Genomic DNA, 57671 nt, shown 5'->3' with positions numbered 1-57671 from the left:
CAAGAAAATATAAATCGATTCTAGCAGAAGAACTTGGACATCATTTTACAACTACAGGAGATTTAACAATTAAATCAAAAAATTATCGAGAAAATTTATATAAAAATAAAAAAGAAGAAATAGCTAAAAAATGGGCTGCTAATTTCTTAATAAGCGATGAAGAATTCGTGCAAGCATTATGCAATTGCATATCGACACCCTATGATATATGTAATTACTTTAATATAACTAATGAAATGCTTCAATATAAAATTTATTCTATAGTTCTTGATGATAATAGATATAGTAAAATAAAAGATATATTAATACAGAAAGAAGTGCCTTATGAGTCTTGTGCAATTTAGTTATAATAAATATTTTGTGTTAATATTATTATTCCCCAACAATTCACTTTCGTATTTATATATATGATTATTGAGAAAGAAAGGACTGATTTTATGCCAACATATAAAGATGAAAAAAGAGGTACCTGGTATTGTTCATTTTATTATACAGATTGGACAGGATTAAGAAAAAAGAAAAAGAAGGAGGGCTTCAAAAAGCAAAGTGATGCTAAGGCTTTTGAACGAGATTTTCTATCTAAACAAAAAAATAACTGTGATATGACTTTTAAAAACTTAGTAGAGCTATACATGGAAGACTCAAAGACTAGAGTTAGGACAACTACTCTTTCTACTAAAAAGTATTTGATTGATTTAAAAATATTGCCTTATTTTGAAAATATTAATGTAAGTAGTATAACCTCCAATCATATAAGGAAATGGCAAAATGAATTGAAGGAAAAAGGATATTCGCAAACATATTTAAGAACAATCAATAACCAACTTACCTCTATATTTAATTTTGCAATAAAATATTATGGATTAAATAACAATCCTTCACTAAAAGCTGGAAGTATGGGGAAAAAGAATGCTGATTCAATGCAATTCTGGACACTTGACGAATTCAAGCAATTCATCAAGTGTGATACTAATGCTAGATCTGCTTTGGCATTCAAAATCTTATTTTGGACTGGTATAAGAATCGGTGAATTGTTAGCTTTAACATTTAAAGATATTGATTTAGAAAAACGAACTTTAAATATAAATAAGAGTTATTCTAGATTAAACAAAAAAGATATTATATCAGCTCCTAAAACACCTAAAAGTAAAAGAGTAGTTACCCTTCCAATTGAACTCTGCAATGATATTAAAGACTATATTGATAGTTTATATTCATATAATGATACTAATAGAGTCTTTGAATTTCTAAAACAATCTTTATGTTTAAAACTTCAAAGAGTATGTAAAAAAAGTGGAGTAAAAGTAATTCGTCTACATGACCTTAGACATTCTCATGCTTCATTATTAATAGAACTAGGCTTTACACCTCTATTAGTATCAGAAAGGCTTGGACATGAGAAGATACAAACTACTTTAGATACCTATTCACATCTTTACCCAAATAAAGATAAAACAGTTGCTAATAAACTTAATGATTTATATTAGTACGTTTATAGTACGATTATATTTTTATAAATTTCGAACCCTTTTATTTTAAAGGGTTTATATACATTTCATATTCTATTCCCATTCAATTGTTAGTATTTCCAATTCCCCCTCCTTTAAAGAAACTTTATATCCATCAGTAATCAACCAAGTAGCTAAATCTGTAACCATATTTTTTCTAATCCCATCTCTCTTACTTATAGCAAAAACTGCTGAAATTTTATTTACACCAGCTTTCTTACCTTGCTCTATGTTTCTTAATATTATGTTCTTATTCTCATTTAATTTTTCTTCATATTCATTCACAATATTTCCTCCCTTTAATTTATTAACTATTCCACTTTATAGATATGCCTTAACATTAATCTTATTTATTCTATTCTATTCTAATTTTATGATATGAATGCCATAGTTATTCTCTATTTTATTCAATAAAAAGAAAACTGTTCCAAATATATCTTCTATATTTAGAACAGTTTTAATCAATAAATAATTTTAAAAAGTAATGACTATTTACAATCTATTTCTGATGACACATCTAATCCTCGATGCTCAACCGCAGTAGAAAAAACTATTTGTGTTTCAGTATTCCCATACTTCTGTAGCTCTCCAATAAAAGTATCTAACTCTATAGTTGTGTGATATGCAACTTTTATTAACATAGAATATTTACCTGTTACGCAATTGCATTCCAATACATTTGGGCAGCTAGCAATAAAAGGATAAAACTCTGGCTTTTGTTTTGGTGACATTTCCAAATTAATAAATGCTTTAATATTATAGCCTAATTTCAAAGGGTCAACATGTGCTGAATATCCTGTAATAACTCCAGCTTGTTCTAATTTTTCAATACGAGCAGAAACGGCTGGTGTTGTTAAAAACACTTCTTCCGCTATATGTTTAAGTGGATAGCGCGCATTTTTTTGTAAAAGTTCAATAATTTTCAGATCAATTTTATCCATATACAATACCTCAACTTATATTAATTTAATGAAAGACAAGTCATAAACTTTTATATTTCATTATAATTTCACTTAATTGCAATAATTCGATTATCTATATATTTATATTAGAAAAGCATACCAAAATAATTCAAAAAAAAATTATTCTGATACGCTTCATTGCGTCTAATATATTTTATCTTTGCCAATACAGATGATTTTTTATCTATTTATATTTTAAAGTAACAAATAGTTTTTTTCAAGACTTTTTTATTTCTTAGATTAAAAAAATTAACCTTAAACACATTTAATATAATTTTTCATATTATATTATTATTCAAAATATCAAAACAGTAATGATTTCTACCTCAATACTTTATATTTATTAATTATTTTCAAAAAAACACTAGGCAAACATTACAAAATACGAATATTACTTGTTATAAATGATTATTTTTTCGGATTTTTAGTTATTTATATCAACTTTATATTATTAAGCATTTTATTGGATAAATAAATTTAATTAAGAAAAATGTATTCTTTTTTAGTTTTTATTCACAATTCTTCCTATAATATTTACATGAATTTTAATTAGTGTTAATCTTCACTCATAGATATTGGCAAACACATTAACAAAGATAATGCTTAGTTTTTGTTAAAGAAATAATTTAAAGAATTTATTATTTAAAAATATTATAAATATTGAAAGCGAGGAATTTTAAATGAAAATGAGAATGGAGTCTGATTCAATAGGAAACATGGAAGTACCTGTCGAGGCATATTATGGTATTCAATCTTTAAGGGCAAGCAGAAACTTTAATATTACAAAAAAACCCTTACACAAAGATTTTATAATAAGTTTAGCTGAAATAAAAAAAGCTGCTGCAATTACCAATAGAGATGCTGAATTATTAACTCCAACTATTGCTAATGCAATAATAAATGCTTGTGAAGAAATTATCAGTGGAAAATTTCATGATCAATTTATCGTTGATCCTATTCAAGGTGGTGCAGGCACCTCTGCTAATATGAATGCTAACGAAGTTATCGCGAATCGAGCTATAGAATTACTTGGAGAGAAAAAAGGTTCTTATAATATAATACACCCAAATGATCATGTTAATATGGCACAATCTACAAACGATGTTTTTCCTACTGCTGGAAAACTAACAGTATTAAAAATGCTTCCAAAAACTATCTCAGAACTTCAACGTTTATATAATGCACTTAAGTTAAAATCTTTAGAATTTAATAATGTTATTAAAATGGGACGTACTCAGCTTCAAGATGCAGTTCCAATAAGACTTGGCCAATCTTTTAATGCTTTTGCATCAATGATAAAAAGAGATGTAGACCGATTAAAATCTGTCGAAAAAGAAATGCTCATCTTAAATATTGGTGGTACTGCTATAGGCACTTCAATAAATGTATGTCCTGAATATTTAACTAATATAACTCCTAATTTAAAAAAAGTCTGCGGATTTGATGTTCTTCAATCAAAAGACCTTATAGATGCAACTCAAAATCTTGATTGTTTTGTAGCTGTTTCAGGCATATTAAAAACTTGTGCAGTAAATCTTTCTAAAATGGCAAATGATTTGAGATTACTATCAAGTGGTCCCAAAACAGGCTTCGGTGAAATCAATTTACCTTCAATGCAAAATGGTTCATCAATTATGCCAGGAAAAATAAATCCAGTTATTTTAGAAGTAGTATCTCAAGTTGCTTTTAATATTATAGGAAATGATTTCACTATAACTATGGCTGCAGAAGCAGGACAACTTGAACTTAATGCTTTCGAACCTGTTCTTTTTCATAATTTATTTGAATCTATTGAAACACTAGAAAATGCGACAACAACTTTAATCGATAATTGTATTTTAGGAATTACAGCCAACGAAGATAGATGTAAAGAATTATTAAATAGTAGTGTAGGAATAGTTACAGCTCTTTGTCCATATATAGGCTATAAAAAATCAGCAGATATTGCTAAAATATCTTTAAAAACTGGAACTTCAATAAAAGAACTAGTATTAAATGAAGGAATATTAACTTCTTCTGAATTAGATGCTATATTAGATCCATTTTCAATGACAGATGTTGATTGTTTTTCAGATTCAAAATCAACTCAAACAATTAACAAAGCAATATAACTTTAATTATCATGAATAATTTTTAATAATTTTGATATACTATTACTGAACACAATCTTATAAATTGTTGATATTAACCAAAAAAGAGATGACATACTATAAAATGTATGTTATCTCTTTTACGCTAAATTAATTTAAACAAATTTTATTGTTATAGTATTGATAAAAATCTCTTCAAAAATCTTATCCATAAGCTTTACTTATTATTAACAAGAGGTCAAGTACGACTTCCTGTTTAAAGAAAACTTTAATTTTTCATAATTATTTTTATTATCATTTCCAGCTTCATATAATTCAAATATTGATGTGAAATCATTCTTAAAAATGTATTCGTGAGATAATTCTTCCTTCATTCTACATAATAATTCCTGCAAGTCATATCCCTCTACTCTAAAATTCTGATCATTTAAATTTAAAGAAAGTGAATTGTTGTAATAATTTTTATTCTTCTCAATACGTAACAAAAATTCTTTTACTACTTCCTGATCATTAGATTTTAATTTCATTGGCATCTTAATATCAATGCAATAATCTATCAATTCATCTTCTTTCAAATAAAAATATTGTTTAGCTTCTTCAGAATTTTTAACATAAAAATCAAAATCAAAGTCTTGATTTTCAAAAATGCAATTTCGAACTTGAAGCTGAAAGCCTTTTTTTGAAACATATACCTCAGCCTGTTCACATCCCAGGCTATCAGTATATAATGCTGAATATTTTAATTTGACCATATTAAATTTTATGTCCCCCTTTATTTCTCAATCTCTATTTCCCTATTTTTTAAACCACCTTTCAATAATACCATATAATACCATCAATTACAAAGGTTAAATTTTACAATCACTTTTAAATTTAGTAATAAATTTATCAAGGAAATCTGAGCTTATTAAAAATTTATTTATTATTTATACATAATTTATTATTTCGTAACATAATCGTAACATTAATTGGTTATAATAATGTTTGAAAAGTAGTTTAAAGCATTATTATCCCTTAAAAAAATACTTTCAACAAAAGAATGACTTATTCCCCTAAGTAAGTCATTCTTTTCATATGTAAAATTATATTTTAAATATTAAGGTTGTAAAATTATATATTTGATTACATGAAACACATTATTTCATTTGAATAAAAAAGATAACTTGTTTAATTAACAAGCTACCTTGTGCATTTTTATAATTTCATAATAATATTATTTTCTAATGCAGTTACGCCTTCAGGAGTGTGAGTGCTTAAGTATACTGTGTCATTTTCTTTTATGAAAGTTCTTACAATTTCTAATGTTTCTTTAGCTAATTCTTTATCTTCAAATACCACAGATAATTGATTTTGTCTTAATGCTTCATCTGTATAAGTAACATCACCATGGATCATATAACGAATCTCATTATCCTCTACAACAACTAATGAATTTCCAGTAGTATGCCCATATGCTGGAAGCATCACAATATTGTCTGCTATAATTTGACTCTTTTCAAAATTTTTATATTCTCCATCAGTAAAATCAACCTTAACTATATTTTCACTTGTTAATTTCATAGCTTCTGCTTCTATTCTTGACATAAATATTTTTGCGTGATCAAATAATCTTAATTCTCCCGCATGATCTGGATGTTTATGAGTTAATATTATCTTACTAACATCTTCTATTTTATATCCAACATTTTTTAAGGCTTGTTTAAAATCAGCAACTTTTTCTCCCATAAACATTGCTTGATCTGGTTTATCTTCAAAATCTGGTGTTTCGATCGGAAGTCCAGTATCTACCAAGATAACTTCTTTACCTGTATCTATTAAATAATTCTGCAAACTAGCAGGATATTTTTTATTCACATTAATTTTTTCTTTTTCTAAACTTCCTCCTAAAGCAAAGGATTCATTCATTCTTCCATTTTTATAAAATTCTAAAGCTACTATTTTCATAATTTGCTCCCCCTTAATATATAACATCTATTTTTTCTAAAAGTAATAATATTTAACAACTAATAACTGTTATTATATAGAACCTTCTTTTGTTTGTCAATTTCTAAATTTTCAGATATTTCCAAAGTCCTATTTTATCTTTTAAGCATTCGATAAATCAATTCATTTCAATTACTTTCTCTTAAGTAATCACCTTTTACAATTTCTTTATCACAGATTATTTTAGATGTATTGTATTTAACATAACACTCTCCTTTTAATGCCAAAATACATATAATTTCTCCAGTTCTATCCTTTCCTATATTATTTTTGCAATTAGGGCAATCCATATTAATCAACCACCTTTCTTTTTTTAATATTATATCTTCTCAATTTCTTCGACTTTGCAACTTACTGGAGTTGATGCTTTTTCATTAACTCTTACCTGTATTATATTTATTTTACGTAATATATCAACTACTCTTCCTTCAATAATATTCCCATCTACATCAGTCCCCCTCACAACATCTCCAATCTCAACCTTCATACGAATCCCCTCCACAGATACATTTCCATCATAAATTTCTATCATTCGGCTATTGAAATATATTCCTCCACAATTACTTCCGGTAACTCTTTATAATCAAATGGAGATATATCATCAATTTTGAACTTAGTTAATTCCATTATTTTAATCAAAACTTGATCCATTTTGCATAAAAATTCTTCTTTTTCTTCTGCCTTTATAACAAAACTATTAAAAGGTATATTATATTTCTCAACAAAACTTAAATTTAAATTTACAGTCCAACACCTCATTTTATCACCATACCCTTTTTATATATTTTTATTTCAATTAAAATTCAAACAGCAATCTAATCACATTACCATTTATAATATAATTATATATTTACTTACATTTTACTATTTTTCATTAATATTCTCACTTATTTTCATTTTGCCTATTATTCATTTTTAAGCCATTTTATTTATTTTTTTCTTTTAATATTTTATAATCTGACATAAGTTTTAGAATATTTTAATCTTTTTTGTAATTTGTTGTAGTTTTATATTTATTAACTTTTGAGATATTTAACCATATTGAATTATTAATTCAAATATACTTTTCGATAAAAAAATAAGAATGATAAACAATATTTCTACTGCTTATCATTCTTATAAAAAATTAATGCTTAAAAAAGATTTTTTGTAATTATCCTTGGGAATCTAATGTTTGAATTAATAATAACATAATAAAGAAAATAATACAAGACTATTTCTATCTGATTTATCTACTTTTATATAATTTTAACTTTTATCAATATTTCTCTAGAAACTCATTATTTTATTATACACATAATAAAATGTGGTATAATTTTTATATAGATAAGGAGGGATATTGTATGGATAAATTTGTAATTGCTATAACCAGAACTTGCGGCAGCGGAGGAACTACTATAGGGAAAATGCTTTCAAAAGATTTAGGAATTAACATTTATGATAGAGAGTTATTACGTTTAGCTTCAGACGATAGCGGTATCAACGAAGCCTTATTCGCTAATGCAGATGAAGATGTAAAAAACAGTTTACTTTATAAGGTTTCAAAACATGTATATAATGGTGAACTTATTCCACCAGAAAATAATGATTTCACTTCAAATGATAATCTATTCAATTATCAAGCAAAAATCTTAAGAGAACTTTCTGAAAGAGAATCATATGTTGTAATAGGACGATGTGCTGATTATATTTTAAAAGATAAGCAAAATGTATTCAAAATTTTTATCCACTCATCTGAGGAATTCTGTATTAAACATGAAATGTCTATTCTTGGTACTTCAGAAAAGGAAACGATAAAAGAAATAAAGAGACTAAATAAATATAGAAGTGATTACTATTATTATCACACAGGAAATAAGTGGGAAGATGTAAGAAATTATGATTTGTCCCTTGATACTAGTAGATTTGGTTTTGAAAAATCTGTAAAATACATTAAAGAATATATAGCATTGAGAATGAACTTATAAAGATAAATTTCATTTATCAAAAAATATTCTCCTTTTATTAAGTTGTTCGCTTTTACTTAGTTAAATTTTGAAGATTAAATTAAGTAAATCGAGCAACTTTTGTTTTAAGTCTCCTCCAATACCTATTTTAAAAACTTTCTTACAAAAACTGCTCACTTTTCCTTCGATTATTATTTTTCGTTCTATTTGAGTTTATTTTCATCTTATAATTTCCTCAAAATAAATTAATATATTTTTAATTCATAGTTCTTTTGTGTATGTTTACTTCTACCATACTTGTATGGTAGAATATTATATAACATTTACCATATAATTCATAACATCAAAAATACTAACTTATCTTACTTAATTTCAATATATTAGCTAATAATAACATTTTGTATTGATTGGAAGATATTTTATTTTTTTGTTGCGCCAAATCGTTTTTTAGATTTTCTAATTTACGATCTTTTATGAATATGGAATATATTACATATAAGGGAGAGAAAAATATGCTGAAAAACATCAAAATTATTAACAGTATTGTATTAATGGTTATTCTATCAACAATTGTCTCGTTAGCCATAGCTATTGTCGGGTACAGTAATATGAAAGCTATTAATAATAATTCTTCATCAATGTATGAAAACGCTCTAGTTAGAATCGTAAAAACCGAAGAGATCAGGCAAACATTTTCTAATATCAGATTAAATGCCAATAGAATATCTATTTCTGACTTTAATGCTGATGATGTGTCTGCTATAGATGCTAATTACAGTAAAATGAGTGACTTATTGAATGACTATGAAAACTTATCTTTGAGCTCTTTAGAAAAGAATAATTTGGCTGAATTTAAAAGTGACTCTGAAAAATATTATTCTCAAATAAAGAATCTTGAAAAAGGTAATAAACTTTATGGAATAGACTTAGAACAATTTAATCAGCTTGGAGTTGAAGCACAGCTTTTCCTTGATAATCTAGTAACTTATAGTTCAAATATGGCTAATACTCTTCAAAATGATAATATTAATTTGTATCTTAGAAGTACTAAAATTTTCTTTGCAACATTCATTATAGGATTCATATTAATGATTTTTGTTTCATCTGCAATAGTTTCAGTAATAAAGAAATCTATGAAAGAAATAATATCTGTATTAAACTACGTTGCTGACGGAGATTTTAGCATAAAAATGGACTCTGAATATAAAAATGAATTTGGAATAATGAAGAGATCAATTAAAAAGACAATTTCAAATATCTCTTTAATGCTAGAATCTGTTAAGCAATCAACAAATGTTGTAAATGTTCAAGCAACAAATCTTTTGGAGGCTTCTGATCAAATGTCCTCATCTGCACAAGAAATTAATGCAGCAGTTCAAGAAGTTGCAAGCGCTGCCAATGATCAATCTAGTGATTTAATAAATGTAAAAACTTCCCTTGATAATTTTGCTGATTCCTTAAATCAAATTACACTATCAATTAATGATGTAAATTCTAATCTTAATAACATTAATTCAATGGCTGAAGACGGAAACTCAAAATTAAAATTTTTATTTGATTCAGTAAAAGATGTAAATAACTCTTTCAATACTATAAAAGATAAAGTCGTTACATTAGATCAACATGTAGTAAAAGTTAATAATATAACAACCATTATTAATTCTATTGCTGACGAAACTGATTTATTAGCTCTAAACGCAGCAATCGAATCTGCCCGTGCTGGAGAAGTTGGAAAAGGATTTTCCGTTGTTGCAGAAGAAATCAGAAAATTAGCTGAACAGTCTAAAATATCTGCTAATGATATAACAAATCTAATTTCAAGTATTAATAAAGAGGCTCAAGTCGCTGTTAAAACTACTGATTTAGGAAAAAACAGTTTGAATAATCAATCAGAACTTATTGAGGACTCAATAAAATCCTTCGCATTAATATTTAATGCAATAAATACGATTTTACCTAAGGTTAATAGTATAAACAAGTCAATTGAAAATATAAATGTTGAAAAAGATCTTATACTTTCTAAAGCATTAAATATTTCCGGGGTGTCAGAAGAAAATGCAGCTTCGGCTGAAGAAATATCAGCTTCAGTACAACAAATAAACATATCATTTTCTGAAGTGTCATCTTCTGCACAAACTCTATCAAATTTAACAAACTCTATGATAGACGAAGTTGCTAAATTTAAACTATAGGAAAGACGTTCATCTCGAGTTAAAAATGGAGGATAATTATGAAAAAGTTGAAATTTTTAAGTATTGTACTAACAACAGTTTTTACTGTAAGTATTTTTACAGGTTGTGGTTCAAAAAATAATTCTAAATCCAATGAACCTATAACATTAAATATAATTGATGTTTCTGGTTCAATGCAATTAGTTGGAGATTCCATTGATCAATTTAAAGCTGCAAATCCGGACTTAATAAGTGATATAAAAATTACTAAAGCAACTTCTCTAGAAGTTCCATCTTTGCTAAAAGCTCAAATTCTATCAGAGAATGTACAAACTGGTTTAGTTTTTACAGGAATTGATGGTATGTCTACATGTATTAAAAAAGATGTTATAGAAAATATTATGCCTCAGTATAGCAGCAGCTTTCCTGACTTAGAAAATAATTATACAGCTGGTGCTAAAGCAACATATAACTTAGTGAAAGGTTACGGTATTACATATGTTTACTCTCCTAGTGGACCGCTTTTTACATATAATCCGGACACAGTTAAAAATATTCCCAAATCACCAAGCGACCTTGTAGAGTTTGCAAAAGCAAATCCTGGGAAATTTACCTACGCTAGACCAGCTAATTCAGGTCCCGGAAGAACGTTTCTTTTAGGATTACCGTACATTCTTGGAGATAAAAATCCAAAGGATCCAAAAACATGGGATAAAACATGGGCTTATCTTAAAGAACTTGATCAATACATTGATTACTATCCAGGAAAAACTGGTCCTACTTTTTCAGAATTAAATTTAGGTAAAAGGTGGATTGTCTCAAGTCAACTAGGATGGGATATAAATCAAAGAATTACTGGAGGTATTCCTCAAAACTATCAAGGTTTTATGTTAGATAATACTACTTTAGTTGCAGATGCCCAATATATGGCTATGCCAAAAGGACTTAATGATAGACAAAAAGAAGTTGTTTTAAAATTAATGGAATGGCTTATGACTCCAAAAATGCAAGCTAAAACATATGATAGTGGTTATTTCTATCCAGGTCCTTCAGTTAAGGATGTTCCACTTGATGCAGCTCCTAAAGAGAGCCAAGATAAAATAAAACCTGCTATAAGACAATCATATGATGACGCTATTAAGTCTCTCCCAACTACAACACAATTAGATACAGATACATTCATGGAAGCATTAAATATGTGGGATCAGTTGTTTGGAGCAAAAGTAAAAAGATAGATAAAAAAATCGCAGGCGACTGTGGAGCCGTAGATTTTTTTTACGCATCTGCCTTTTCGAACGCATGTGAGAAAAATGTGCACCTTAGAAAAGGCAGCTATGCTGCATATAAGAACATTTTATGCAGGCGAATATGATTTATTTTTTATTCTTTTAAAATATTAAACCTAGTTGATTAGTCTGTTTCAAAAGTTATCCACAGATTGTCCAACAATATAATTTCCTAAAGAATAAAAAAAATACTTCATCGTGTAGCACACGATGAAGTATTTTTTTATCTATTTATTATATATTACATTATTGCAAATAATATACCAAATGCTATAGCTATAAAATACATTGGAACAGGAATATCTTTTGATTTACCTGTAAATAATTTTATTAATACATAAGAGATAAATCCAAATGCTAAACCATCTGTAATTGAATATGTTAAAAGTGTTAATACTAATGTTAAGAATACTGGTAATCCTTCTGTAAAATCTGAAAAATCAACCTTAGCTATTGGTTCCATCATTACTGCTCCAAGAACTATTAAAACTGGTCCAGTAGCAAATCCTGGTATAGCAGTTAATACTGGTGAGAAAAATAATGATAAGAAGAATAATCCAGCTATTGTAAGACCTGCAAGTCCAGTTCTTCCACCTTCAGCAATACCTGAAGCTGATTCTACGAATGCTACTGGTGTAGAAGTTCCTAAACATGCACCAACTACTGATCCAACAGCATCAGCTGTTAAAACTTTATCTGCATTTAAAACATTACCATTTTCATCTAAATATCCAGCCTTTGAAGCTAATCCAATTAAAGTTCCTATACTATCAAATACATCTATAAACAACATAGAAAGAATAGCTGGAATTATTCCAATAACCATAGCACTCTTAAAATCAAATTGCATAAAGATCGGAGCAACTGATGGAGGCATAGATACTATTTGACTTGGTAATTGAGCAACACCAAATGCTGCACCAAGTGCATACACAACAATCATTCCGATAATAAATGAACCTCTAATATTTTTATAATAAAGTATTGCTATTATAACTACTCCTAAGCAAGCTAAAAGAACTGAAGGATCTTTCAAATTTCCAATTGTAGTTAATGTTGCTTCACTACCAACAATCACTTTAGCATCTTGGAAGCCGATAAATGTTATAAAGAAACCAATACCAATACTTATTGCATGTTTTAGTGTTTGAGGAACACTATCTATAATAACTTGTCTAATCTTAAATACATTAAGTAATAAGAATATAACACCTTCTATTAATGAAGCTGCTAAAGCTGTTTGCCACGAAAACTTCATTCCTAAACATATTGTAAATGTAAAAAGTGCATTTAATCCCATACCTGGTGCCATACCAAAAGGATAATTAGCCATTAATGCCATAATTACAGTACCTATAACAGAAGCTAATGCTGTTGCTGTAAATACAGCTGATTTATCCATTCCTGTTTGACTTAAAATACTTGGATTTACAACTAGTATGTATGCCATAGTTAAAAATGTAGTTAATCCTGCTAACATTTCTGTTTTTACATTTGTTTTGTTTTTTGATAAATGAAATATTCTTTCAAGTATGCCATTTTCTGCCGTGTTTACCATTTTGTTTGATACATTATCCAATCTAAATTCCTCCTATATTTCGAGTTACACCAATACACGGGTACTCTAAAATAAAAATAATATCTTAGTTAGTATCTTCACTAACTGAATAAAATATAAAAGAATAATAACAAGAATTTATAAATATTTACTCAAGAAAAACTGAAACCCCTTTGTTATTTACAAAGGGGTTTATAAGCAAAATACCTATAAACACCCATAGTCAGACAATTTACGGTAGTCCGGTAGAGACACTTAGACCTTATTACTAAGCATATACGGGTAAAATTTTCAAAAATTACATTTGATCTGATCACTTATTATATCTCAGATTTTACAAATAGAGAAATATAATAAATCATTCGTGTAATATATAGCTCTCTCTTTACATACATAATCCTACAACAAATTTATTCATAAATCAATAGTAATTTTAATTTTTTCTGTATTTTTTTTAATTTTAAAGCTTAAATGTTCGTCTTTTTGAAATGTAAACGTAATTCTAGATTGGACTATTTTCATTAATTTATTAAATTGTATAATTTTTCAATTTCATTTGTAATTATACAATCAGGTTTTACTCTAATAACCATTTTCATATGTTCTTCTTCATTTACAGTATATGGATTTACCATTATTCCTGCTTCTTTAATTTCTCTCATATATTCTTCTATTAATATACTTGGGAAACAAGGATGATAGCATTGTACCTTAATATCTTTTAAATATTTTGGAACATTGGCAAGAGTTGAATCTGTCAATGCTCCTAGTTTTATTTTATCATCTAAGCTTCTAATTTTAACCAAACTCAAATGATTAAAACTTGAAATAATAATCTTTTCTTTTAAATTATATTGCTCAATCATTTCTAAAACTTTTTCTTCAAGACCTTGATAAGAAAATATGCTATTTTTCAATTCTAAATTCAATACTTTTAAATTTGATTTTGCCACAAGCTCTAAAAGCTCTTTTAAAGTCGGTATTTTCTCACCATTCTTAGTTTTAAACATCTTGAGCTCAGCCAAAGTATAATCTTTAACATACCCTATTCCATTTGTTGTTCTTTCTAAGGTTTCATCATGTATTATGACTGGTATATTGTCTTGAGATAGCTGGACATCCGTCTCTATACCATCAGCCTTATATTCAATGGCTTTTTTAAATGCAAGCATTGTATTCTCATCAAATTTTCCACTATATCCTCTATGAGCTATGTTTAAAATTTTCAAATTGCACACCTTCCTTTATAAGTAAGAAACCAAATCTTGGATTTGGTTTCTCAAACTTAGTTAAATTGCGAATGCAATTTAACCTACTTTATATTTATTAGCTTTATTATATTTTTCTATTGCTGAATTTATTGATTTTTCACTGGCATCTATAGCATCTTCTGGTGATGCTTTGCCTTGAAGCATTGCTTCAATATTAGTTTCAATTGTTTGTCTTGCTTCTGGGAACACACCAAGTAATGCACCCTTAGATTCAGCTGGTGATGCATGTAATTGATCAATAGCTGTTTTAAATTGTGGAGTTTTTGCTAAATGGTCTTTCATTTCTTGTAAATCATAAGCTTTAGTAGTTACTGGGAAATAACCTGTTTGTTCATTCCAATAAACTTGTTGTTCTGGCGCCACCATAAATTTAATAAATTCAAAAGCTGCTTTTTGTTTTTCTTGATCATCCTTATTTAAAATCCATAAAGATGCTCCCCCAATTGATACTCCACCTTTGTCATCTTTATTGATTTTTGGTAAAAATGCTGTTCCAACTTCAAATTTTCCTTTAACACCATCTAATACACTACTTAAACTTGCTGTTGAATCAATAAACATTGCTGTTTTTCCAGCCATAAAAGCTTGTTGTGTATCTGCTGGTTTTCTTCCAAAGTTACCAAGTAGCCCTTGATCATAAAGACTCTTCCAAGCATTTAGTATTTTTACTCCACCACCATTATTTTTAAAATCTACACTTGTAGCACTAGAATCTCTACCATTTCCATTATTTACATATAGCTTTAATTGTTCAGCTAGGAATTGTTCAAAGAACCATCCATAAATAGCCATTGAGTAACCATATTGAGAAACATTTCCGCCATCTTTCTTAGTTAACTTTTCTGAATATGTTTTTATTTCATCAAAATTTGCTGGAGCTTTTTCTGGATCTACCCCTGCTTCTTTGAATGCATTTTTATTATAATACAAAATAGGCGTTGATGAATTAAATGGCATTGAATTTAATTTATTATCTACAGTATAATACGCTAAAAGGTTCGGTTCAAGTGATGAAGTGTCATATTTATCATCATCTATAAATTTTTGCATAGGAGTTGACAATTTTGAATCTATCATCCACCTAGTTCCCAAGTCATAAAGCTGCATTATATCTGGATAGCCGCTTTTATCTTTTGAACTTTTTATTTTATTTATAGCATCATCATATTCACCTTGATATTGTGCTTTAACTACAATGTTACTTTTATTCTCCTTATTGAATTTATCCACTAATGAATTTATAGCATCGCCGCCTTTACCACCCATAGAGTGCCAAAAGACAATTTCTTTTTTCCCATCTGCTTTTGCGTCTGTTGTTTTACTGCTACCAGTTGCTCCACAACCTGCTAATACCGAAATGCACATGCAGGTAGTAACCATTAATGATAAAATCTTCTTTTTCATAACTAAACCTCACATTCTTTTTTATTCTACATTTATTACGACTTTTATTTGATGTATATATTGCAACTATCAATGCTTAATGTTCAATGATAAATAATTGAACGTTGATAATTGATAATTTTCGTTTTAACCTTTTACAGCTCCTGAAGTAATGCCTTCTACCAATTGCTTTTGACCTATTATAAAAATCACTATGGAAGGCAAAATAATCATTATAACTCCTGCAAAAACCACTCCTATATTTTGACTTTCTGCAAATTGAAGCATACTAATACCTATTTGAACAGTTCTCATTTCTGGTGCATTTGTTACAAGCAATGGCCACATATATTGATTCCAGGTATTTAAAAATGTATAAACTCCAAGTGAAGCAATTACAGGTTTAGACATAGGAAGTAATACCCTTATAAAAAATCTCAAATTACTACAACCATCTATAGTTGATGCTTCCTTCAATTCTTTAGGGACTGTCAAATAAAATTGTCTTATTAAAAATATGCCCATAGCAGAAACTAAAAACGGCACTATTAGTCCAGAATAGCTATCTGTCCAACCAAGCTTCGCTATTGTCAAATAATTAGCTATTATGGTTGACTCACTTGGAATCATTAAAGTAGACAAACTCAAAATAAATAATAAACTCTTCCCTTTAAAATCAAAATAAGAAAAAGCATATGCTGCTAAACATGAAGTTATTATTTGTCCTATAGTAACCATTAGTGAAACGAAGACACTATTAAATATAAAGCCTAAAATTGGTACAGTTTCAATTACCTGTCTATAATTATCTAAATTAATACCTGAAGGCAGTAATTTAGGAGGATACGAAAAAATTTCATCAGAGCTCATTAAACTTATACTAAAACCATAAAGTATTGGAGATATAATAATAATTCCAATTATGATATTTAATATTAATAATACGTATTTTCTTGCTTTATTCTCCATTATGAATAATAAACTCCTTTCTTTTCAAACTTTAACTGAATTAAGGTTATAATAAGTATTATAAAAAATAATACTATTGATTCTGCACATGCAGTTTCAAACCTATTATTGAAAAATGCTTCCCTATAAATCTCGTGAACTATTACATTAGTTGAGTTAGCTGGCCCACCTAAAGTTAATAGTTTAATTTGTCCAAAGGCCTGAAAAGAATTAATCATATTTATAAATACAACAAAAAACAATGTTGGAGAAATAAGCGGTATTGTTAATCTAAAAAACTTCCTTCCCATTTTAGCCCCATCAATTTGTGCACTTTCATTCATTTCCTTTGGAATATTTTTAAGCCCTGTAAGAATAAATATAAAATTCAAACCTATATTTAGCCATACGGTAACAAGCGCTACTGAAAATAGTGCAATTTTCTCATCAGTTAACCAACCTATTTGTGCTTTTAATAAATAATTCAATAGCCCTATTGATGGATGATATAAAAGCATCCAAATTATAGCGGCAGCTGCAGATGAAACTGCCATTGGCATTGCAAACATTACTTCATAAAGCCTGCTGCCTTTAAGTTTATTGTTAGCAAGAATAGCTAATGCTAGGCCAATTAATATTGCTGGTACAGCTGTCATAACAACAAATTTTAAGGTTACTCCAATGCTTCCAATAAAGTCTGGTGATAAGAACAATTCTTTATAATTATCTAAACCCACAAATTCAACTGCTTCTCCATTAGCATTAGTTATATTGAAACTTAAGAAAATAGTCTTTATAAATGGAAAAAACATAAATATGCAAAACCCTAATAGGCAAGGAATTAAATATAAATAAGGCTCTATCTTTCTAAGCAAGCTTTTCATTATAATTCCTCCTGCTCAATTCTCATTTCACTATCTTTGTCAAAGAAATGTGCTTTTTTAAAATCAAATCTGACTTTTAAATAATCTCCTTCTTTTCCTCTAAATACTCCGTTAACCCTACAAATTATATTGTTATCCTTAAGCTTTAAATGAATATACGTTTCTGATCCAAGAATTTCAACAAATTCTATTTCACCCATTACTACATCAGATTTAATTCTTTCATGATTTTCCATTACTTTTTCTTTTTCTTCTATATTAATACCCTCATCAATTTCTCTCTTACCCTCTTGAATAACCTTAATATCCTCTGCTCTCAACCCAATTATTACTTCACTTCTAATATATTTTTCTTCAAGCATTGTCTTAAGTTTCTTATTTTTGATGCTATGTTTCAAAAATTCATTTTCTATGAATACATCATTGTCAATTCTATCAACTCTCACATTTATAAAATTCATTTGAGGCGATCCAATAAAACTAGCTACAAATTTGTTACTTGGTTTTTCATATATAGTTATAGGATCTGCAACCTGCTGAATTTCACCTTTATTCATAACAACAATTGTACTTCCCATAGTCATGGCTTCTGTCTGGTCATGTGTTACATAAATGAAAGTCGTTTTAAGCCTTTGATGAAGTTTAATTATTTCACTTCTCATAGAAACTCTTAGTTTTGCATCCAAATTTGACAATGGCTCATCCATTAAAAACACTTTAGGCTTCCTCACAATTGCTCGTCCAAGTGCAACTCTCTGTCTCTGTCCACCAGATAACTCCTTTGGCTTTCTATTTAACAAATCCTCAATTTCAAGTATTTTAGCTGTTTCTCGTATTTTCTTTTCAATTTCTAGCTTATTCATCTTTTTTATTCTCAGAGCAAATGCCATATTCTCATATACTGAAAAGTGTGGATATAATGCATAATTTTGAAATACCATAGCTATATCTCTATCTACTGGTTCTACTTTATTCACTAACCTTTCATCAATATATAATTCACCTGAGGATATCTCTTCAAGGCCTGCAATCATCCTTAGTGTTGTGGACTTTCCACATCCAGACGGACCAACTAAAACCACGAATTCCCCATCCTCAATGTTTAAGTTAATATCATTTGCTGCTTTAAAATCATTTGTATATCTCTTGTTCAGATGTTTTAGTATAACTTTTGCCATTAATTTACCTGCTTTCCAAACTAAATATAAGATCTTACATCATTATCTTTACCCATATAAATATACTAGTTAAATATTAAATCACCATTTGCTTTGGGTTAATTTATGTTAATTGGAAGTTAAATACTAACCTGTTAAAAAATCATTTCTTTAATCTAAAGTAATGAACGCTCTTTCAGTAATTCTTGTAATTCAGCGTCAGTCATTGATAATTAAAGTATTTATATATTATTTCGATAAAAACTTATAGCAAACTATATGAAAATGAAAGGATTTGAGTATATGGATATTGCAGCTATGTCAATGAATTTGAGTCAAACTTCTGTTCAAGATGCCGCTTCTGTTTCAGTACTAAAGATGGCAATGAACAATTCAAGTGATACTGCTACTCAAATGACTGAAATGATGGCTATTGATACTACAAGAGGATCAGTCATAGACGCAAGAGCATAAGACAAAGGACTTGGTATTATTCAAAATACCAAGTCCTTTGTTTATTTTTTAATATTTTATAAGTGTGCCTTTACTTTATTTGTTATATTTTCCTTTGGCATAAAACCTGTTAGGTTTTCTACCGGAACTCCATCTTTAAAGATAATCATAGTCGGAACAGCTGATATTCCATATTTTTGTGCTATTCTTCCACCTTCATCGATATCCAGCTTAAAAAATTTAGCCTTATCACCTATTTCATTACTGACTCCTTCAAAAACTGGCGCTAACATCTTGCATGGTCCACACCAGTTTGCAAAGAAATCCACGACAACGACTCCTTCAGTATTTTCAACATTTTCAAAAAATTCGTTACTATCAATTATTTTTGCCATCTCTAATCACTCCTAGCAATTAAAATTCAAATGTGTATATTTTAATAATATTCCAAATTCATTCCATTTTCTGTGACTTAATCACCTTTAAGTCTGTAATTAATCTCCTTTAAATTTAAAATTACATACTTCTTATTATATTCTTTTCATTATTAATTGTAGATAAATTATTTCCTTTTTGTTCCCACATATGAACCCATTCCACCAGCAACATTAACTACCTTGAAACCTTGGCTTAAAAGTGTATTGCAAGTCCTTGCGCTTCTTCCACCAGATTGACACATTATGTAATATTCCTTGTCTTTATTCAAATATTTTTCTGGCTCATTTAAAAGTTCACCCATTGGAATGTTTTTTGCACTTACTATGCTTCCTCCTGAATATTCATATTTTTCTCTTATATCTATTAATTCAACCTTGCCAATCAAATCTTCCATATCATTTACATTTATTACTTTTCCTTGATTTTTATTAAATAATCCAAACATATAGTATTTCTCCTCAAAATCATCTTAATTCTTTTCTAATAATTCAGTTAAATCTCTGAGTATAGAGATTTTTCCTCTCTCAAGTTTTATATATCCTAATTTCTCTATATTTTTAAGTTTTCTACTAACAACTTCACGAACAGAGTCAATTTCAAAAGCCAATTCATTATGAGTTCCATAAATTATATTACTTTTTTTGCTCATGAGTAATTTTATCAGTCTTGTTTCTAAGGATTCGTGAATCATTTCCTCTTTATTTCCTATTACAGTATTAAATTTATAATACAAGTCTCTATACATGTATAATAAAAACTCTTTATCTTCAATTAGATGCTTTCTAACAACGTCAAATGGAATTATGCAAACTTTAGAGTCTTGAATTGCTTTACCTGTAATATTTAAAGATTCAAAATTTGCCAAACAACTTAATGCCTCATGGCAAAATTCTCCTTGTTTTATATTATAAAGATTGGTTTCTTCTCCATCTTCATTAACCTTTTGTATCTTAACAGTTCCTTTTATCACAAATAAAATTCCATTGCAGGCTTCATCTGCGCCAGCTACAAACTCGTCAGAATATACCGTTTTGAAAACTGCAAGTTCATTTATTATCTGGTTGTTACTATCATTTACTTTCTTTAGAACCGGATATACCTCATATAGGGAATTTAAATCCTTCATCCGGTTTTTCATAGTACTTTCTTGATTTACCATCCACACCCCTCCATGATTATATTATATAATAATTTTCTAAAGATATATGTGACTTAATCACATATATCCAATTATTAAGATTATTAAATATAAAAAGGGCTCCAACCTCTAACTAGTTAGCACCCATAAAATAGCCTTATTTTAATTCAACTCATTTAGAAAAAATCATCTTTAATGACATTAAAATCATTAGTACTCCAAAAGATTTTTTTAATATTGACATAGGAATATAATGCGCTATTCTAGCACCAAACATTGAACCTATAACTAAGAATATACAAATTAAAATTCCTGCCTTCAAATCCACTTGCCCTTGTTTATAATAATAAATAAACGCTGCAATTCCAACTGGTGGAAGCATTATAGCCAGAGAAGTTCCCTGAGCTTTTAATTGACTAAAGCCACATAAGTAAACTAATGCTGGCACAATAACTATACCTCCACCAATTCCAAACATTCCACTTAATATTCCTGCCAATAATCCTACTCCTATAAATATAGCTACATCCATACAATTATTCCTTCTTTCCAATTAATTTGAATATATTGTAATTATCAATGTTCAATTATTAATTGTCAATCAGGGTATTATATGAAAATAAGGAAATTTTAAGTTAACTAATTTCTTTTTAGATTAAATAGAATTATTCTAATTAAAAGCATATAATACTTAAATCAATAATTTCATGTGATAATATGAGATACGTTTTAGATATTAAAAAATGCGAATTTTTAGGAAAAGGTAAGGAAGGTGCTGTTTATTTAACACCTGAAGGATATGCTTTAAAAGTTTTTAATAGCAAGAAGAAAGCAGAAAGTGAAGTTTCCATTTTAGAAAAAGTCAATGGAAGTAGATTCTTTCCAAAAGTTCTGTTTATTGCTAACAATATGGTAGTAAGAGACTATGTTGAAGGAGCTAATTTATATGAATATATTAATTTCAACGGATTATCCTATAAACTCTCCATTGAAATCGCAGATCTTATAGAAGAGTTCAAAGTTCTGAATTTTAAAAGACTTGATATTAGAAATGCACATATATTTGTTAATAAAAATGAAAAAATACAAGTAATAGATCCAAGAAAAGTTTATGAAAAAAATACACCATACCCAAAAGAAATAATAAAAGTATTAATTAAACTTAACGTTTTTGATGTTTTTTTAAGATATCTTTTAGACTATAAACCAGAACTTATAAGTTATTGGATTAATGGATATAAATATTTTAAATATATGTCCAAAAAAACCTTTGTAATTAACATGAATGTTTCTTAGCTTTGTTCATTATTAAATATCATACTTGTATCTGAAATAGTGATAGTGGTAAATTTATAGATATCCAATTTAAGAATTTAACTTATAAATGGAATATGTATACACTCTTGAGAATTTAAAATTACAACTCTACACTAGAAATATGATACATTTTTTCTGGAGCAGGCATGTGAAATTGAGCTGTTGAAGGTTGTTAATGTGGGCTTGTTTCATTTACAGCTTGTCTAGATTTTATATCTGGAACACGCTGAAATGACGACAAGCCCACATTTAGAACCTTCCAGCGAAAATTTCACTAGTCCTGCGGAAGATAAATGTATCATATTCGGTAATTGTTGCATAAATCTAATTCTTTGCTTGGCTATCTATATTATAATTTAGTATGAAATCAATTCCACATTTTGTTGACTATACTTACTATACATAATATAATTACATTAATTATACTAAAACATATTTTTAGCTTAATTTATAACTTTAGGAGGTATTTATGTTTAAGTTATTTAATAAAAAGCAAATATCCGATTTAATTTTACTTGCCCCAGCTGATGGCGCAGCAATTGATTTATCTAAAGTTCCAGACCCAGTTTTTGCACAAAAAATGGCAGGAGACGGAATTGCTATTGATATAACTGGTGATACAATTGTAGCTCCAGCTGATGGTACAGTATCAATGATTTTCAAAACAAAGCATGCTTTTGCACTATCACTTGACAATGGCATTGAACTTCTAATACATATAGGAATAGACACTGTTTCCTTAAAAGGTGACGGATTCGAACAACTTGTTGAAGAAGGAACTTCTGTAAAAGCTGGAACTCCTATAATTAAAATAGATAGAGATTTCATTTTAAAAGAAGGTTTTTCACTGATTTCTCCTGTTTTAATTACGAATCCTGATATTGTGTCTGAAATTGTTACAATGGTAGATAAAAACGTAATAGCTGGACAGGACGAAGTTGCTATTTGCAAATTTCCACAAGTTTAAAAAGTGATCTGTTAAAGGCAAATATATTGTTTTAGCAGAGCTATTAAAATTTTGCTTTAACTATATTCCACTACAATCATAAATATTTTTGAAAATGAGCTGTTAAAAATTAGACTTACGCGAAAATTACCGAAATCCAATACATTTGTCTTCCACAGGACTAGTGAAATTTTCGCTGGAAAGTTCTAAATGTGGGCTTGCCATCATTTCAGCGTGTTCCAGATGTAAAATCTGGACAATCTGAAATGAAACAAGCCCCCATTAAGAACCATCAGCAGCTCAATTTCACATGCCTGATTCCAGAAAAATGTATCTGATTTCTAGTGTAGTGTTACGATTATAATTTCTCAATGATGTATGTATATTCCATTTATAAGTTTAATTATCAATTTGGATATCTATATGTACATTACTAAACTTTAATATTTCTCTTCCTTTTTACATAAAGTATAAGTCCTATTCCTAATATCATACCTGCAATGCTTACTAGTTGAGCAACTCTTAGACTTCCTAACATTAGGCTGTCTGTTCTAAGCCCCTCAATAAATACTCTACCTAATGAATAGAGAGTTATGTAACTTCCTATTACGATTCCATTCTCCTCATTATTTTTCTTATACAGGATTATCAACAATATAATGCACACCAAAATATTCCATATAGATTCATATAAGAATGTTGGATGATAATAGATCCCCCCAATATTCATTCCCTTTTGAATAAAAGCTGGGAAATGACTAATAAATTCGTAAGAAACCTCACCACCATGTGCTTCTCCATTCATAAAATTTCCCCATCTTCCAATTGCTTGAGCTAAAATAATAGCTGGTGCTACTATATCTAAATACTTTAACAACTCTATTTTCTTTATCTTTGAAAATATGTAAACAGCTATGAATGCACCAATCAATCCTCCATGAATGGCCAAGCCACCTTTTCTTATATTAAATACATCAATTAAATTATTCTTATAATTTTCAAATTCAAAGATTACATAATATGCCCTAGCTCCAACAATTGCAGTTGGAAATGCTATAAAAAAAGCATCTAAAATAACATCAAAATCTAAATTTTTCTTCCTACAATTATATCCAGTCAATATAATTGCTGCAATTACTCCAAAAGCTATTAATATTCCATACCATCTAACTTCAAAACTTCCTATTTGAAATGCTACTGGATTCATTTAAACATCGCCTCTCTTCTTTAGCATATATCATTTTATTTTATAACAATACTCTTACTTTCCAGTAGTAAGAATTATTATCTTTTATTATATATTAATTTATATATTATTCAATGTTTATGAAATAAATAAAGCAAACAAAAAAATTTTGTGCATCTATTGATTTTCAATATTACCTGCACAAAATATTCTTGCTTTAATATATTATTTTAATCATTAGCTAAAAAATTTATATCTTCCTTAATATTACTTTCTAAGCTTCTATTTTCGATATTGATGTATTTACAGTTACTCCTTCAAGCTCTTCAAGTTCTTTTGTAAAATTACATATATCATCATATTCACCAACAAGCGCAATAGAAATAATTGATAATTCATCAGTAAATGGTATCCCCATTCTTCCTTTTATACTTCCTCTAAATGATGCTACCACATCATTATATTTATCTTGTATATCTTTTGGATGTTCTAATATTGTGCTAACTACTCCTATTTTAGACATTTCAATTCCTCCATTATATATTATGTAAAAATAAAACCTTTTGAAATATATGAAGATTTTATTTCATATTAATATATATTGTGTACTAATTTTCACATCTTATTCTTTAGAAAGTGGCTGCATTATTATGATTTCTAAAGCTTCCCTTAATCTAACTTATTTTTATACAATTTATTATTTTCTCTAGAAATTACTCCCTTTGAATAAGATTGAACTAATTCCCCTTTATACTTTATGGATTTATTAGTTGTTAATTCTGCTAAACTTTTCTTAGCTTTATTATTAACATATACTTTACCAGAATAATCTACTATAATATCTTCCTTTTCAGTTGGTTCTGGCAGTTTAAATTCATTCCACTTTCTATTTTTATCAGATAGTACAGTATAATAAATCTTTTCAATCTTATCTCCTGAAGCTTCTCCAAAATATACATTGTCATTAACATCTGCCCCTAATATTTTAGGAGTTTTAACATTTGGTATTAATAAATTTCCTTTTGTATTTAATACAGATAAATTATTTCCTTCTTCAACTACAGCATTAGCATTTGTAGTAGGAACGACTATATCAGTTATATTTCTGTCACTCTTAACCTTTTTCATTTCACTCATTATATTTGCATAGTATAAATCACATTTTTCAGAACTCTTTTTAACTTCAATATATAAGCTATGAGTTAAATTTGAAAATGCAACATTATTTACTTCATCTTTTGAACTGTTGAGTTTAATTTTCACTATATTCCGGTCAAAATTTGCGATATCTGATGTTTCTCCTTTTTTAGCATCAAAAGATATAGGTTCCAAATAATATGCACCTTTTTCTTTTACCTTTTGTATTACAAGAACTTTATTCTCACCATTTAACCATTTATAAAATACAATTTCATTGCCACTATCAGTATCACATTGCTTTTCTTTATCATCACTACCATCTAATACTTTAAGTTTTCCACCCTCAACATAGGCCACATATCTCCCATCTGAAGATACTTTAACCTCATCTATTCCATTTTTTATATTAATTTCTGTTTTCTTATCTGCTGGATTTTCTTGTTCTTCAACTTTTTCAACTTTAAAATTTGAATCTGAAGCTAAATATATTTTGTCAATAAATAAAAACATAAATTGCTGCACTACAAAAGCAATAGCAAACCAAGCCAATTTTCTCTTAATATTTCTCATTAATTATGTCTCCTTTACTGCTCTACATAAAATGCTGTGGCAACAGTTCTTTCTCCATCCCAAGCATTAGGGGAATTAATAACATTTCCTTTATAATACATAGTTGAGGAATATCCACCATCAAGGGCTCCAGCATTTACAGCCCCTTGTTTCATCATAATTTCTTGAACATCGTATAAGCTTGCTCCAGGCGTTGTTATCTTTCTACCATCTATAACCAAGAAAATTATAGTTCCATCTGCCTTTTGGCCAACAGCTGTCCTAGGATTGTACCCTTCTGTTGCCTTGTCTTTCACTTGCCTTACGCCATTAATAATAATATTAGGTTTTCTAAAACACATTGCTTCTTTAACTTTATATTTTTTTAATTCTGATATTGAATGATCCCCAACAATTAATTCTCCACCTTCTGTAAAGGCAACAACATTTTCCACTGCCTTTTCATTTATATTCGCAGTTGGGTAGACAACTTTTCCGTCAGATATAACAAATCCACCTGGTTCGGCACCTGTTCCTGCATACGTAGTTCCATCAGAGGATTGATCAATAAAAGACCCACCATTAATTGCAGCAACCGCATTGTGGTCTTCTGCCATTTCACTTGTCTTTTGCCCTCTTTTCTTTAAATATCTTGTCATGGCAACCTTCACTTTTAATGGATTCTTTATTTCTAAAACATAAGCCTCATATCTCTTATCGGATATATGGTATTCAGTTATTTCATTTCCAATCTTGTATTTTACATTTATCTTTTTCATATCTTGAAAAACTTCTTGACTATTATTTGCTTCATCTCTTCCAAGAAGCTTATCTAACAATGTTTTTGGTATTAGATCTTCTACCAAATATGCATGTCTTGTTGCTAGAACAGTTTCTAGAACTGCTTTTCTCGTATCTTTATATGGTCCAAAAAAGAACACTAGAGGTGTAGTAATTATAAAAAAAAGAAGTGCATCTCTTATACCTCTCAAAAGAATTCTTGGATTTGACTGTCTCTTCTTTTTCTTTCTTCTATTAACTTGGGATTTATTTACCGATCTATTTACAGACCTATGGTTAACCTTCCTATCCATATAATCCTCCGATATTTTTATTAATATTATAATTATTTCCTATTATAAAAGAAATAATCCATATATGGTTTTTATATCAATTAAAATATAGTTTCAAAAATAAAATTAATATATATGTTTTAAAAGAATTGTTCAAAACCTAAAGATTTCCAAAGGAAATCAAAGTTGAACATTGATAATTGGAATATATATAAATTATACTTATAAAAACAATAATATGGCATAAATATATTTTTAATATGCCATATTATTGTAACATATACATTTTCACTTTGTGAAATTAAACTAAATTTTTGAGCCATACTCTTTGATTATATCTTCTCAATCCTAATATAAATTTATATACTTCCTCAAAAGTAACCATTGCATATACAAAATATATTGGAAGTCCAAGTAAAATTCCTCCAAGATAAGCAAATGGAATTCCAACAAGCCATACACCTGTAATATCCAATAGTAAAGCAGCCTTAGTATCTCCACCACTTCTAAGTATACCTACTATATTAACCCAGTTAAATACTTTAAATGGTAAATAACAAGAGAAAACCAATAGACATTTTCTTATATCCATTCCAACTCCTTCAGTTACATTAAATAAAGTAATTATTGGAGTTCTAATACCTAAACAAGTTGCAGCCATTATTAAGGCAGCTATAAATTGAAGTATAATAAAATATTTTGCATGTATTTTTGCTTCCTCAAGTTTATTGGCTCCTAATTCATTTCCTAAAATAACTGCTGTAGCAGCACTAATTCCTTGGAAAATAACCGTTATAATTTGTTCAACAGTTTGAGTTATAGTAATTGCAGCTACTGCCCCATCTCCCATTCTTCCATAGACTAAAGAATACATTGTAACACCTAAGCCCCACATAAATTCATTTAAAATAACTGGAGATACTGTAACAAAAAATAATTTTACAAATTTATTATCAAAAGATATAAGTTCTTTAAGCTTTGCGGCAGCAGGTCCTTTTTGAATATATACTATTGATAAAATTAAAGTACACTCAATTGTTCTAGCTATCAAAGTTGCTATGGCTTCACCACGAACCCCAAAGGCTGGAACTCCAAAGTGCCCAAATATTAATGTATAGTTTAATATCACCTTTATTACAATAGAAAACAATGTAACAAATACTGGAGCCTTTACTTGATTAACACCTCTTAAAAGTGCCACATAAACATTTGTTACTGCTGTTAAAGGATAACTTATAGCAGCTATTGATAAGTAGGTTGCCCCTATTTTTATAGTTTCTGTACTTGGAGTAAAAATGCTCATTACAATTTCAGGACATAACAAGCTTGGAATTACGAAAAAAATAGCACCAATCAGTCCCATTACCAAAGACATTCCTAACACTTTTCTTATGTTTTTAATATCTTTTTTACCAAAATATTGGGCAGTCAAAATAGATGAACCACTTACAATACCAAACAATAGTAAAGTAAAAACAAAAAATACTTTGTTTGCAAGTCCAACTGCAGCAATAGATGTTTGCCCTAAACTGCCGATCATTACATTATCAACAAGATTCAAACTTGTATTTAATAAAGCCTGCAATGTTATTGGTGTAGTTATAGCAATTACTTTACGCAAAAATTTTTTATCTTGTCCCATGTTATTTAAAGTTTTAATAATTGTCATAATTTTAGTACCTCATCATTCTTTGATCAATTGTTGATTTTCAATTATCAATGGTCAATTTGAATCCATAGTTAATAATGACCAATTTACTATTGTCCTCATCATTGATCATTGTTAATACACCTTATTCTATTTTACTTACTAAAATTTATTGTGTCTACAAATAATTATACTATATCATTTATAAATTCAATCTGATATAATTATCTAATGTTTGAATGAAAAATATAAATTGGCAATACCTTGAAAAATATATGATTTTGTGATATTTTTCAAATATGATTGATTATTTTATTTTTTTCCAAAAACATAAAATCAAGAAAGAGGTGCTTAACCATAAAAACAAATTATAAAACTCAAGAAAACAAATATAATACTAAAGGTAATCTAACTGAAATTACAGTTTTAAAGAAAGACGGCAGCGAATTAATTTGCAAAATAGATACATTTGACACTGAAAAAGTTCAAAAGGCTGGAACTTGGTTTGCTGAATGGCATAAGGATTTTAATAACTATCTTGTTCAAACATTAACTACTTCTAAAGTTAATGGTAAAACAGTATCTACTAAGGTAACTATACAATCTGTAATCTTAGATGTTAACCCTAAAGCTCCAATTAAACACTTAAATGGAAATACTTTAGACAACAGAAAAGAAAATCTAGAATTATACAATAGAAATTCTAAAAATGATTGTACAAAAATAGATCATTACACTATGGGAATAATATTAAGAGACAAATTTGGAAATCATAAAGACACTGCTTTAATTTCAATGGATGATGTAGATCAAGTAATAAAAGACGGTTACAATTGGGTTACATATAAAAAGGGCTCTGAAATAATGGTTGTAGCAAATACTCCAGAAGGCAGAATTCGTTTAGATGAACTAATCATGTCACCTGATGAAACAATGAAAGTACATCACATTAATTTAAATCCATTAGATAATAGAAGATCTAATTTAGAAAACCAACCACTTTAATTTTATAATTAATAATTATAAATAAAAATACTTATTTTACATAAAATGTTAAATAAGTATTTTTATTTATATTAATTAGGTGTAAACTATTAAAGTAAGAGATTTTATGACTAATATGAGGTGATTAACTTGACTAAATTAGAAATATTGTTTGGCGATATAACAAAAATTAAATTTGATGCCATTGTAAATGCAGCAAATACTTCCTTGCTTGGTGGTGGAGGTGTTGATGGTGCAATTCACAAAGCCTGTGGTGATAAATTATTAGAGGAATGTCGTCATTTAAATGGATGCATGACAGGTAAGGCAAAACTAACTAAATCCTATAACTTATTTGATTCAGGTGTATATTGGGTAATTCATACTGTTGGTCCAATTTTTAGGAATAATGGCACAGAAGAAAAATATCTAAGAAACGCTTATCACTCTTCCCTTCTGCTAGCAGCTAACTATGTAGAAGTCTACTCTAAGCAATGCAATGAATTTCTAAATCAAAACCTTTATAAATTAGGTGGTAAACAAAAAGACTTTTTTCTTAAGGAGCTCAATGATTATATTGAAGAACATCCAATTAAAACTATTGCTTTTCCATCAATAAGTACTGGGGCATACTCTTACCCTTTAGAAGATGCATGTAATATAGCCTTAGATGAAATTTTAACCTTTATTCAAAACTCACCAGATACTTTCGAAAAAATTGCAATGGTTTGTTTTGAAGAAAAGACTTATAATACTTATAAAACTTTATATGAAAACAGATTAGAAAAATCAGAACACAACATCTAATATATATATGTTCTAATTAACATTACTAAATTATAAATTACTTACGAAAGCAACACATTAAAAGGTTTATGTATCCAAATATTAAAGCATAGGTTTAAGTTAAAGCCTATGCTTATTAATTCTTTGTAATAACGAAACTTTCTTTACGTTAGCTATTGTTTTTCTCACTTCTATATTCATTAAATTCCTCAATAAAATTAGGATTATCATAAAAAAAATTCACTAAATCCCCTATTCCATATAATACATTACTGCAAATTGTATGTTCTATCTTTTCTGTCTCCTCCAATAATCCATCTTCTACATTTAATAATTTTAAGAACTTTTCAATTAAATTATGACGTTGTAATAAATATTCCCCTAGTTTTAATCCATCATTTTTAAGAATAATTACTCCATACTTTTCATATTTAATCAAATTTACTTCTGCTAATTTCTTAATCATTCTCGTAACTGATGGTGGTTGTACATTTAATGCTGTTGCCAGATCATTAACACGAATAAATCCTGTTTTACTTGAAAGTCTATATATCATTTCCATGTAATCCTCTGCTGAAGGAGATAGGATATTCTGATTTTTTCTCATATATTCTCTAAATGTAAAAAATTCATTTTCTATCATTTTTCTGATACCCTTCATTTATTATTTATTACTTTAATTATATTGCTAATACTTACAAAATATATTTACTATTCTAATAAATATACATCAATTAATATTCTCATAAAAGAACTTATAAAAATTTGATAAGTTCTTATAGTTTATAATGTCACATTATTGAATCTATTATCATAACTTGTATTAAAGTTAGTTTATAGAAACATTCTTAGGCGATTAAAAATAATTTACTTTTATGAAACTTTAATAAGATCTTTTAATGGAGGCGATAAAATGATAAATCTTAATAATATATCAGTAGGGAAATTTGTTAAAGTTAATGAACTGTCAGCATCAGGAATGCTAAGAGAAAGGATGTTGGCACTTGGTCTCACAAGAGGTGCAAAGATTGAGGTTATAAGAAAAGGTCCTTCTGGAGATCCAACAGTTTATAATATACGCGGTGCTATGATAGCACTTAGAAACGAAGAAGCATCTTTAATATCTGTTGATGAATAATTAATATTAATCATTCATTTTTAATATATAAGTTCTAATTAATTAACTTTAGTAATATTCTAACTTATGTAAGAAGTAATAGGTAATAGTTCCGGTTAAAATAACTTTAGATCTTTTTAATAAATCTAATTTAGGATAAAACAATAGTTTTTCTCCAAAATTATTGCCTCTTCACTCTTATTTCTAACTTAAATACAACTTCTAGATTATTGAGCAATATTTCTTAGATTTTATGTAATATATTTTAGGAGGTAATAATGGGGCTAACATATGAATCAACCAAAAATAATGCCATGACAGATATATTTAAGATTGAAAAAAAAGATGGACAATTCATTATTGCTCTTGCTGGCAACCCAAATACAGGTAAAAGCACAGTATTCAACTCATTAACAGGGCTGCATCAACATACTGGAAATTGGCCAGGTAAAACAGTAGTCAATGCACGCGGTGAATTTACTTATAAAAACAGAGAAAATATATTAGTTGATCTTCCTGGTACTTATTCATTATTTGCCTCCTCTGTAGAAGAGGAGGTAGCAAGAGATTTCATTTGTTTTGGTAATTCAGATGCTGTAATAGTTGTTACAGATGCAACTTGTCTCGAAAGAAATTTAAATCTTGTTTATCAAGTTATGGAATTAACTGATAATGTTATATTATGCATAAATCTTATTGATGAAGCAAAAAAGAAAAACATAGTTATAGACGGTAAAGGTATAGAAAAAGAGCTTGGTATTCCTACAGTTTTATGTGCAGCTAGAAGTGGCCAAGGAATAAATGAACTGAAAGAAAAGGTATATGAAATAACTACTGAAGAAATCAAGTCAAAACCTAAAACTGTAATATACAATGATTATATAGAAGAGAAAATAAAATCCCTTCAACCTATTATTGAAAAAAGCATAGTCGGAATAAATTCTAGATGGTTGGCCTTAAGAATCATAGATGGTGATAAAAAGTTAATGGATTCTATTTTTAACAATGTAGATAAAAAATTATTAGAAGAAATCCTTGAAAAAACTGAGTCCCATGAAAACTATGATAAGAAGAGAAACCTACGAGATGATATTTCAGAACAGATTTATATAAAAGCTGAAGAAGTTAGAGATAAATATGTTAAAGAAGATAAAGCAAAAATTAATAGAGATAGAGTTATAGATAATTATATTACTTCCAAAATATTTGGAATTCCATTAATGCTTCTGGTTTTAGCATTAGTCTTTTGGATTACAATTACTGGGGCTAACATACCTTCTGACATAATTGCTAATGTTCTTTTCAAATTTGAGGATACGCTTACTTTATGGTTTACCAGCATCAATGCACCAAGCTGGCTTCATGGAATTCTTATTCTTGGACTATATAGAACCTTAGCATGGGTAATCTCTGTAATGCTCCCTCCTATGGCTATATTTTTCCCTATCTTCACAATCCTAGAAGACTTAGGCTATTTACCTAGAGTAGCTTTTAACCTTGATCACTTATTTAAAAAAGCTTGCGCACATGGTAAGCAGTGCTTGACTATGTGCATGGGGTTTGGTTGTAATGCTGCTGGAATAATTTCCTGCAGAATAATCGAATCTCCTAGAGAAAGGCTTATAGCCATATTAACCAATAACTTCGTCCCTTGTAATGGAAGATTCCCAACCCTAATAGCCATTGCTACAGTTTTCCTCGTTTCTCAGAGTGAAAGTAAAGTAAGTTTCCTCCCTACTTTGACTATAACAGGACTGGTTGTTATAGGGATAGGTATAACTTTATTAGTATCTTATGGTTTATCAAAAACAATTTTAAAAGGAGTCCCATCAACTTTTACTTTAGAACTTCCTCCTTATAGGGTTCCTAAGATTGGACGTGTCTTATATACTTCTATAATTGACCGAACTGTTTTTGTTCTCTGGAGGGCCGCAGTTGTAGCTGCACCAGCAGGTGCATTAACTTGGATACTTGCTAATGTATATATAGGTGATTTAAGTATTACTAATCATATAGCTGCTTTCCTCAATCCTTTTGCACAACTTATAGGTTTAGATGGCTTTATCTTAATGGCTTTTATATTAGGACTTCCAGCAAATGAGATTGTGCTTCCAATACTGATTATGAGTTATCTTTCAACTGGCTCTATGATTGAATTCGATAGTATAGATTCTCTAAGACAGATATTATTATCTCATCATTGGACTTATCTTACAGCTTTAAACACTATGTTATTTAGTTTATTACACTGGCCATGTGCCACAACGCTTTTAACTATAAAAAAAGAAACTGGAAGTTTAAAATGGACAGGACTCGCAGTACTTATTCCTACTTGTATTGCCATTTGCGTATGTTTTATTACCAGCACTTTATTCCATCTTTTCAACTAACTCTATATAACAGCTAAAAAGGTTAGAAACAACGATATTTCTAACCTTTTTTCATTTCATTTATACTTAAATATGCTTGTCTATTATATTTTCAGGTATTTTTCCTTCTAAGGATAAATAATAGCTATCTATAGGTGCTAGATTTTCATCTAATTCATATACTAAAGGTGTACCTGTAGGTATATTTAAATTAGCTATTCCATCACTAGAAATATTATCTAGATATTTTACTAGAGCTCTTAGAGTGTTTCCATGAGCTGCTATTATAATTTTTTTACCTTCTTTTAATTTTGGAGCTATATTTTCATTCCATTCCTCTAAAACTCTTTTTTCTGTATCTGCTAAATTTTCTGTTAATGGAATTTCACCTTCTTTTAAATCTTTATATCTCAAATCATGTCCACCATATCTTGGATCATCTTTTGTTAATTCTGGTGGTCTTACATTTACAAATCTTCTCCACTTATGAACTTGTTCTTCTCCATATTTTTCTGCAGTTTCTGCCTTATTTAAGCCTTGGAGTGCTCCATAATGTCTTTCGTTAAGCTTCCAAGATTTATTTACTGGTATCCACATTAAATCCATCTCATGCAATATTATATCTAATGTCCTTATTGCTCTTTTTAAAACAGAAGTATAGGCTATATCAAAAGCAAATCCATTTTTTTTAAGTATTTCCCCAGCCAATCTTGCTTCCTTAAGTCCATTTTCAGATAAATCCACATCAGTCCAGCCAGTAAATTTATTTTCTAAATTCCAAATACTTTCCCCATGTCTTATCAATACTAATTTAATCATATATATATCAATCCTCTCTTAATATCAATCATTTAAATTTTTATTTATTAATAATTATTATCTTTTAATATATTATACTACTTTATATTGGACATGTATACTTATTTGAAAATTATTATCAATAACTTATTAATAACTTATTAATAAAAGCTACAATTATAAATCCTACGACAAAAAAACACCTATATTCACTCTATAGATGTTCTTAGACTTTACTTAACCAATTGAAACTTCTAAATTTATATTCTCTGCAAACTTATATTATTTTTTACTTTAAAATGTTATTCACCACATAAATCCAATCATCTAGACGAAAATTAAATTAACTTATTTAATTCTTCCATATTAGGTATATTAATTTTCATTTCTTTTCCAAGCTTAAGCATTTGTATAAAATTATCTTTCATCTCATCAATTGCAAGTAATGCATGAGCGGTATAACGCTGCATTATCGGGTTTTCTTCAAAATTTCTTTTAAACATTGGATATAAAGTAGAAAATGGCATTTTAATCATTTGGACTTCTGGAAATTCATTTAGATTAACTCCTCGCTTTTCACACAAACTATACCCTTCATTCATTGCTTTAAAACATGTTTCTACTAGCTTTTCATCCTTTAAAAACTCACCTAGATCATTATATTTTGAAAGACCTATTCCTACAGGACTTGCTCCTACATTGTGTATCCATAACCAATGTAGCACATTACATGGAACCTCAGGCACAATCCCACACTCTTTAAAGATGTCAATTGTCTTGCTAAGTAATGGCTTTTGATCTTCATATACTGTCCCTAAGGTAATATCTTGTCCTATATTTCCCCAAAGCAGATTATCTCTAAAGGTACCTCCTCCTCCAGCATAACCCATAATGTATTGTTCTTTTTTTAGAATCTTATCAATCTCTTCTGTTCCATTCCAATTCAATGTGAATAGTACATAATCAGAATTAGGCACCTGTTTAATAAGTGTTTCAAGTACCCCCTTTAATTGATATGAATTTACAGGAACAATAATCAAATCATATTCACACTCTACATTAATTACACATTTGTAAGTATATTCTCCTGTTGTATACATACGCTCTTCCGTTTCACGTTCATCTATAATATCATATGTTATAGTTTTATTATTCATAATGCTAAACTTATTTTCACGTACAAAATGAGTAACTTCATTACATTTTGAAAGTGAATGTCCATACAAAGTTCCAATTACTCCTGTACCAACTATTAATATCTTCATTATTTCTCCTCCAATTCAAATAAATTAGCAATAAAACTAAATGTATTTTTTTCAGACCCCAAACTTTGTGTGAGAATTTCTTCAAACGCACAAACTTTTGATGCTATTGTCTCTCTATCCCACTTAAATAAATTCATATCTAGGTAAAAATTAGATAAAGTTAAAATCATCTCTGCTGTTTCGAGTGGGTATTTTGCATGAAAAATTCCTTCTTTAATTCCTTGCAATATTATATCAGCATAAAAAGGTGCAAATCTCTTAGTAATACTAACCATCAATTTCTGATGAAATACTGCATTTGCTGGAGTATCCATTTTTTCATTCTGACTCCTATTACTATTTACAGCCTTTATTCCATTTAAAATTATTTCTTTAAATCTTGCATCAGCTTTTAATTCTTTTGAATCATGCTTTTCTATTTCGTCAATCCAAAGTTCCACCTGCATTTCTATTGCAGCATCTGCGCATTCTTCTTTTGAAGAAAAATAATGATAAAAAGCCCCCTTTGATATATTTAAAGTTTTAATAATAAATGCAATTGTAGTATTCTCATAACCATTTGCAATAAATATATCCCATATTGATTTTAGTAATTCATTTCTCTTGTTATCAAACTCTTTATTTGTTCTTGCCATTTTACTCTCCTTATAATTAAACCGACCGTTGGTTTAATTATAAGTAACACTAATCAACTTTGTCAATATATTCTAATATTTCTTATAAAATACAATACATTTCTTTATGTATAAAATTATTCTTAAATTATATAGCTAAACATAGTTTTTAAGTTAAACTTTTATTTAATAGAGCCTTGTCCAATATAATGCTGAACAAGGCTCTGCATGATCCTATTCTCACAGGATATCATTTTTTTATATTTTATATTCTAAAGCTATTATTAAATTTTGTTTTTCTCATTTTCTATTTTCTTTCTCTCTACGAATCTTCCCATAAAAAAGGCAATTATACCAACTCCAATGCCTGTCTGTACGCAAAAAAGTAAACTTTCAACTTCGCCTGGTAATTCTCCACCAATCCAAGTTTCCATAACTGGCTTAAACCAAGGCTCATATTCAGTTCCCGTAATTTCAGAAACCACCTTACTTCCCGCATCATCAGAACCTCCGAATTCAGCACCTTTCAACGTAAATAATGGTATAAGAGCAATTAATGCTGCAATAATTAATAAACTTACAACTGTTTTTTTAGTTTTTGTCATTAATTTTCGCCTCCCATCACTACTCCAAGTTCTTTTAATTCAGGTTTTGCATATGTTTCAAGACCAATTATAATAACAACTGTCAAAATACCTTCAATAATTGCTAATGGAACTTGCGTTGGTGCAAATACTGCAAGAAATTTAATTGCTGACACAATTATACCTCCACTTTCAGATGGATACGCAAGTGCAAGTTGAATACTTGTGACACAATAAGTAAATAAGTCTCCAATTGCTGCTGCCAAGAAAATACCTACATATTTGTTTATTTTCAAAACCTTACACAATTTATATATTCCATATGAAACAAATGGTCCTGCAATAGCCATCGAAAATGTATTAGCACCAAGAGTAGTAATCCCACCATGCGCTAGCAGAATTGCTTGAAAAATAAGTACAATTATTCCTAAGATACTAACTGCACTTGGTCCAAATAGTATTGCTCCAAGCCCAGTACCAGTCATATGTGAACAGCTTCCTGTTACTGATGGAATCTTTAAAGATGAAAGTACAAAAACAAATGCTCCTGCCATAGCTAAAATAGTAATTGCTCTACGATGCTCTGACAAAGTCTTCTTAATAGATAAATAACCTGCTACTATGAATGGGATACATACAACACCCCATATAATACAAAACTGTGGTGGAAGATACCCCTCCATAATATGCATTGCATTTGCTGCTGGTGCCACTCCAAAAAACATAGCAAATGCTGCTGCTAAACCAATAATTCTCTTTTCTTTTTTATTCATTTTTATCCTCCCCTAACATTTAAATACTCATGTAAAAATCAAATAACATATGAGCCAATTATAGATGTTCAATTATCATTTTTAAGTTAATGCCAAAGCTTAGAAAGAAATCTCGGTCACATAAATATAGCTAACTCACTTTTTTTATATGTCAAAAGATCTTAGTTGTGCTATCGCACTTTTTTTATATGTGTATATTTTTAAATTCTTGTATACTTTTAGGATATTGCTTTATATCTTTTAAAATATTTTTTTCAACTAAAAATTCATATACTTCAAGCAAAGTTGGTTGCCTTAAATTCGCCTGCTTCAAAATTTTCTTATTTTGAAAAATTTCCAGTGGGGATCCATCTGCAATAATTTTTCCTTCTGAAAATACAAGAACTCTTTCAGCCCATCTATAGGTAAAATCTACATCATGGGTAGATATTAGCATTGTCTTTCCCTCAGCTCCAAGTTTACTTAAAACTTCTTCTAACATAATGGCATTTACTGGATCTAGTGCTGCCGTTGGTTCATCAAAAATAATAATTTCTGATTTCATAGCTATTATATCGGCAATACTTACACGTTTCTTCTCACCACCGCTTAAATAGTGTGGTGGACGATCTTTTAAATGTGAAATATTCATATATTCTAAAGCTTCATCAACTCGTTCTAATACTTCTTCTTTTGAAAGCTTTAAATTCATCGGTCCAAAACCAACTTCCGCTTTAACTGTAGATGCAATAATTTGATTGTCTGCATCTTGAAATACAATTCCTATATTTTTTCTAAGCTCCTTTAAATTCTTTTTATTAATAAGTGTATCTCTATAAAAAATTTTTCCTTGTTCTGGGGTAAGTACACCATCTACGTTTAGGAAGAATGTAGATTTTCCTGAACCATTAGAACCAATAACAGCAATTTTCTCACCTTCATAAAGATCCACACTTACTCCAGCTAATGCAGCTTTTCCATTTCCATAGGTATAGGCTAAATCCTCAATTTTTAAAATCAATTTTTTCATAATTGTTCCTTTCTATCTTGTAAAACTCCCAAGCAATATTAAAAAACTTATAAATGCTGCTGCCACAACAAGCTGCATTTTATCAATATCTTTGTCTTCCTCTAAAAAGACAAGCTCTCCATCATAACACCGAGCTTCCATAGCGTCATAATATGCATTTGCTTTCTTAAGAGAAATAATAAGCATATTACTTGCAATATTGCCAAAAGTATAGCAAGAAGTTTTAAAATCGCAGTAACCCTGACGTGATTTTGCTGAATTTTTCATCTTAGTAGCTACATCCATTAAAATAAATATATAACGATAAATAAGACTCATTAATTCTATAATAATCTTAGGTACACAAGCTTTACGTAACACATAAATAATCTCAGAAGACGGAGTTGATAATGTTAGCATTTGTAAAGCGCTAATAGCTGCAAAAATTTTCAAAATCAAAACTATCATTTTCTTAAGTTGCATTATTGAAGTAAAAACATAACCAAATCCAAGATATAAATTATACTGTCCTATAGGATCTTTAGAAAAATCAATTGCAATAGTAAAAGTACTTAGTAAAATAAACGCAATTGGAATTGCTAATATTGATAAGTATGCTCTTAAGGGAATTTCTCCTTTAATTACTGTCAGATAAGCCATAGCTGTTATAACAACAATAGATACATAGGGATTGTCCAATGTAATGCAACTAATCAAGGTTAATAGAGCTAGCCCTACTTTAAAAGTTGCATTCCATTGTCTGATTTTTGATGCATAAGCATAAAAATCAATAGAATATCCTTCTCCTTGCTTATGACCTATTTTATGTTTATTAATTATTTCAAATCACCTCTCCTTAATTTTATGAAAAATAAAAAGCCCTTCTAACAAAAGTGTTAAAAAGACATAATAATCAAACATACTTACTCATACAAAATCAGCAAATAAATTTTCATTAAACGCCCCCTCTATCACTCGTAGAGTTACTGGTGCAAAATATAGGCAGGTCTTCTGACTTAAGAATCTTCGTTTAAATACGTCTTCCCTGCTCGCAAGTGACTTAATTGCATTTAAACTCCTCTAATACAGCTACGGGATAGTTTAGGACTTTCACCTAATTCCCTTTTAATTAATTAAAAGCAATATAAAATATAATTTTAATTAAACCCATATTTTATTATTAATTTGTAGTTTATAATTTCTTCCATGTATAACATAACATTTTTATTACGAAAAAGTCAATTATATTAGTCGACTTTCAAATTATTGTTGTAATTTCATATACAAAAAGGGTTAAGATACAACTCTCAACCCTCACCATATATATTATCTTTTCATAACATAAACATGTAATTAGCTAAAAATAAATATAAAATGTTTCCTCTACTAAGATTCAATACACTATTTACTAATTGGAAAACATACCTCAGTTATAAATTCTTCTGGACTTCCAACACTTTGAGGACTATTTAAATAAATATCAAAAGGTGCAGCCACGCTTTTATATCCATTCTCATCAATCCATTTTACAATGGTACCATAAGCTTCTCCAAGTCTTGAATATGGCCCTATAAATGTTATGGCTGCAACCAAACCACCCGAAAGCTCTTTTATGTTTTCGCTCTTCTCCATATTTACTTTACTATTTATTGGAATACAGATCTCACAGTCTGCATTTTCAACATCAAATTCTTGTTTGTCATGATAAATTGTCATTACAGGTCCTTCTTGTTTTAGACCAAGCTTGAAGATCTCTTCAAATACCTTTCCTATTACACTGCTTATATTACTCATACTTGTAATTGTTCTCCTGCTAATAACAACTAATGGTTCTCTTTCCTTCAATTCAACTTTTAAATCTTTCTTTGCTTCCATAATATTGCCTCCTAACTCAATTTTCTTAATTTTTTCTTCAATAGAATCTTTGAGTTTCAAATTATTTTGCACTTCTTCATTAATTTCACTAATTTTATTCCTTAGAAACTTTTTTAACAAGTCTGAATCCTGCTTATCCATAACAACTTTAATTTCTTCTAATTTTAATCCATAAGTCTTTAATTCAGATATAAAAATAAGCTTTAAGACTTGTTCATATGAATAATATCTGTATTGAGTATCTTTGTCTACACGCATAGGTTTTAGAAGCTCAATTTCATCATAATACCGAAGTGTCTTAGTTGAAACTCTACCAATTTTAGAAAACTGCCCGATTGTATACACATCAATTCTCCTTTCTGTCGACAAACATAGTATAAACCTTCCAGTTAAGGGTAAGGTCAAGAGGTTTATGAAAAAAATTTATATTTTTTTATTTAAAAATTATATATAGTAAATATTGTTTTTATAGTTTTAAATAAAACATTTTTTAATTTGATTTAATTTTCATATGGATAGTAATGTGGAACTTTAGATTGAAATTCCTTTAAGGTTACTATATAGTTATCATCATTAAATTCAATAAGTGAGACCCCATCAAATTCTCCGACTTCCCCATCATATTTGTATTTAAAATACCATTCAACTACAGATATATTACCTTGATGAACAAACTGCTTTATATCCCAAATCAAGACTTCGCCTCTTTTATTCCAATCCTCAAACCAAGTTTCAATTGTATTTATCCCATGGTATTCAGGTCCATAACATTCGCTATAAATTATATTTCTATCAAAAATATCTTTTAATACTAAACTATTGTTATTTATCCAAGCACCAAAATATTTCTTTATTATTTCTTCTCGATCACTCATCATCATATCTCCATTACTTCTTTTTATGTAAATAATACCATTTCCATTCTATATAAACAATGCTCTTTATTATATTAGATTTTTTTGTTTGAAGAATCTATCTAATAATCCTTTGAATGCTTTACTATGTCTTGCTTCTTCTCGGATATGAGAAGCAACATCCCTACCAAGTAGGGCCTGCACGGAAACTCGTGGGAAAATCCCTTGAGCTTTCCCACGAGTTTTCATATTTGCAAATAAAGTAGTATCAGATAGAGTTAAGCGCGCTCATCAGATTTTCACGCATACCCTGTGTGATATGAATATAATACTTCAAGGTTATTTCCTCTTTACTTGCCCAGTAGAGCAACTTTGCTCTTAAAGCACTGAGCCACATACTCCAATACATTGTCCGGTGACCCATCCCATTTCATCTGAGCAAAGACTTGCAACAACAGGTCCAATATCAGAAGCTTCGCCCATTCTTCCAAGTGTAGTTTGAGAAGCAATCCTATCTTTTAAACCTGGATTTTTGATATAAGTATCTCCACTAAATTCAGTATTAATGGCACCTGGAGCTATAGTATTCGCCCTTATTCTTCTTGCTCCTAATTCCTTAGCTAAATATCTAGTAAAAACTTCTACCGCACCTTTCGCAGAAGCATAAAGCCCAGATCCTGGATATGTAGAACGAGTTAACATTGTAGAAGTGTTTATAATTCTACCTTCGTCTGCAATTAGAGGAATTAATTTTTGTGTTAAAAAGAAAACTCCTTTAAAGTGAACATTAAATGTTTTGTCAAATTCTTCTTCTGTAACTTTTAAAATAGGTGTATGATTTGAAATTCCTGCATTATTAATTAAAAAATTGAAACTCTCTTGATTCCATTTAGCTTTTAAAACATCTGATAACTTAGATACAAAGGAATCAAAGGAAGATATATCACTTACATCAAGCTGAATAGCAGCAGCCTTACCACCACTTACTTCAATTTCCTTTACAACTTCATCTGCCTTTTCTTTTTGATTATTGTAAGTGATAATTACATCTATTCCTTTTTTAGATAATGATAATGCAGAATCTCGACCAATTCCACGACTTCCACCTGTAACTAATGCAATTTTACTATTTTTGTTCATAAAAAATATCTCCTCTAAATTTTTATTAATCATTTAGAAATTAATATTTCATTATTTATACTGCTACTTATACTATTATCTTAATCATTAATTTCTATATACATAAGCATGTATAAATCACTTGAAAATAAATTTCTTATAATTTATACTCATGTTAATACCTAGAGTTATATCGAGGTCAAGTTTTTTTTAAAATTAAATAAATTTAAAGGGGATTTTAGAATTGACATATTCAATAAAAGATATATCACAGATTTTGGGGCTTTCTATATATACAATTCGTTTTTATGACAAAGAAGGGCTTTTACCATTTGTCTCAAGAAATAAATCAGGAAATAGAGAATTTACTGAATCAGATTTAAATTTATTTAAGGTGATTTGTTGTTTAAAGAATTCAGGAATGCAAATTAAAGATATTAAAAGATATATTGATTTCTGTATGGAAGGTGCTAATACTATAGATGCACGAAAAAAATTACTTTTTGAACATCGTAAGGAAATTCTGCAACAGATAGAGGAACTTAATAAAAGTCTAGAAATAGTCGATTTTAAGATTGAAATGTATGAGGCTCCTAATGCCATAGAAATTATTAACGAACAAAGAAGACACGCTTATGAAGAAAAACGTGAGAATAAATTATTACAAACTGATGAAGCTGGTAATATTTGAAATATCTGCCCAATAGTCCATTTAAAGCAGCACCATGACGCGCTTCAACACCGTTGCACACAGCTACTTCCTTACGGCATAGGGTCTGCACGGAATCTCGTAGGATTATCTCTTGAGGTGTTTTTTTACCCCTCATTTTTTACAATTTACCCACGAGTTTTCCCTTGAGTTTGTTAAAAAGCCACAAAAACATTAATCCCTATGGCATATATCTTCCTTCCTCAACCCGTGTACTGCGTACATAGGGTTGGTACATAAAAAAGCTCCCACAAGCCTTTATTTACAAAGGTTTGTGGGAGCTTTGTGAGCCACCAAAGTATATGTGGTCGGTTTATCCAAAATATCTATCTAATAATCCTTTGAATGCTTTACCATGTCTAGCTTCATCTCTAGCCATTTCATGTACTGTATCATGAATAGCATCTAAATTAGCTGCTTTAGCTCTCTTAGCTAAATCGAACTTACCTGCTGTTGCTCCATTTTCAGCTGCAACTCTTAATTCTAAGTTTTTCTTAGTAGAATCTGTAATAACTTCTCCTAATAATTCAGCAAACTTAGCTGCATGTTCTGCTTCTTCATGAGCAGCTTTTTCATAGTATAATCCAATTTCTGGGTATCCTTCTCTATGTGCAACTCTTGACATAGCTAAGTACATTCCAACTTCTGAACATTCTCCTTCAAAGTTAGCTCTTAAATCTGCTAATATATCTTCTGAAACTCCTTGTGCTACTCCAACTACATGTTCTGCAGCCCAAGTCATTTCTCCTGATTGTTCTTTAAATTTTTCTGCTCCAACACCACATACTGGACATTTGTCTGGTGCTGCATCTCCTTCATGAACATATCCACATACTGTACAAACAAATTTTTTCATAATCTCTTCCTCCCAAAATTTAATTATTATTTTTTATATTTTTTATTTTATCCTCATCACAGTTTTTATTATATAATAATTATTATTAGTTGTAAATAGCTATTTATAATTTTTTTATAAATTTTTTATTCATTTCCATAATCCTACTAAAATAACCATATAACCTATGTCAATTATATTTTTGATATAAAAGTTCAACGAAGCACAATCTTCTTAATTTTCTAACATATTCCTACTTATATTATATAACTTATTTTCTAGTTTTAAAATAAAAAATATGAACTTATCATATAATGCTAAAGTTAATTTATGGTATAATACTTACTAAGTTTTAATAATTACCTAGGCACCTACTCTACTTATTTCTAGTTGCCCGTTATAGAAAGAAGGATTTTTATATGATAATAGTTTCAAAAGATGGAAATGGACAATTTAAAACTATTCAAGCAGCAATTGATTCGATTCCTGAAAACAATTCTGAAGAAGTTGAAATATACATTAAAAATGGAGTCTACAAAGAAAAAATATCTATATTGAAGCCATATATTACACTTATTGGTGAAGATAATGAAAAAACTATTTTAACATTTGATGATTATGCTAAAAAATTATTTCCAAATGGTGAAGCATACCGAACTTTTAACACTTATACTATTTTTATAAGAGCTAATGACTTTACTGCAAAAAACCTAACAATCGAAAATTCAGCAGGTCAAGGAGAAATTGTTGGACAAGCTGTTGCTGTGTATGTTGAAGGAGATAAATCAATATTTAAAGACTGTAGATTTCTAGCTAATCAAGATACCTTATTTACTGGTCCTCTTCCACCAAAACCTATAGAAGGCAATAATTTCGGTGGACCAATGGAAGGAAAAGAACGAACCGTAGGTAGACAATATTATGAAAATTGTTATATCGAAGGTGATATCGATTTTATTTTTGGTTCTGCTACAGCTGTATTTAATAAATGTGAAATATTTTCAAAGGATATAAATTCTGAAGTAAACGGCTATGCAACTGCTGCTTCAACCGTTCAAGGCAGAGAATTTGGTTATGTCTTCTTTGATTGTAAATTAACTAGTAACGCACCTGCTCATACTGTTTACCTAGGAAGGCCTTGGAGAGATTATGCAAAAACAATTTTTATAAACTGCTTTATTGGAGAACATATAAAAAAAGAAGGCTGGCATAGCTGGGATAAGCCACTTGCTGAAAAAGAAACTTATTATGCTGAATATAAAAGCTACGGCCCTGGCGCTTCTGATACAACAAGAGTTTCATGGTCTCACATTTTAACTGATGAGGAAGTAAATAAATATACGATTTCCAATATATTAGGTGGAAATGATAATTGGTTAAGCTAGTAAAAAGCTCGACATAACAAAAATTATAAATATTTAAATTATTAAATCCTAAAATATTATAGGTATCATATGTTACATACTTCACTAATAAAAAATACTAAAATATTATAATAAAGGCTTATTATAATATTAAAAGTAGGTGATTTTATTGAACATTAAAACAATAAAAAATAATACATCTAAATGGATAAAAAGAATTACATATAATACTTCTGATGTTATTAAAGAACAAACTAGTCCTCACTGTCCAAATTATGCTACTCGATGTTGCTTAACTTGTAATAAATGTTGGAAGCAAAAAGAATAAGGAAACTGCGATTATATATTTGCAGTTTCCTCTTTGTACTTAACTAGCGCTTTATAATATTTTATAATAAATTATGTATTAAAAAAATTTCACAAATTCGTCAATTGGTTTTCTATATCCTCTGATCTTAGTACTACTCTTGTCCATTTTTCCCATAGTAATCATCAAGGCAGGCACTTCATTATCTGGAATATTCAATAGTTCACTGATTTTATCCTTTTCAAAATATATCATTGGGCAGGTATCCCAGTCTTTATCCTTGGCCAATAACAAAAACATCATTGCTGATAAACATGCATTTCTTATAGCTTCATCATGCTTAAAGTTTTCTCCCCAACCTTCATAAAGATTTTTAATTGTATCAATCATAATGTTATACTGAGTTCTATCAAGCATACCAAGCATCATTGATCCTTCATAGATTTTATCCGCTGAAAGATAAGCATTTTTATCTCCAGTAACTATTATTACTGCTGAAGCAGTCTTTATCTTATATTGTTGAAAAGCAGAATCGTAAACTTTTTCTTGTAAATCCTTATCTTCTACAACATAATATCTCGCATGCTGTAAATTAAATGCTGAAGGAGCCAAAGAAAGTTCTCTAAATATATCATTAAAATCCTCTCTAGGTATTTTAATATTTTCAATAAACTTATCTGCTGATCTTCTTTCTCTAACAATTTTCAAAAACTCATTCATCTATAAACAACCTCTCTTTCAATTTTTTCATCCTATATACAAAATCCTATATTATAATTATCGTTTTTTTAACCATTACTTGTCAAATTTTTTTCTATTTCTATTTAATTTAATAAATATTATCTGTTAATATAATAAAATAAGACTATCTGCACTAAAGAGATATCTTTAATAGTGTACTGCCAAAAACATCTATAAAAAGTTTAATACACTTTAATCATTTAATTTTAGTATCTTAAATTAAACTAAAGCGAATTTACACTTTTTTAGTAACTCTAGCAAACCTATTATCTCTCTTAAAAATGCAGATAGTCCAATATTACTTACTTGCAATTACTTCTTATTTAAATACTCTAATACGATTTTCTAATGGTTGATATTCTTTTGCACTTGGATCTGCAACAGGTTTTCCAAATGGCATTTGACCAATAAGTTTCCATTTATCAGGAATATTCCATTCTTTCTTAACATCATCTACAATAAGTTCATTATAATGTTGCAAAGATGCTCCAAAGCCTTCAATTTCTAATCCAGTCCAAACAACAAATTGATGCATTCCACTTGCTTGTTCTGACCATACTGGGAAATTATCTTTATAAAGTGAGAATTGTTCTTGAAGTGCTTCCACTACACTATAATCTTCAAAGAATAATACTGTACCATATCCATTCTTAAAAGAATTAATTTTTTCTTCAGTAGAACTAAATTGATCTGCTGGCACAATCTTTCTTAAAGCTTCTTTTGTAATATCCCACAATTTATCATGGTGATCTCCTAGCAATAACACTACTCTTGCACTTTGAGAATTGAATGATGATGGAGTATGCTTAACAGCATGTTCTATGATTTCCTTAATTCTATCATCTGAAACCACAGCCTCCTTACTAATTCCATAAAATGAACGTCTATCTGCTACTGCAGCAAAAAAATCTTTTGACATAATTTTTCCCTCCTAAATTTATCTATAATATTTTCTAATTAATTTTCTTTTTTCATTTCTAAAATTAAAAAATGTGAAGTTTCTTTTCCATCAATTAATATATCCTCTTCAACAATTTCTAATGCATCCTGAGCATTTAATTCAATTTCATTTATTATTGAAGTTCCTTCAATTTGAACTAAATACGCTTGCCTTCCTTCATTAACTTCAAAATTAATCTTATTTCCTTTTTCAAGTTCTAAAGAATAAATATTAACATCTTGATTTATTTTTATTGGCGCTTCTCCAGCTTTATCAGAAACCATATGCAGCCATTTATTTTTTCTGTCACTCCAATTAAATCTATAATCACCATAGTTTGGTCTATAACCAGTTTTATCTGGATAAATCCATATCTGCAAAGATCTTTCAATTTCCTTACCAATATTATGCTCACTATGATGAACTCCTGTTCCTGCACTCATATATTGAACTTGTCCTCGTGATATTGAGTTTTCATTTCCCATACTGTCTCCATGTGTTAGTTCACCATCAATTATATAGGTAATTATCTCCATATCCTTGTGAGGATGAGTATCGAAACCTGTATTTGGTGCAATTAAATCATCATTTATAACTCGTAAAGCACCAAATCTTATATTATGAGGATTATAATATTCTGCAAAAGAAAAATGAAATTTACTCTTTAACCAGCCAAGATCACTGCTCCCCATATTATTACTCGCTCTCTTGGTCAACATCTTTAAACCACCTCCATTCCAAATAAACTTATATATCATCATATTCTTACAAAATGTCATCTAAGTTCTTTTTATTACCTAGTTACTTTTAGTAACTTTGTTTAAATTAATTATTACACAATTATCTTTCTAAGTCAACCTTATTTTTATAATAAATGATAATTATTTTCAACTCACAAGGACAATTGTCAGTTATCAATGTTCAATTGTTTGACATCAGTTTAGAATTATTAATCATTTCGTTAGCAAATTATATTTATCATTTCTTAATAATAAAAAAATGACAAGCTCCAAATGATTAATAACAAATTCAAGAGAAAATTCTTAAATAAATTTTCTTCATCAATTCATCATTTATCATTTTTCACTTGTCACTAATTACTATTATAGCCACTTTTCTGCCCATTTTTGAACTTCATCCATGACTAACTGCAATTCCTTACCTTTTTCAGTCAATTCATATTCTATACGCACTGGAGTTTCTGGATAAACTCTTCTAACGATAATTCCTTCCTTCTCCAATTCCTTAAATCTTTCTGTGAGCATACGTGCACTCATATTAGGTATTGCATCTGTTATATCTGAAAATCTATTTTGTCCATTTAACAAGGTTCTTATAATTAAACCAGTCCATCTTTTTCCTAATAATTCAAAAGCATTTTCAAATCTTGGGCACATATGATATTTTTCCATATATATCACCACCTGTTATTATTCTACTATACCTACTAAATAAAAGTAAGTAGATTATATTATTATACTACCACAAAGGCAACATTAAAAGATAGTAGCTAGGAAAATATTAATAGCTCCTACTACTATCTATATATTAATTTATATATATTTCTTTATTCTAATGATTAAATTTAATACAAAATACATTATTGCTGTCTTAATTGGTATAAATATAATATTTGTCACAACCCTTAATGGAAGCACTGCACCAAATCCTTTTCCATATAATAATACTAACCAATATGTATTAAGAAATATATCTATTAGCACTGTTATAATTATTGTAATTATTGCACATCTCTTAATTGTTATTTTTTTATTGTATAATGCAATACCATATAATATTCCAACTAATATCCCTGATATGGTGAATCCAGGGAAAAATGGTCCTGTAGGTTTAATTATGTAATTAATAATATCACTTAAGCCTCCACACAAGCCCCCAACTGCTGGTCCAAACAGCATACCAATTAGTGAAGACACAGCAAACCCCAAACTCAATCGCAAAACTGGTGTAATTTGTATTGTAAAAAAATTAACTATAAAACTAGCTCCCATTAATAGTGCTACAATAACTAAATTTTTTACATTTCTTAATTCCCTTGTTGAACCTAAAAAAAGTTCATAATAATTTTTCATAAAAAAATCCCCCCTTCAAAAGTCCTTATTCTAAAATAAGACTTAATTATTTATTTCAGCTATACTTAAGTGAAAATTCACTTAAGCAAGTTGCTTTATAATTACTTGCTGAAATAAAAGAGAGGTTCTCTTTTAAATAACAGCGGAATGCAATATTTGTACCGCAAATCCCAAAAATTTTTCGTTCAAGAGACAACTTCCCGTCCTCCTGACACTTAACGCACAAATATCTACTCTGTAAAATAATTTTATTATAAACTCACCTTAATATATAAGTATATACTTGTCAATACTTATGACATATTTTTCAACAATATAAAAGCTCCGCACTAGAAATTTAATCTTGAGTGAGGAGCTTTTATAAATACAATATGTGAAATTTTCAATCTAATTGTAGAGTATTTCTATTAATTCATATATAATTTTATCATTTATTTATACTACTAAATTAGTTTTTATTTTTAGCAGCTAATTCTTCAATAATTCGAGGATGGAGTCCATCTAATTTGTAGAATAGTAAAGCTACTATTTGTATTATGCTACAGACTATTGGAACTAAATAATAAAGAACATTAATTCCACTTGCTGCACTTTCAGTAACATTAGCTGCATTATAACCAGTAAATGCTAATACATATCCAACTGCTGCTCCACCAACAGCCATACCAACTTTAGTTGCAAAGCTATATCCAGCATAAAGTGTTCCTTCAGTACGTCTTCCATATTTCCATTCATTATAATCTACTGAATCTGCTATCATTCCAAAAATAGAACCTGTACCAAGTCCTCCAAAAACATTTCCTATAAAATAAATTCCAATAAATACAGGTATGTTTCCTACAAATAAAGGCATTATGCAAAAGGCAGCAATATAAATAACTAAACCAATAATATTAGCTTTTCTATGACCAAATTTCTTAATGAAAATTGGTGTAAGAGGTGCTGTAATAAAAGCTGATACATATAATAAAGGTAGTAAAACTGGAATTAATCCTGGATTTTTCAAAACATACATGCAGAAATAAATTGTTATAGCTACAACTGCACCAATTCTTACAAACATAAAGAATGCAAAAACTATACTTACTACCCAAGGTGTATTTTTCAAAGCATTTTTATATGTTTCACTTGCTTTAGTTTTCTCTTTAGCTTGACCTTCTATATGTTTTTCTAAATAACGTTCTTTACAATTTAAACAAACAATCATAAAGCAAACTAATCCAGCTACTGCAAAAATCATAGAAGTTAATAAAAATCCTGTTCTTTGATTTCCTTTTCCTAAAATATTCACAAGTGCCATACTGCAGGCTGATACAAACACATTTCCAACTGCCATTCCAATCATACGAAAACTTGCTAATTGTGCTTTTTCCTCAGTGTTTCTTGTCATTAATGGCATTAAAGCACCATAAGGAACGTTTACAACAGAATACAAAATACCAACAACAATATAAGTAACATATGCATAAATAAGTTTCCCAGTATCAGATAAATCAAAAGCTGTAAAAGTTAATACAAACATTATACAAAATGGTATTATTCCAAAAAAAATAAACGGACGAGTCCTTCCATATTTTGAATTAGTTCTATCAACAAAATTTCCTATTATAGGATCAATAAATGCATCTAAAACTCTTGCAACAAGAAACAAGGTTGCAGTAGCTGCAGCTGGTATTAATGCTACATCTGTATAAAAATATAGAAGAAAACTTCCAACTAGCCCCCACATTACATTTGATGCCAAATCTCCAAAACCATAACTTATTTTTTCTGAGATTTTCAATTTGTTTTCGTTTTGTGTTGTTTTAATTGTTAAAACTTCATTTACCATATATTTTTTCTCCCTTCAATTTTTATTAAGGAACATGAAATTTTCAAATATTCTTACATACAAATAGTTCCGTATTGCAGCATAGCTGCTTTTTTTATAATATGATCTCATATGCAGCATAGCTGCTCTTTTTATAAGTGCATATTTTTTTCTTTTAAAATATTAATTAGAAGGATATAATAATAGTGTTAATAGTATTAACTGAATGCTGATGTTCTTCATTTAATATCATTGTAGGAGCTTATTATTAAATTTAGAATGTCAGTGTACTTAAAATAACCTTCTGTTTGATATTTATATATTTTTCACCTCCTTTGTTATATTGATTTTATAAAAATCCTATCCTAGCAATATTAAGTAAACATTTTCACGCAATGGAACAGAATCCCAATAAATAAATTAAGATTATAATTATTAATATATTTATTTATACTTTTCTTCTCACTTTTTAATTTCTATTTTTATTTTAGTTATTATTTCATTCACACTATCATTATAAGTATCTATTCATGTAAACGCCTTCCTTTACTTATTCATTTATATTCATATTATTATCTTTATACATACTCTTTATAGTACCTAAAATAAAAGGTTAAAAATTCAATTAATAATTTTAATATTTCTACAACACTAAAAGCACCGAAATAATCGGTGCTAATAAAAATTGAGTTTTCTGTATTCGTGTTATTCAAGTAAAGCAAACTAGCTAAATCATTTCCCTACTCTATTATTTATCTACTTAATCCATGCTCCATTTGATCCTAATACATATCCATCTACTGTTGCATTATATAACATAGCTCCTAGTTCATTACAATAATACCAAGTTCCATTATCATTAATCCAGCCTGTTTGCATTATTCCTGATGAATTTAAGTAGAACCAATTAACCCCATCTTGCAACCAACCAATAGCTTTAGTTCCATCAGCTTTAGCATATGTCCAAGCTCCATCAGAAGCCTTTATCCAACCTATTTTAGCTGCTGTTACTGTTTCAGATTTTCCTGCATCGGCTTTATTCTCTGTAGTAACTGCTTTTTCTTCATTTGAACCTTTAGGAGTAATAACTGAATAAATTTTATCATCTTGATTCCACGCAACTAAGCTACCACCAAAAGCCGCTGAAAAATTATTTAATCCTCCATCTACTTTATATATTTTTTCGAACTTACTATCCTTATTAATCCATTCTTTTATATATCCATTACCTATGCAGAAAAGGTTTCCTCCACCTATGCCCCATGCATCAGCATCTGTATCATCATGATCTCCTATATCTGTATAATAATAACCATTTTTTGATTTGAATTTAATATTTTGTGCATAGTACTTATTATCAACCATATCAAAATAATGACTTGCAAGACCAGTAGGACTACCTGTTATTAATGCAGGCCCCCTAGGATTTGATAAACCTAACTCTGATACATCACCTAATCCAAATATATGTGCTGGAGTACCATCATCACTTGTAAAAAAGTAAGTATTTACAGTTTTAGGATGTTTAATTCCATCTACAGTATCAAAACTTTGAACTTTAGAAAGAGTTTGCATTACAGTTACACTTGCATCAATCTTTCCACTATTATCAATTAGTGTTTGTTTATGATTATTATTTTTTGATCCAAATTCCACATCTTCTGTAACATTTTTATATTCATTACCTGAATTTTTCACTCTCGCAAATATTGAAAGCTTTGCAGTTCTTATTAAATAGTCGCCACCATCATCTATGAATTCTTTATTATTAATTTGTGCCTTTATTTCATAAGTTGTTCCACTAACTGTCGATTCATAAGTATCTTTTGTATTTTCAATAGTAACAGCACCATAAGTAGTTGAATTCACACCTAGTCTCCCCAAATTATAATCAGCATCAATATAAGTTCCATCCTCATTATAATAAATTGTTTCTTTCTCTTTCCTGTAATTTCCACTAGGAACACCATTAATATTAATTACATCGTCTAACTTATATTCAAATTGTCTCCACTTATTTATATCTAATTTTTTATTTCCATGAATCTGATCAGGGTTAACCATTGATCCATTCTCGTAATTGTCTTTTGAAAGCCATCCTGAATTGTCTTTTTTAATTTGTTTTTTTAAAGCTAAAGCAGTATCATCATTTAAATTGCCTATAATATCTTCACCAATTTTTTTTCCTGTTGTGATATCTACATAATAATCTCCATCATTTAATTCTAAATACTTATCCTTAACTATATCCCCTATTTTATCACCTGTTTGAGCATCTTCTAGTTTAGTAAACTTACCATCTTTTACATAATAAATTGCTTCATCTTCACCATTCATTTCTCCATCTACAACGTATGTTCCTGGTCCTTTACAAGAAGCACTATAGATAGTTCCTTCTTCTACTGTATCAGCTTTTTGCACGTCAGCTGCTAAAGCTGGCACCAACGTTATAACAGATGTAGTAGCCATAAGTAATGCTGAAATTTTAGTAAATCTTTTTAACATAATTTTTATTTCCCCTTTTATTATAATTTATCTTTTTAGATTTTTAGTACATTTCTCCATTTCTTTAGTACTTTTGAAATTATTATACTTACAATGTTTTCCTCGATCGATACTTTATAACCATGGTATTTATATATCAATTTTACATTTGTAATCGTTTTTAAAATATATAGTTTTTTATTCAAATCAACTATTTATTTTAATTTCTATTCCTATGATTTTTATTAACAATATATAAATATTAAAATCAGTACTACTGATTTAGTATTTATTTACTCAGCTAAAAAAAATTAGAGTAGATCACATAATGCATCTGCTCTAATTCTTAGCTGTTCTATATTATCCCATTTTGTTCAATAATTCGTTTATACCAATAAAATGATTTTTTCTTAATACGTTTCAAAGTTCCGTTCCCATCATTATCCTTGTCTACATAAATGAAACCATATCTCTTTTTCATTTCTCCACCAGATAAACTTATTAAATCCATGCAGCTCCAAGGAGTATACCCAATTAAATTTACTCCATCTTTAATTGCTTCTTGCATTTGTTCAATATGTCTTCTTAAATATTCAATTCTATAGTCATCACTTACTTGGTTATTTTCATTAACAATATCATCTGCCCCTAATCCATTTTCTACAATCATAATTGGTATTTGATATCTATCATAAACATTGTTTAAAACCCACCTTAAACCTTCTGGGTCTATCTGCCATCCCCATTCACTTGCCTTTAAATATGGATTTTTAAATCCAACAATTAGATTACCAGAAGCCTTATCCTTGCTTTGATCAGTACCAACACAATTAGTCATATAGTAACTTAAAGAATAAAAATCAACAGTTCCATTTTTCAATATTTCAGCATCATTTTCTTCAATAATTATATTGATATTATTTTCTTCAAAATAACGCTTTACAAAGCCTGGATAATATCCTCTAACTTGTACATCCCCACATAACATATTTTTCATTTGATCATACTGTTGAGCTTTTAATATGTCCATTGGATTGCAAGTACTTGGATATCCGCACATATAAGCAATCATACACCCTATTTTGAAATCTGGATTTATTTCATGTCCAAGTTTAACGGCTAAAGCACTTGCAATAAATTGATGATGTAAAGCTTGAAATCTAACCTCTTCTGTATTTTCTTCATCACTTATAACCATAGCTCCAGCAGTTATTGCACCAAAAGAAACTGTTAAGCAATTTATTTCATTAAAAGTTAACCAATGTTTTACTTTATTTTTATATCTTCTAAAAATAGTATCACAATATTTAACATATAAATTAATTAATTCTCTATTTCTCCAACCTCCATATTTAATAGCTAAATTAAGTGGGGCTTCATAATGAGATATTGTTACTATAGGTTCAATATCATATTTCTTCAGTTCAATAAACACATTGTCATAAAATTTTAAGCCTTCTTCATTTGGACTTTCATCATCCCCATTAGGAAATATTCTAGACCATGCAATGGACATTCTAAAACTGTTAAGTCCCATTTCTGAAAATAATTTTATATCTTCTTTATAATTATGATAAAAGTCACTTGCTTCATGGCTAGGATAATAGTATTTATCTGTATCAATTTGTGGAGTTGTTAATCTTAAAAGGCCATCTTTTTGATTTGTAATAATATCAGCAGTATTAACTCCTTTTCCACCTTCATTCCATCCACCTTCAAATTGGTTAGCAGAGCTTGCAGCTCCCCAAAAAAAGCCCTTAGGAAACTTTTTAACATATGACATTCTTCTTCCTCCTAGAAACAGTTTTTATGATTTCTTCACCGGCTGTAACCGTACCAGTTTTAGTTGGTAGAACATCTTTATAATCTGCCGTATTACTTACAACAAACATTGTTGTTAAATCATAGCCTTCTTTTTCAATAGCTTCTTTATCAAATTTAACTAATACATCCCCTATTTTTATTTCATCGCCAACTTTAACTAAAACTTCGAAGAACTTACCTTCAAGTTTAACTGTATCAATACCTACATGAATTAATAATTCTGCACCCTTTTCAGATGTCACACCTATGGCATGCTTTGTAGGAAATACCATCGAAACCTTACCATTTACAGGTGAAACAACTTCATTGCTTGATGGTACTATGGCTACGCCTTTTCCTGCTAACTCTTGTGAAAATACTTCATCATTTACTTGAAATAAATCCTTAACTACACCATTAAGAGGACTAACAATATTTTGTGGTTCTTTACTAGCTACAACCGCAACTTGTTCCTCTGTAGAATTATCTTCCTCTACTTCATCTTTAAAGCCAAACATAAGAGTTAAGATGAAAGGAATTACAAATGATGCGATTACAACTAATAATGTATATACGAAGGAATATGGTTCTTGTCCTATAAATATTGGTAAAGATATTAATGCTGGATTAACAAAGGCATATGCTTTTACTCCTAAGATACCACATAAACATCCAGCTATACCACCACCAAGTAGTACTGCGTAAAATGGCTTATTAAATTTCAAATGTATACCATACATTGCTGGTTCAGTTATTCCAACTAATGCTGAAATAGTACCTGAGAAAGCAACACCTCTTACATTTCTATTTTTTGTTTTAACACCTACTGCAAATGCTGCTCCTGCTTGAGCTATATTAGCAGCTAATGCTGATGGTACTAATATAGGGTCAAAATGTAATGTGGCAAACATCATTATTATTACCCCTATCATTCCATTATGCATACCAGTAAGTACAAGAAGTGGATATGTTGCGGCGGAAATACCAACACCTAGCCAACCTGCTTTAGCATATATAAATTGAACTGCTTCAATAAAATAATCTCCTATATAAGTCCCTAAAGGTCCTAGAACTATTAAAACAACTGGCATTGTTATTACAATAACTATTAATGGTTTAAAGAATATTTTTATTAGATTTGGCGAAACCTTTTCAGCAAATTTATCAACATAAGACATAAACCAAACACCTAACAATACTGGAACTACACCATTTGAATATACTGCTAATCTAACAGGAATTCCAAAAAAGTCAACATACTGAATTCCATCCTTCGATAATCCAATAAAATTTGGATGTACCAATACTCCAGCTATTATCATTGCAAAAAATGGATTTGTTTTCATTTTTACTGCTGATGTATATGCTACAAAGAATGGTAAAAAGTAAAACACTGCATCTGCCATTACTGTAAGTAACTTGAA

The 57671-nt window shown here is 29.0% G+C and carries 59 protein-coding genes and 3 riboswitches (2 of these 62 cut by a window edge); of the genes, 16 read left to right on the top strand and 43 right to left on the bottom strand.

Going from position 1 to position 57671, the window contains the following annotated elements; all coding sequences use genetic code 11:
- Together L3B98_RS14380 and L3B98_RS14375 are read left to right on the top strand one after the other, a co-directional pair.
- Positions 1–344: the 3' portion of an ImmA/IrrE family metallo-endopeptidase gene (locus L3B98_RS14380; RefSeq protein WP_238917211.1), read on the top strand. It extends 154 nt beyond the left edge of the window; the window shows 344 of its 498 coding nt (coding positions 155–498); the start codon falls outside the window, past its left edge; it ends in the stop codon at positions 342–344.
- A 93-nt stretch (positions 345–437) separates the two neighbouring features.
- Complete coding sequence (locus L3B98_RS14375; protein ID WP_238917288.1) at positions 438–1487, top strand: site-specific integrase; 1050 nt, start codon at positions 438–440, stop codon at positions 1485–1487.
- A gap of 75 nt (positions 1488–1562) precedes the next feature.
- On the opposite strand, the gene L3B98_RS14370 is transcribed toward L3B98_RS14375, so the two are convergent.
- Positions 1563–1793, bottom strand: a complete 231-nt coding sequence (locus L3B98_RS14370) for a hypothetical protein (RefSeq protein WP_015394295.1) — start codon at positions 1791–1793, stop codon at positions 1563–1565.
- Positions 1794–1996: 203 nt separating this feature from the next.
- Positions 1997–2449, bottom strand: coding sequence for an Lrp/AsnC family transcriptional regulator (locus L3B98_RS14365; protein ID WP_238917210.1), 453 nt, complete (start codon positions 2447–2449; stop codon positions 1997–1999).
- 701 nt (positions 2450–3150) lie between these two features.
- Between L3B98_RS14365 and L3B98_RS14360 the strand changes: the two genes are divergently transcribed.
- The gene (locus L3B98_RS14360; protein ID WP_238917209.1) at positions 3151–4581 is read left to right on the top strand and encodes an aspartate ammonia-lyase; all 1431 of its coding nucleotides are present in this window, start codon (positions 3151–3153) and stop codon (positions 4579–4581) included.
- A 206-nt stretch (positions 4582–4787) separates the two neighbouring features.
- Here L3B98_RS14360 and L3B98_RS14355 read toward each other — a convergent pair whose 3' ends face one another.
- From L3B98_RS14355 to L3B98_RS14335, 5 genes are all read right to left on the bottom strand, one after another.
- Positions 4788–5312: a DUF6304 family protein gene (locus L3B98_RS14355; protein ID WP_238917208.1), complete on the bottom strand. Its 525-nt coding sequence runs from the start codon at positions 5310–5312 to the stop codon at positions 4788–4790.
- 442 nt (positions 5313–5754) lie between these two features.
- Entirely contained in the window at positions 5755–6504 is a 750-nt protein-coding gene (locus L3B98_RS14350; protein ID WP_238917207.1) for an MBL fold metallo-hydrolase, read from the bottom strand.
- A 167-nt stretch (positions 6505–6671) separates the two neighbouring features.
- The gene (locus L3B98_RS14345) at positions 6672–6833 is read right to left on the bottom strand and encodes a hypothetical protein (protein ID WP_173696435.1); all 162 of its coding nucleotides are present in this window, start codon (positions 6831–6833) and stop codon (positions 6672–6674) included.
- A gap of 29 nt (positions 6834–6862) precedes the next feature.
- Entirely contained in the window at positions 6863–7030 is a 168-nt protein-coding gene (locus L3B98_RS14340) for an ABC transporter ATP-binding protein (RefSeq protein WP_238917206.1), read from the bottom strand.
- Between the two features lie 41 nt (positions 7031–7071).
- Positions 7072–7302: a hypothetical protein gene (locus L3B98_RS14335; RefSeq protein WP_015394302.1), complete on the bottom strand. Its 231-nt coding sequence runs from the start codon at positions 7300–7302 to the stop codon at positions 7072–7074.
- Positions 7303–7886: 584 nt separating this feature from the next.
- Between L3B98_RS14335 and L3B98_RS14330 the strand changes: the two genes are divergently transcribed.
- The 3 genes from L3B98_RS14330 (at position 7887) to L3B98_RS14320 (ending at position 11895) form a co-directional block, all read left to right on the top strand.
- Complete coding sequence (locus L3B98_RS14330; protein WP_238917205.1) at positions 7887–8510, top strand: cytidylate kinase-like family protein; 624 nt, start codon at positions 7887–7889, stop codon at positions 8508–8510.
- A gap of 491 nt (positions 8511–9001) precedes the next feature.
- Positions 9002–10681 carry a methyl-accepting chemotaxis protein gene (locus L3B98_RS14325; protein WP_238917204.1) on the top strand — a complete coding sequence of 560 codons (1680 nt, stop codon included), beginning with the start codon at positions 9002–9004 and terminating at the stop codon, positions 10679–10681.
- 38 nt (positions 10682–10719) lie between these two features.
- The gene (locus L3B98_RS14320) at positions 10720–11895 is read left to right on the top strand and encodes an extracellular solute-binding protein (RefSeq protein ID WP_238917203.1); all 1176 of its coding nucleotides are present in this window, start codon (positions 10720–10722) and stop codon (positions 11893–11895) included.
- A gap of 292 nt (positions 11896–12187) precedes the next feature.
- Here the strand turns inward: L3B98_RS14320 and L3B98_RS14315 are convergent, their stop codons facing one another.
- The 6 genes from L3B98_RS14315 to ugpC all read right to left on the bottom strand — a co-directional run bounded on the left by L3B98_RS14315 (position 12188) and on the right by ugpC (position 19168).
- Positions 12188–13504, bottom strand: a complete 1317-nt coding sequence (locus tag L3B98_RS14315; RefSeq protein ID WP_335620473.1) for an NCS2 family permease — start codon at positions 13502–13504, stop codon at positions 12188–12190.
- A gap of 200 nt (positions 13505–13704) precedes the next feature.
- Positions 13705–13806, bottom strand: a riboswitch (purine riboswitch).
- A gap of 219 nt (positions 13807–14025) precedes the next feature.
- The gene (locus tag L3B98_RS14310) at positions 14026–14733 is read right to left on the bottom strand and encodes a glycerophosphodiester phosphodiesterase (RefSeq protein WP_238917202.1); all 708 of its coding nucleotides are present in this window, start codon (positions 14731–14733) and stop codon (positions 14026–14028) included.
- 78 nt (positions 14734–14811) lie between these two features.
- Positions 14812–16179: an ABC transporter substrate-binding protein gene (locus tag L3B98_RS14305; protein ID WP_238917201.1), complete on the bottom strand. Its 1368-nt coding sequence runs from the start codon at positions 16177–16179 to the stop codon at positions 14812–14814.
- A 126-nt stretch (positions 16180–16305) separates the two neighbouring features.
- Complete coding sequence (locus tag L3B98_RS14300) at positions 16306–17127, bottom strand: carbohydrate ABC transporter permease (protein ID WP_238917200.1); 822 nt, start codon at positions 17125–17127, stop codon at positions 16306–16308.
- The gene (locus tag L3B98_RS14295) at positions 17127–17990 is read right to left on the bottom strand and encodes a sugar ABC transporter permease (protein WP_238917199.1); all 864 of its coding nucleotides are present in this window, start codon (positions 17988–17990) and stop codon (positions 17127–17129) included. Before L3B98_RS14295 ends, L3B98_RS14300 begins: the two co-directional genes overlap by 1 nt.
- On the bottom strand, positions 17990–19168 hold the full coding sequence (gene ugpC, locus L3B98_RS14290; protein WP_238917198.1) for a sn-glycerol-3-phosphate ABC transporter ATP-binding protein UgpC: 1179 nt from the start codon (positions 19166–19168) through the stop codon (positions 17990–17992). Before ugpC ends, L3B98_RS14295 begins: the two co-directional genes overlap by 1 nt.
- A 282-nt stretch (positions 19169–19450) precedes the next feature.
- Here ugpC and L3B98_RS14285 point away from each other — a divergent pair, with 282 nt between their 5' ends.
- The gene (locus L3B98_RS14285) at positions 19451–19621 is read left to right on the top strand and encodes a YjfB family protein (protein WP_238917287.1); all 171 of its coding nucleotides are present in this window, start codon (positions 19451–19453) and stop codon (positions 19619–19621) included.
- 56 nt (positions 19622–19677) lie between these two features.
- On the opposite strand, the gene trxA is transcribed toward L3B98_RS14285, so the two are convergent.
- The 4 genes from trxA to L3B98_RS14265 all read right to left on the bottom strand — a co-directional run bounded on the left by trxA (position 19678) and on the right by L3B98_RS14265 (position 21708).
- The gene (trxA, locus tag L3B98_RS14280) at positions 19678–19995 is read right to left on the bottom strand and encodes a thioredoxin (protein WP_077365100.1); all 318 of its coding nucleotides are present in this window, start codon (positions 19993–19995) and stop codon (positions 19678–19680) included.
- Between the two features lie 167 nt (positions 19996–20162).
- Positions 20163–20483: a rhodanese-like domain-containing protein gene (locus L3B98_RS14275; RefSeq protein WP_238917197.1), complete on the bottom strand. Its 321-nt coding sequence runs from the start codon at positions 20481–20483 to the stop codon at positions 20163–20165.
- Between the two features lie 24 nt (positions 20484–20507).
- On the bottom strand, positions 20508–21197 hold the full coding sequence (locus L3B98_RS14270; protein WP_238917196.1) for a Crp/Fnr family transcriptional regulator: 690 nt from the start codon (positions 21195–21197) through the stop codon (positions 20508–20510).
- Positions 21198–21348: 151 nt separating this feature from the next.
- The gene (locus L3B98_RS14265) at positions 21349–21708 is read right to left on the bottom strand and encodes a sulfite exporter TauE/SafE family protein (RefSeq protein ID WP_015394317.1); all 360 of its coding nucleotides are present in this window, start codon (positions 21706–21708) and stop codon (positions 21349–21351) included.
- A gap of 185 nt (positions 21709–21893) precedes the next feature.
- On the opposite strand from L3B98_RS14265, the gene L3B98_RS14260 reads away from it, so the two are divergent.
- Together L3B98_RS14260 and L3B98_RS14255 are read left to right on the top strand one after the other, a co-directional pair.
- A complete protein-coding gene (locus L3B98_RS14260) occupies positions 21894–22472 on the top strand; it encodes a serine/threonine protein kinase (RefSeq protein ID WP_238917195.1) in 579 nt (192 codons plus the stop codon).
- A gap of 490 nt (positions 22473–22962) precedes the next feature.
- A complete protein-coding gene (locus L3B98_RS14255; RefSeq protein WP_238917194.1) occupies positions 22963–23460 on the top strand; it encodes a PTS glucose transporter subunit IIA in 498 nt (165 codons plus the stop codon).
- A gap of 412 nt (positions 23461–23872) precedes the next feature.
- On the opposite strand, the gene lgt is transcribed toward L3B98_RS14255, so the two are convergent.
- The 5 genes from lgt to L3B98_RS14230 form a co-directional block, all read right to left on the bottom strand.
- Positions 23873–24646 carry a prolipoprotein diacylglyceryl transferase gene (lgt, locus tag L3B98_RS14250; protein WP_077365112.1) on the bottom strand — a complete coding sequence of 258 codons (774 nt, stop codon included), beginning with the start codon at positions 24644–24646 and terminating at the stop codon, positions 23873–23875.
- A 253-nt stretch (positions 24647–24899) separates the two neighbouring features.
- Complete coding sequence (locus L3B98_RS14245; RefSeq protein WP_015394321.1) at positions 24900–25148, bottom strand: TM1266 family iron-only hydrogenase system putative regulator; 249 nt, start codon at positions 25146–25148, stop codon at positions 24900–24902.
- Between the two features lie 146 nt (positions 25149–25294).
- The gene (locus tag L3B98_RS14240; RefSeq protein WP_238917193.1) at positions 25295–26335 is read right to left on the bottom strand and encodes a hypothetical protein; all 1041 of its coding nucleotides are present in this window, start codon (positions 26333–26335) and stop codon (positions 25295–25297) included.
- A gap of 14 nt (positions 26336–26349) precedes the next feature.
- Positions 26350–27408, bottom strand: a complete 1059-nt coding sequence (locus L3B98_RS14235; RefSeq protein ID WP_238917192.1) for a phosphodiester glycosidase family protein — start codon at positions 27406–27408, stop codon at positions 26350–26352.
- A 280-nt stretch (positions 27409–27688) separates the two neighbouring features.
- Positions 27689–29056, bottom strand: coding sequence for an MATE family efflux transporter (locus tag L3B98_RS14230; RefSeq protein ID WP_238917191.1), 1368 nt, complete (start codon positions 29054–29056; stop codon positions 27689–27691).
- 336 nt (positions 29057–29392) lie between these two features.
- On the opposite strand from L3B98_RS14230, the gene L3B98_RS14225 reads away from it, so the two are divergent.
- Positions 29393–30040 (top strand): hypothetical protein, encoded by a 648-nt coding sequence (locus L3B98_RS14225; protein ID WP_173696507.1) that lies wholly within the window; start codon positions 29393–29395, stop codon positions 30038–30040.
- Between the two features lie 129 nt (positions 30041–30169).
- On the top strand, positions 30170–30826 hold the full coding sequence (locus tag L3B98_RS14220; protein ID WP_238917190.1) for a macro domain-containing protein: 657 nt from the start codon (positions 30170–30172) through the stop codon (positions 30824–30826).
- 148 nt (positions 30827–30974) lie between these two features.
- Here L3B98_RS14220 and L3B98_RS14215 read toward each other — a convergent pair whose 3' ends face one another.
- Entirely contained in the window at positions 30975–31448 is a 474-nt protein-coding gene (locus tag L3B98_RS14215; protein WP_015394327.1) for an iron dependent repressor, metal binding and dimerization domain protein, read from the bottom strand.
- A 270-nt stretch (positions 31449–31718) separates the two neighbouring features.
- Between L3B98_RS14215 and L3B98_RS14210 the strand changes: the two genes are divergently transcribed.
- Entirely contained in the window at positions 31719–31943 is a 225-nt protein-coding gene (locus L3B98_RS14210; protein WP_015394328.1) for a FeoA family protein, read from the top strand.
- 257 nt (positions 31944–32200) lie between these two features.
- Complete coding sequence (feoB, locus tag L3B98_RS14205; RefSeq protein WP_015394329.1) at positions 32201–34312, top strand: ferrous iron transport protein B; 2112 nt, start codon at positions 32201–32203, stop codon at positions 34310–34312.
- Positions 34313–34378: 66 nt separating this feature from the next.
- Here feoB and gpmA read toward each other — a convergent pair whose 3' ends face one another.
- The 10 genes from gpmA to L3B98_RS14155 all read right to left on the bottom strand — a co-directional run bounded on the left by gpmA (position 34379) and on the right by L3B98_RS14155 (position 43182).
- Positions 34379–35110: a 2,3-diphosphoglycerate-dependent phosphoglycerate mutase gene (gpmA, locus tag L3B98_RS14200; RefSeq protein WP_015394330.1), complete on the bottom strand. Its 732-nt coding sequence runs from the start codon at positions 35108–35110 to the stop codon at positions 34379–34381.
- A 317-nt stretch (positions 35111–35427) separates the two neighbouring features.
- Entirely contained in the window at positions 35428–36354 is a 927-nt protein-coding gene (locus L3B98_RS14195; protein WP_077365120.1) for a 2-dehydropantoate 2-reductase N-terminal domain-containing protein, read from the bottom strand.
- Positions 36354–36989 carry a TetR/AcrR family transcriptional regulator gene (locus tag L3B98_RS14190; protein ID WP_077365123.1) on the bottom strand — a complete coding sequence of 212 codons (636 nt, stop codon included), beginning with the start codon at positions 36987–36989 and terminating at the stop codon, positions 36354–36356. Before L3B98_RS14190 ends, L3B98_RS14195 begins: the two co-directional genes overlap by 1 nt.
- 263 nt (positions 36990–37252) lie before the next feature.
- On the bottom strand, positions 37253–37573 hold the full coding sequence (locus L3B98_RS14185; RefSeq protein ID WP_015394333.1) for a cobalt transport protein CbiN: 321 nt from the start codon (positions 37571–37573) through the stop codon (positions 37253–37255).
- Entirely contained in the window at positions 37573–38325 is a 753-nt protein-coding gene (locus tag L3B98_RS14180) for an energy-coupling factor ABC transporter permease (protein ID WP_077365126.1), read from the bottom strand. The genes L3B98_RS14185 and L3B98_RS14180 overlap by 1 nt, the downstream gene beginning before the upstream one ends.
- A 184-nt stretch (positions 38326–38509) precedes the next feature.
- On the bottom strand, positions 38510–39334 hold the full coding sequence (locus tag L3B98_RS14175; RefSeq protein WP_015394335.1) for an energy-coupling factor ABC transporter ATP-binding protein: 825 nt from the start codon (positions 39332–39334) through the stop codon (positions 38510–38512).
- Between the two features lie 12 nt (positions 39335–39346).
- Complete coding sequence (gene cbiQ / locus L3B98_RS14170; protein WP_236907851.1) at positions 39347–40153, bottom strand: cobalt ECF transporter T component CbiQ; 807 nt, start codon at positions 40151–40153, stop codon at positions 39347–39349.
- A gap of 143 nt (positions 40154–40296) precedes the next feature.
- Positions 40297–40472, bottom strand: a riboswitch (cobalamin riboswitch).
- A 242-nt stretch (positions 40473–40714) separates the two neighbouring features.
- Positions 40715–41533, bottom strand: a complete 819-nt coding sequence (locus L3B98_RS14165; RefSeq protein ID WP_015394337.1) for a MerR family transcriptional regulator — start codon at positions 41531–41533, stop codon at positions 40715–40717.
- A 155-nt stretch (positions 41534–41688) separates the two neighbouring features.
- Positions 41689–42063: a nuclear transport factor 2 family protein gene (locus L3B98_RS14160; protein ID WP_077365130.1), complete on the bottom strand. Its 375-nt coding sequence runs from the start codon at positions 42061–42063 to the stop codon at positions 41689–41691.
- 357 nt (positions 42064–42420) lie between these two features.
- Positions 42421–43182 (bottom strand): SDR family oxidoreductase, encoded by a 762-nt coding sequence (locus L3B98_RS14155; RefSeq protein WP_077365133.1) that lies wholly within the window; start codon positions 43180–43182, stop codon positions 42421–42423.
- A gap of 223 nt (positions 43183–43405) precedes the next feature.
- Between L3B98_RS14155 and L3B98_RS14150 the strand changes: the two genes are divergently transcribed.
- Entirely contained in the window at positions 43406–43852 is a 447-nt protein-coding gene (locus L3B98_RS14150) for a MerR family transcriptional regulator (protein WP_015394340.1), read from the top strand.
- Between the two features lie 331 nt (positions 43853–44183).
- On the opposite strand, the gene L3B98_RS14145 is transcribed toward L3B98_RS14150, so the two are convergent.
- Positions 44184–44726 (bottom strand): NADH peroxidase, encoded by a 543-nt coding sequence (locus L3B98_RS14145; protein WP_015394341.1) that lies wholly within the window; start codon positions 44724–44726, stop codon positions 44184–44186.
- A gap of 398 nt (positions 44727–45124) precedes the next feature.
- Here L3B98_RS14145 and L3B98_RS14140 point away from each other — a divergent pair, with 398 nt between their 5' ends.
- Positions 45125–46090 carry a pectinesterase family protein gene (locus L3B98_RS14140; RefSeq protein ID WP_077365136.1) on the top strand — a complete coding sequence of 322 codons (966 nt, stop codon included), beginning with the start codon at positions 45125–45127 and terminating at the stop codon, positions 46088–46090.
- Positions 46091–46238: 148 nt separating this feature from the next.
- Positions 46239–46397 carry a hypothetical protein gene (locus L3B98_RS14135; RefSeq protein ID WP_156875942.1) on the top strand — a complete coding sequence of 53 codons (159 nt, stop codon included), beginning with the start codon at positions 46239–46241 and terminating at the stop codon, positions 46395–46397.
- Positions 46398–46475: 78 nt separating this feature from the next.
- Here L3B98_RS14135 and L3B98_RS14130 read toward each other — a convergent pair whose 3' ends face one another.
- From L3B98_RS14130 to L3B98_RS14090, 9 genes are all read right to left on the bottom strand, one after another.
- A complete protein-coding gene (locus tag L3B98_RS14130) occupies positions 46476–47096 on the bottom strand; it encodes a nitroreductase family protein (protein ID WP_015394343.1) in 621 nt (206 codons plus the stop codon).
- 340 nt (positions 47097–47436) lie between these two features.
- A complete protein-coding gene (locus L3B98_RS14125; protein WP_015394344.1) occupies positions 47437–48036 on the bottom strand; it encodes a nitroreductase family protein in 600 nt (199 codons plus the stop codon).
- 38 nt (positions 48037–48074) lie between these two features.
- Positions 48075–48776, bottom strand: a complete 702-nt coding sequence (locus L3B98_RS14120) for a pirin family protein (RefSeq protein WP_015394345.1) — start codon at positions 48774–48776, stop codon at positions 48075–48077.
- A 384-nt stretch (positions 48777–49160) separates the two neighbouring features.
- Positions 49161–49469, bottom strand: coding sequence for a helix-turn-helix domain-containing protein (locus L3B98_RS14115; RefSeq protein WP_015394346.1), 309 nt, complete (start codon positions 49467–49469; stop codon positions 49161–49163).
- Between the two features lie 141 nt (positions 49470–49610).
- Entirely contained in the window at positions 49611–50150 is a 540-nt protein-coding gene (locus L3B98_RS14110) for a folate family ECF transporter S component (protein WP_077365139.1), read from the bottom strand.
- A gap of 138 nt (positions 50151–50288) precedes the next feature.
- Positions 50289–50390, bottom strand: a riboswitch (THF riboswitch).
- Positions 50391–50598: 208 nt separating this feature from the next.
- Positions 50599–51981: a glycoside-pentoside-hexuronide (GPH):cation symporter gene (locus tag L3B98_RS14105; RefSeq protein ID WP_238917189.1), complete on the bottom strand. Its 1383-nt coding sequence runs from the start codon at positions 51979–51981 to the stop codon at positions 50599–50601.
- A 735-nt stretch (positions 51982–52716) separates the two neighbouring features.
- Positions 52717–54465 (bottom strand): hypothetical protein, encoded by a 1749-nt coding sequence (locus L3B98_RS14100; RefSeq protein ID WP_238917188.1) that lies wholly within the window; start codon positions 54463–54465, stop codon positions 52717–52719.
- A gap of 334 nt (positions 54466–54799) precedes the next feature.
- Complete coding sequence (locus L3B98_RS14095; protein WP_238917187.1) at positions 54800–56227, bottom strand: glycoside hydrolase family 1 protein; 1428 nt, start codon at positions 56225–56227, stop codon at positions 54800–54802.
- Positions 56214–57671 carry the 3' portion of a beta-glucoside-specific PTS transporter subunit IIABC gene (locus L3B98_RS14090; RefSeq protein WP_238917186.1) on the bottom strand. Its footprint extends 423 nt past the window's final position, so 1458 of the gene's 1881 nt are visible here — the last part of the coding sequence; its start codon lies beyond the right edge, outside the window — the gene reads right to left on this strand; its stop codon occupies positions 56214–56216. Before L3B98_RS14090 ends, L3B98_RS14095 begins: the two co-directional genes overlap by 14 nt.

This window comes from Clostridium sp. YIM B02555, assembly GCF_022320955.1.
GTDB lineage: Bacteria > Bacillota > Clostridia > Clostridiales > Clostridiaceae > Clostridium > Clostridium saccharoperbutylacetonicum.
Note: the sequence above shows the minus strand (reverse complement) of the source record. Positions and strands in the feature narration are given on the sequence as shown.

Bases quoted from the DNA above. Each gene is read 5' to 3' on its own strand.
- L3B98_RS14375 (WP_238917288.1), top strand. From the start codon at position 438: ATGCCAACATATAAAGATGAAAAAAGAGGTACCTGGTATTGTTCATTT.
- L3B98_RS14365 (WP_238917210.1), bottom strand. From the start codon at position 2,449: ATGGATAAAATTGATCTGAAAATTATTGAACTTTTACAAAAAAATGCG.
- L3B98_RS14360 (WP_238917209.1), top strand. From the start codon at position 3,151: ATGAAAATGAGAATGGAGTCTGATTCAATAGGAAACATGGAAGTACCT.
- L3B98_RS14355 (WP_238917208.1), bottom strand. From the start codon at position 5,312: ATGGTCAAATTAAAATATTCAGCATTATATACTGATAGCCTGGGATGT.
- L3B98_RS14350 (WP_238917207.1), bottom strand. From the start codon at position 6,504: ATGAAAATAGTAGCTTTAGAATTTTATAAAAATGGAAGAATGAATGAA.
- L3B98_RS14345 (WP_173696435.1), bottom strand. From the start codon at position 6,833: ATGGATTGCCCTAATTGCAAAAATAATATAGGAAAGGATAGAACTGGA.
- L3B98_RS14340 (WP_238917206.1), bottom strand. From the start codon at position 7,030: ATGAAGGTTGAGATTGGAGATGTTGTGAGGGGGACTGATGTAGATGGG.
- L3B98_RS14335 (WP_015394302.1), bottom strand. From the start codon at position 7,302: ATGAGGTGTTGGACTGTAAATTTAAATTTAAGTTTTGTTGAGAAATAT.
- L3B98_RS14330 (WP_238917205.1), top strand. From the start codon at position 7,887: ATGGATAAATTTGTAATTGCTATAACCAGAACTTGCGGCAGCGGAGGA.
- L3B98_RS14325 (WP_238917204.1), top strand. From the start codon at position 9,002: ATGCTGAAAAACATCAAAATTATTAACAGTATTGTATTAATGGTTATT.
- L3B98_RS14320 (WP_238917203.1), top strand. From the start codon at position 10,720: ATGAAAAAGTTGAAATTTTTAAGTATTGTACTAACAACAGTTTTTACT.
- L3B98_RS14315 (WP_335620473.1), bottom strand. From the start codon at position 13,504: ATGGTAAACACGGCAGAAAATGGCATACTTGAAAGAATATTTCATTTA.
- L3B98_RS14305 (WP_238917201.1), bottom strand. From the start codon at position 16,179: ATGAAAAAGAAGATTTTATCATTAATGGTTACTACCTGCATGTGCATT.
- L3B98_RS14300 (WP_238917200.1), bottom strand. From the start codon at position 17,127: ATGGAGAATAAAGCAAGAAAATACGTATTATTAATATTAAATATCATA.
- L3B98_RS14295 (WP_238917199.1), bottom strand. From the start codon at position 17,990: ATGAAAAGCTTGCTTAGAAAGATAGAGCCTTATTTATATTTAATTCCT.
- ugpC (WP_238917198.1), bottom strand. From the start codon at position 19,168: ATGGCAAAAGTTATACTAAAACATCTGAACAAGAGATATACAAATGAT.
- L3B98_RS14285 (WP_238917287.1), top strand. From the start codon at position 19,451: ATGGATATTGCAGCTATGTCAATGAATTTGAGTCAAACTTCTGTTCAA.
- trxA (WP_077365100.1), bottom strand. From the start codon at position 19,995: ATGGCAAAAATAATTGATAGTAACGAATTTTTTGAAAATGTTGAAAAT.
- L3B98_RS14275 (WP_238917197.1), bottom strand. From the start codon at position 20,483: ATGTTTGGATTATTTAATAAAAATCAAGGAAAAGTAATAAATGTAAAT.
- L3B98_RS14270 (WP_238917196.1), bottom strand. From the start codon at position 21,197: ATGGTAAATCAAGAAAGTACTATGAAAAACCGGATGAAGGATTTAAAT.
- L3B98_RS14265 (WP_015394317.1), bottom strand. From the start codon at position 21,708: ATGGATGTAGCTATATTTATAGGAGTAGGATTATTGGCAGGAATATTA.
- L3B98_RS14260 (WP_238917195.1), top strand. From the start codon at position 21,894: ATGAGATACGTTTTAGATATTAAAAAATGCGAATTTTTAGGAAAAGGT.
- L3B98_RS14255 (WP_238917194.1), top strand. From the start codon at position 22,963: ATGTTTAAGTTATTTAATAAAAAGCAAATATCCGATTTAATTTTACTT.
- lgt (WP_077365112.1), bottom strand. From the start codon at position 24,646: ATGAATCCAGTAGCATTTCAAATAGGAAGTTTTGAAGTTAGATGGTAT.
- L3B98_RS14245 (WP_015394321.1), bottom strand. From the start codon at position 25,148: ATGTCTAAAATAGGAGTAGTTAGCACAATATTAGAACATCCAAAAGAT.
- L3B98_RS14240 (WP_238917193.1), bottom strand. From the start codon at position 26,335: ATGAGAAATATTAAGAGAAAATTGGCTTGGTTTGCTATTGCTTTTGTA.
- L3B98_RS14235 (WP_238917192.1), bottom strand. From the start codon at position 27,408: ATGGATAGGAAGGTTAACCATAGGTCTGTAAATAGATCGGTAAATAAA.
- L3B98_RS14230 (WP_238917191.1), bottom strand. From the start codon at position 29,056: ATGACAATTATTAAAACTTTAAATAACATGGGACAAGATAAAAAATTT.
- L3B98_RS14215 (WP_015394327.1), bottom strand. From the start codon at position 31,448: ATGATAGAAAATGAATTTTTTACATTTAGAGAATATATGAGAAAAAAT.
- L3B98_RS14210 (WP_015394328.1), top strand. From the start codon at position 31,719: ATGATAAATCTTAATAATATATCAGTAGGGAAATTTGTTAAAGTTAAT.
- feoB (WP_015394329.1), top strand. From the start codon at position 32,201: ATGGGGCTAACATATGAATCAACCAAAAATAATGCCATGACAGATATA.
- gpmA (WP_015394330.1), bottom strand. From the start codon at position 35,110: ATGATTAAATTAGTATTGATAAGACATGGGGAAAGTATTTGGAATTTA.
- L3B98_RS14195 (WP_077365120.1), bottom strand. From the start codon at position 36,354: ATGAAGATATTAATAGTTGGTACAGGAGTAATTGGAACTTTGTATGGA.
- L3B98_RS14190 (WP_077365123.1), bottom strand. From the start codon at position 36,989: ATGGCAAGAACAAATAAAGAGTTTGATAACAAGAGAAATGAATTACTA.
- L3B98_RS14185 (WP_015394333.1), bottom strand. From the start codon at position 37,573: ATGACAAAAACTAAAAAAACAGTTGTAAGTTTATTAATTATTGCAGCA.
- L3B98_RS14180 (WP_077365126.1), bottom strand. From the start codon at position 38,325: ATGAATAAAAAAGAAAAGAGAATTATTGGTTTAGCAGCAGCATTTGCT.
- L3B98_RS14175 (WP_015394335.1), bottom strand. From the start codon at position 39,334: ATGAAAAAATTGATTTTAAAAATTGAGGATTTAGCCTATACCTATGGA.
- L3B98_RS14160 (WP_077365130.1), bottom strand. From the start codon at position 42,063: ATGAGTGATCGAGAAGAAATAATAAAGAAATATTTTGGTGCTTGGATA.
- L3B98_RS14155 (WP_077365133.1), bottom strand. From the start codon at position 43,182: ATGAACAAAAATAGTAAAATTGCATTAGTTACAGGTGGAAGTCGTGGA.
- L3B98_RS14145 (WP_015394341.1), bottom strand. From the start codon at position 44,726: ATGAAAAAATTTGTTTGTACAGTATGTGGATATGTTCATGAAGGAGAT.
- L3B98_RS14140 (WP_077365136.1), top strand. From the start codon at position 45,125: ATGATAATAGTTTCAAAAGATGGAAATGGACAATTTAAAACTATTCAA.
- L3B98_RS14130 (WP_015394343.1), bottom strand. From the start codon at position 47,096: ATGAATGAGTTTTTGAAAATTGTTAGAGAAAGAAGATCAGCAGATAAG.
- L3B98_RS14125 (WP_015394344.1), bottom strand. From the start codon at position 48,036: ATGTCAAAAGATTTTTTTGCTGCAGTAGCAGATAGACGTTCATTTTAT.
- L3B98_RS14120 (WP_015394345.1), bottom strand. From the start codon at position 48,776: ATGTTGACCAAGAGAGCGAGTAATAATATGGGGAGCAGTGATCTTGGC.
- L3B98_RS14115 (WP_015394346.1), bottom strand. From the start codon at position 49,469: ATGGAAAAATATCATATGTGCCCAAGATTTGAAAATGCTTTTGAATTA.
- L3B98_RS14110 (WP_077365139.1), bottom strand. From the start codon at position 50,150: ATGAAAAATTATTATGAACTTTTTTTAGGTTCAACAAGGGAATTAAGA.
- L3B98_RS14105 (WP_238917189.1), bottom strand. From the start codon at position 51,981: ATGGTAAATGAAGTTTTAACAATTAAAACAACACAAAACGAAAACAAA.
- L3B98_RS14100 (WP_238917188.1), bottom strand. From the start codon at position 54,465: ATGTTAAAAAGATTTACTAAAATTTCAGCATTACTTATGGCTACTACA.
- L3B98_RS14095 (WP_238917187.1), bottom strand. From the start codon at position 56,227: ATGTCATATGTTAAAAAGTTTCCTAAGGGCTTTTTTTGGGGAGCTGCA.